We start from the raw sequence: 57,671 nt of genomic DNA, 5'->3' as shown, positions 1-57,671 counted from the left end.
CGATGTACGTGGTGGCGTCCACCAGCGCATCCGTAAGGTCGCCGTCCTCGTCGCGGAACCACAGCACCGCGGCATCGGCAACGTCGTCGTAGTCCTCGTCCACGAGTTCTGTGCCGGTCACTGACTCAATGGCCTCGCGGAGTTCCTGGTCTACGTCGTCGTCGTAGCCGATCTCCTGGACCACCTGCTCGGGCTGGAACCCCAGCCTCTCGGCAAGGGTCCGCTCCTCCGCGTGGTCCGCGGTCGCGCTCACGGGTTGCCTCCTGATCATGTCTTGGGAAATAACTCAGCCACGCGCGTGCGCGAAGCATTGGCCGTAGTCCACACGGGCGGGGCGGATCGCGCAAGTACCCGGCCGTTCAGACCGCCGAAACGGTGACGATCCCGAACGTGTCACCCCAACTCCAGGCACACCCTCATCGTCTCAGGGTGACGCGCACCACACCAATCTGCCCCCTTTGTTCTTTTGGGAACCATCGGTTGCGTCCGCACCGTTCCCCAGGAACCGGTTACCCCACAGTAGAGATGACGTTTGGCGCCCCGAGGTACACGATGGGGAGCGGTGCAGACACCCAGAAACCCTCGAAACACGGCCCTCTGACAGGTAAGGAACAGCGTGGCTTCCGGATCCGATCGCAACCCGATCATCATTGGCGGCCTTCCGAGTCAGGTTCCTGACTTCGATCCCGAGGAAACCCAGGAGTGGCTCGACTCCCTCGACGCCGCCGTGGACGAGCGCGGCCGGGAGCGGGCCCGCTATCTGATGCTGCGGCTGATCGAGCGAGCCCGCGAGAAGCGTGTCGCCGTGCCCGAGATGCGCAGCACGGACTACGTCAACACGATCGCGACCAAGGACGAGCCGTTCTTCCCGGGCAACGAGGAGATCGAGCGGAAGATCCTCAACGCCACCCGGTGGAACGCCGCCGTCATGGTGTCCAGGGCTCAGCGCCCCGGCATCGGAGTCGGCGGTCACATCGCCACCTTCGCCTCCTCCGCCTCGCTCTACGACGTGGGCTTCAACCACTTCTTCCGGGGCAAGGACGAGGGCGACGGCGGCGACCAGGTCTTCTTCCAGGGTCACGCCTCGCCGGGCATCTACGCCCGCGCGTTCCTGCTGGACCGCCTCAGCGAGCAGAACCTGGACGCGTTCCGCCAGGAGAAGTCGAAGGCGCGGTACGGCCTGTCGAGTTACCCGCACCCGCGGTCGATGCCGGACTTCTGGGAGTTCCCGACCGTGTCGATGGGCCTCGGCCCGATCGGCGCGATCTACCAGGCCCGGATGAACCGCTACATGGAGGCGCGCGGCATCGCGGACACCTCCAAGTCGCACGTGTGGGCGTTCCTGGGCGACGGCGAGATGGACGAGCCGGAGTCGCTCGGCCAGCTGTCCATCGCCGCCCGCGAGGGCCTGGACAACCTCACCTTCGTCGTCAACTGCAACCTCCAGCGCCTCGACGGCCCGGTGCGGGGCAACGGCAAGGTCATCCAGGAGCTGGAGTCGATCTTCCGCGGCGCCGGCTGGAACGTCATCAAGCTGATCTGGGACCGCACCTGGGACCCGCTGCTCGCACAGGACCGCGACGGCATCCTCGTCAACCGCATGAACACCACGCCGGACGGCCAGTTCCAGACGTACGCCACCGAGACCGGCGGCTATATCCGCGACCACTTCTTCGGCGACGACCAGCGGCTGCGCGCGATGGTCGAGGGCATGACCGACGACCAGATCCTGCACCTGGGCCGCGGCGGTCACGACCACAAGAAGATCTTCGCGGCGTTCTCGGCGGCCAAGGCGCACAAGGGCCAGCCGACGGTGATCCTCGCCAAGACGATCAAGGGCTGGACGCTCGGTCCCAACTTCGAGGGCCGCAACGCCACGCACCAGATGAAGAAGCTGACGGTCGACGACCTCAAGCGCTTCCGTGACCGGCTGCACCTGCCGATCGCCGACAAGGACCTGGACAGCGGGGTTCCGCCGTACTACCACCCGGGGCGGGACTCCGAGGAGATCCAGTACATGCACGACCGCCGCAAGGGGCTCGGCGGCTACGTCCCGACGCGTGTCGTGCGCTCCCAGCCGCTGGCTCTGCCGGACGACAAGACGTATGCGACCGTGAAGAAGGGCTCGGGCCAGCAGTCGATCGCGACGACCATGGCCTTTGTCCGGCTCCTCAAGGACCTCATGCGGGACAAGGAGATCGGCAAGCGGTTCGTGCTGATCGCGCCGGACGAGTACCGCACGTTCGGCATGGACTCTTTCTTCCCGAGCGCGAAGATCTACAACCCGCTGGGCCAGCAGTACGAGTCGGTCGACCGCGAGCTGCTGCTCGCCTACAAGGAGTCGCCGCAGGGCCAGATGCTGCACGACGGCATCTCCGAGGCGGGCTGCACCGCCTCCCTCATCGCGGCGGGCTCGGCATACGCCACGCACGGCGAGCCGCTGATCCCGGTCTACGTCTTCTACTCGATGTTCGGTTTCCAGCGCACCGGCGACCAGTTCTGGCAGATGGCCGACCAGCTGGCGCGCGGTTTCGTGCTGGGCGCGACCGCCGGCCGTACGACACTGACCGGCGAGGGCCTCCAGCACGCGGACGGCCACTCGCAGCTGCTCGCCTCGACGAACCCGGGCTGTGTCGCCTACGACCCGGCGTACTCGTACGAGATCGCGCACATCGTGCAGGACGGTCTGCGGCGGATGTACGGGGGCTCCGAGGAGCACCCGCACGGCGAGGACGTCTTCTACTACCTCACCGTCTACAACGAGCCGATCCAGCACCCGGCCGAGCCGGAGAACGTCGACGTCGAGGGCATCCTCAAGGGCGTCCACCGGATCGCCGAGGGCACGGCGGGTTCCATCCCCGCGCAGATCATGGCGTCCGGCGTGGCCGTCCCCTGGGCGGTCGAGGCGCAACGGATCCTCGCCGAGGAGTGGAACGTCAAGGCCGACGTCTGGTCGGCGACCTCCTGGAACGAGCTCCGGCGCGAGGCCGTGGAGTGCGAGGAGCACAACCTGCTGCACCCGGAGGAGGAGCAGCGGGTGCCCTGGGTGACGCGGAAACTGAGCGGCGCCGAGGGGCCGTTCGTGGCCGTCTCCGACTGGATGCGGTCGGTGCCGGACCAGATCGCGCGGTGGGTGCCGGGGACGTACCAGTCGCTCGGCGCCGACGGCTTCGGTTTCGCGGACACCCGCGGTGCGGCGCGGCGCTTCTTCCACATCGACGCGCAGTCGATCGTGGTGGCGGTGCTGACCGAACTGGCGAAGGAAGGGAAGGTGGACCGGTCGGTGCTGAAGCAGGCGATCGACCGGTATCAGCTGCTCGACGCGTCGGCGGCCGATCCGGGCGCCGCGGGCGGCGACGCGTAGCGTCCGCCGCGTCGACGGCTTGACGGGGTGGTGTAGCCCGTGGGTGACCCGCGGGCTACACCACCCCTTCACATTTCCTACGATGCGGCCATGAAGCATCCGCCCGCGCAAGTCCGTTGGGAACGGCTCACCCAACGGCCCCTGTTCGGTCTGGCCCTGGCGTTCGCCGTGGCCTATGCCGTACCGATCGTCGAGCCCGACGCGAGCCGTGCCGTGGTGGCCGCGTGTCTCGCGGTGGAGTGGGTGGTGTGGGGCGCGTTCGCGCTGGACTACGTCGTCCGGCTCCTTCTCGCGGAACGGCGCCTGGAGTTCGTACGGGCGCACTGGCTGGACCTGTGCGCGGTGCTGCTGCCGTTGATACAGCCGCTTCGGCTGCTGCGGCTCGTGTCGACGCTGATGCTGGTGGGGCAGCGGGCGCGGATGGCCTCGCAGATCCGGCTGACCACGTATGTCGCCGGGGCGGTGGTCGGGCTGCTGATGTTCGGGTCGCTGGCGGTGCTGTCCGTCGAGCGGGACTCACCGGACGGGAACATCAAGACGCTGGGTGACGCGGTGTGGTGGTCGTTCACCACGATGACGACCGTGGGGTACGGCGATCATGCTCCGACCACCGGGGTGGGGCGGATGCTCGCGGTCGGGCTGATGCTGTCCGGGATCGCCCTGCTGGGTGTGGTGACCGCGAATATCGCCGCGTGGTTCATAGCGCGGTTCGAGATGGACGACGTGGAGGAGCGACGGCAGACGGAGGCGATACGGCTGCTGACGGAGGAAGTGCGCGCGCTGCGCGCGGAGGTCGCTTCGCTGACGGGGGCACGGGTGCCTGGGCACGTCGGCGAGGAACAGGTGCGTTAGGGGTTGCCCCAGCCCGGCGCTACGGGGCGCCGATCTCGATGGCCCAAGGGGCGCGGGGAACTGCGCGACCAGCCACACACGACCCGCAGCCGCCGTAGAACCCAAGGCTTCGATCCCCGAGGCGCTAGGGGGTGTTTCGAAAGTCCCGCACAGCACCCACGGCGCCCGGCACGCACCCTCCCTTCGTCCGGCACTCCCCCAGCCTTCGGCCGGGGGGACCCCCAGGGCACGCACCGGACACCGCGGGCACCGCACGGGACTTTCGAAACACCCCCTAGTACAAACCGTTGCCCGGGGTTGCCGCACCCGCCAGCCAGATGATCGCCAGCAGGGTGTCGATCGCGCCCAGGACCAGGGCTGTCAATGCCGGGACGGGGCGGGCACCGGACCAAGTGCGGTTCATGGCCAGCCAGCCGCAGACCATCGCCACCGGGCCGAGGATGATGCCCAGTACGAAGAGTCCGGCGATTGCGCAGATGGCTCCGATGATCCCCAGTGTCGCGCGATCCGGCCCGGTCCGTGACCACGTCCGGCCACGTGAGCGGGGGTGCTTGCGCGTGCCGTGTCCGAAGCCCGCCATCGTCAACTCCCTGGTTAGGCGTTCGACTTGGCGAGTACCCACGGTGTGCTTCTCATGCCCGCGCTCCGGGCCTGTGGCGCGCTGACCCCCTCCGGCAGCGCGCCGCAGGCCCTGGCTTGACCCACTGTGACCTGCGGCGCATGCCGGTTGGGAGGGATCTTCGGCGTTGTCACCCTGATAGGGGAACTCGTCAGATGTGCGCCGCGCCCGCGCCCGCCTCCGCGTTCTCACCGCGCTTGGTGAGGAAGGCCACGAAGACCGCGACGACCGCCACACCCGCGGCGACCAGGGAGGCCAGGCTCATGCCCGAGATGAACGTGTCGTGCGCGACATCCGTGATCTTCGCGGCGACGGCGTCGGGCGTACCCGGGGCCAGCGGCGCCACGCCGACCTGGACCGCCTCGGACGCCTGGGCCTCCTGCGCCGCGGTCAGCGGCGGCAGGCCCGCGGACGTCCAGTTGCCGGCGAGGTCGCTGTCGACCTTGGAGGCCATGACGGCGCCCAGCACGGCCGTACCGAGGCTGCCGCCGATCTGCATCGCGGCCTGCTGGAGACCGCCGGCCACACCGGACAGCTCCATGGGCGCGTTGCCGACGATGACCTCCGTGGCACCGACCATGACCGGCGCCAGGCCGAGGCCGAGCAGAGCGAACCAGAGCGACATGACGGCGCTGCCGGTGTCCGTCTCCAGCGTGGACATGCCGTACATGGCGATCGCGGTGAGCGCCATGCCGCCCGCCAGCGGGACACGCGGGCCGAGCTTGGTGATCATCGCGCCCGCGAGCGGGGAGCCGACGATCATCATGCCGGTGAGGGGGAGGAGGTGGAGGCCGGCGTCGATCGGGCTCATGCCGTGGACGTTCTGGAGGTAGAACGTCACGAAGAACAGGCCGCCCATGAAGGCGATGGCCATCAGGACCATCAGGACGACACCCGCGGAGAGCGGGACCGAGCGGAAGAGGCCCAGCGGGATCAGCGGCTCCTTCACCTTCGTCTCCCAGAAGGCGAAGAGTACGAAGCCCACCACGGACGCGGCTATGAACAGCCACGTCTTGCCGTCACCCCAGCCCCACGCCGGGGCCTTGATGAGCGCCCACACCAGGCAGAACATCGCGGCCGACAGCAGGACTATGCCCAGGATGTCGAAGGAGCGCGGGGCGTTCTCGGCACGGTGGTCGAGGAGGATCAGCACACCGAGGACCACGGCGAGGATGCCGACCGGCACGTTGATGAAGAACACCGACTGCCAGTTGACGTGCTCGACGAGGACGCCGCCGAGGATCGGGCCGCCGGCCGTGGAGGCACCGATGACCATGCCCCAGATACCGATGGCCATGTTGAGCTTCTCGGCCGGGAACGTCGCCCGCAGCAGGCCGAGTGCGGCCGGCATCAGCAGCGCGCCGAACAGGCCCTGGAAGACGCGGAAGACGACGACCGCGGCGATGCTGCTGGACAGGCCGATCGCGCCGGAGGCGGCGGCGAAGCCGATCACGCCGATCAGGAAGGTCTGGCGGTGGCCGAAGCGGTCACCGAGCTTGCCCGCGGTGATCAGGGAGACCGCGAGGGCGAGGAAGTAGCCGTTGGTGATCCACTGCACCTCGGCGAAGGACGCGCTCAGGTCCTTCTGGATGGCCGGGTTGGCGATGGCCACGATGGTGCCGTCGAGGGCCACCATCATGACCCCGACCGCGACGGTGATGAGGGTGAACCAAGGGTGGCCGCGCAGCCCCTTGGCCGGCGTCGCATCCGACGGGGCTTCTGGTGCCCGGTCCCCCGGCCCCGTCGTCTTGATGGTGGTCTGACTAGTCATGTGTTCGAGGCTAATGACAGCCACTGACAATTGACAAACCAATTCACAAGTCGGTAACTGACACCTATGGAAACACTGCGCGAACGCAAGAAGCAGCGCACCCGGGAAGCACTGCTGCGTACCGCGCTGGAGCTCTTCACCACACAGGGGTACGAGCGCACGACCATCGACGACATCGCGGAGGCCGTCGATGTGTCGCAGCGCACATTCTTCCGCTACTTCGCCGGCAAGGAGGAGGCGGCCCTCGCCCTGATGGACGTGACGGTGGCGCACTTCCTTCAGGGGGTGCGCGAGCGCCCGCCGCACGAGGCCCCCATGGAGGCGCTGCGCCAGGCCGTGCTGGAGGGCTGGGACACGCTCAACGACGTGATCGAATCCATCGCGCCGGTCGAGCTGTATCTGCGTATGTGCCGGGTGATCGAGTCGACACCCGCCCTGCTCGCCGCCCATCTGCGCCGCTCGGTCGAGGTCGAGGAGGCGATGGCGGCCATCCTCGCCGAGCGCGAGGGCGTCGACATGCACACGGATCCGCGACCGCGGCTGGCGGTGGCCGTCTTCAGCGGTGTGATGCGGCTGACGGAGCGTCAGTGGAGTGTCGGCGAGGACTTCAGCCTCGACGCCATACGGGCACTGACCGTCTCATATCTCGAACAGGTGGGTCCGGCACTCAGCGAGAGCTGGCGAACACACTGAGGTCATCGGCGTGTTAGACACCACCTTGATCGAAACGTGATACCCGTCACTTGGCTAACGCGAGACCCTCTCGTTCTCCTAGTGTGTCCTCCCAGTGACTTCCTTCGACACGTCCCCGCAACTGAACGTCTGGCGCGCTCTGCTCGCACTGGCCGTGGTGTTCGTGATGCTGGCGACCACCGGATGGACCGCCCTCCGCCACCACCGGACCGCTCCACCGCTTCAGGCGTCGCTCAGCGCCTGGGAGCACGGCAGCATCGCCGGCCACCGGCTGCCGGCCGCGACATCCTCCCCCACGCGCCTCGCCCGGTTCTTCACCTCCCTCACCGAGGCACAGCGCACCGACCTCGTACACCGCTACTCGCTCGCGGTCGGCAACATGAACGGCGCTCCCGTCGAGCTGCGCTACCGCGCCAACCGCGTCGCCCTCGCCGAGGCGCGCGAGGTCGAGCGCAAACGCATGTACGACAAGAAACTCACGCCCGACGGGCAGCGCGAGGCGGGCCGCCGTATGCATCGGTTCGAGTCGATGATGCAGGCGGACCGGCGCATCCTCGCCTTCGACCCCGAGGGCTCGGGCCGGGCCGCCGAGGTGTTCGGCGACCTGGCCGAGGCGGAGCGGATCTCGGTCGTCGTCCCCGGCGTCGACACCGACCTGCTCACCTTCCAGCGCTCCAGTCGCAAGTACTCGGCGCCGGTCGGCATGGCCCAGTCGCTGTACGCGGCCGAGCGCGAGGCCAGCCCTTCGACGCGTACGGCCGTGATCGCCTGGGCCGACTACACCACGCCGAGCGGGCTCGGCATCGACTCGGCGACGGCGATGCGGGCCGCGGACGGGGCCGTACGCCTGGACGCGCTGGTGCGCGGTCTGCCCGGCCGTTCACCGGTCTCCCTCTTCTGCCACAGCTACGGCTCGGTGCTGTGCGGGATCGCCGCGCCCACGCTGCCGGGGCGGGTGGCCGACATAGCGGTGGCCGGCAGCCCCGGAATGCGGGTCTCCAAGGCCGCCAACCTGCGCACGTCCGCGCATGTGTGGGCGATGCGGGACGCGGACGACTGGGTGCAGGACGTGCCGTATCTGGAGGTCGGCGGGCTGGGACACGGGGAGGACCCGGTGTCCTCGGTGTTCGGCGCGCGGGTGCTGTCGGCGCGGGAGGCGAAGGGGCACGGCGGCTATTTCGAGCCGGGTACGGACAGTGTGGCGAACTTCGCCGAGATCGGTGTCGGCGCGTACCACTCGGTGCGGTGCGCAGACGATGCTGGGGCCTGTCGGGCGGGTTTGTCCGACACGGCGTCGGCCGGACGCGCGTAGAGGCGCAGGAATCGCGGTGTGCGCGGGGTGGCGACGGAGGAGCACGTGCCGCATACGATGAGCCGCATGGGTGACGTACTGGCCGGATTTCATGCCGCCTGGGAGTTCGAGTCCGACTCCGTGCTCATCCGCTACGAACGGGGCATTCGAACACCCAAGCTCTTCCAGGCGCTGGGGGAACGCCGGGTGCCTCTTGAAGCGATCGGCGGGGTCACGCTGGCGCCGGGGAAGCGCGGGACGGTGGTGCTGCGCCTGGAGCTGCGGCCCGGCGCCGATCCGTTGATGGAGGCGGCGGCGGGGCAGCTGAAGGAGGGCGGCGATCCGTATCGGCTGGTGTTGCCGGCCGAGCGCGAGACGCTGGCCGAGTACTACGCCGACGAGCTGCGGGCGGAGCTGAAGGACTCGGGGCCGGCGGAGGAGTTCCTCGTGGGGGCGCCCGATGTGCCGTTGCAGTTCAAGGCGTACGACGGGAAGGCGTCGTTCGACGGACAGACGGTGCGGTTCCGGTGGTTCTGGACGGGTGCCTCCTCCGCGAAGTGGAAGGCGGGGGATCAGAGCTTCTCCGTCACCGAGTTGAGCGGCGTCGAGTGGCGGTCGCCCGAAGTCTTCGAGGGGTACCTGCGGTTGCTCCGGCGGGACTCCGCCGACGACCGGCTCGCGCCCGAGCAGGTCGATCACGATCCGGCGGCTGTGGTGTTCGGGCTGGGGTACGGGCCGGTGCATGAGTCGTTGCCGTTCGCCGCGGCGGTGTTGTCGGCGGTGCGGGACCGCTCCGCGGGGGGCGCGGCTGTCCCGGCTGCGGCTGCGCCGCGCCGGGATCCCGCGGATATCGCCGAGCGGATTCGGCACCTGGGGGAGTTGCACCAGGCGGGGTTGGTGACGGATGAGGAGTTCTCCGTCAAGAAGGCTGAGTTGCTGGCGGAGCTCTAGCGCACAGCGTTTGCCGGGTTTCGGTTGGTTGGCGAGTGCGGGTTGTGGGGGCTGGTCGCGCAGTTCCCCGCGCCCCTGAAGAACCCTTACTCCCTGCTCGCTGATGTGAACCGCATGTCCGCGTACCTGTCGCCTGCCACCTCTGCCGCGATCGGCTCCAGGAGTTCCATGTCCTTCTCGCCCAGGACGATTCGGGTCGCGCCTGCGTTCTCCTCCACCCGGGTCGGCTTGCGGGTGCCCGGGATCGGGATGACCGGGAGGCCGTGCAGGGCCGCCTGTTGCTGTACCCAGGCCAGGGCGATCTGCCCGGGCGTGGCTCCGTGGGCCTCGGCGACCGTGCGGATCGGCTCCAGCAGGGCGGCGTTGGCGGCCGCGTTGTCTCCGGTGAAGCGGGGCTGTTGGCGGCGGAAGTCGTCTGCCGTGAGGTCCTCGGCCTTGGCGAAGGAGCCCGTGAGGAAGCCTCGGCCCAACGGGGAGTACGGCACCAGGGTCACGCCCAGTTCGCGGGCCGCGGGGACCACGTTCGCCTCGATGTCACGGCTGAAGAGCGACCACTCCGACTGGACGGCCGCGATCGGGTGCACCGTCTGCGCGGCACGCAGTTCGCGCGCCGTCACCTCGCTCAGACCCAGGTACTTGACCTTGCCCTCGCGGACCAGCTCGGCCATCACGCCGACGGTCTCCTCGATGGGGACGTCCACGTCGCGCCGGTGCATGTAGTAGAGGTCGATCGCGTCGACGTCCAGGCGCTTCAGGCTCGCCTCGACGCACTGGCGGATGTAGGGCGCGTCGTTGCGGATGATCCGCTTCGTCGGGTCGTCCGGGTCCATCGCCAGGGCGAACTTCGTGGCGATGACCACCTCGTCCCGGTGTGCCTTGAAGAACGGCGACAGGAACTTCTCGTTCTCGCCCGCGCCGTACGCGTCCGCCGTGTCGTACAGCGTGACGCCCAGTTCCAGCGCGCGCTCCAGGGTGGCCCTGGACTCGTCCGCGTCGGAGGGGCCGTACGCGAAGCTCATGCCCATGCAGCCGAGGCCCTGGACCCCCACCTCGGGGCCCGTCGCGCCGAGTCGTGCCGTCGCGATCCTGCTGTCCGTCATCCGGTCTTGCCCACCTTTTCCGTCGTGTTGTGCTCGTACGTCTTGTCCTGCTCGTACAGACGCCCCGCGTCCGCGTAGAAACTGATCTTCCGGTCGAGGACGGCCAGCGTGTCCTGGAGTTCGGCGATCCGGGCGAGGACGTCGCTGCGGGTCGACTCCAGCAGTTCGAAGCGCTCGCCGAACGTGTGGTCGCCCTCGCGCACCAGCTCGGCGTACCGGACCATGTCGGCGACCGGCATACCGGTCAGCCGCAGCTTGCCGACGAGGTCGAGCCAGTCCAGGTCGCGGTTGCTGTAGCGGCGCTGGCCGGTGTGCGAGCGGTCGATGTGCGGCATGAGGCCGATCCGCTCGTACCAGCGCAGGGTGTGGGCCGTCAGACCGGTGAAGGCGACGACCTCGCTGATCGTGTAGCTGTCCTGGCCTTGCGGCCGCCGGTGCGGGTGCGGCGGGGCGGCACAGCTGTCGGTCCTGGTACTCGTGGTCTCCATCACCGTCATGCGCTCAACGCTATGGCCTTGGAGCGCACTCCAAGCAAGCGGAAAAGGTAAGAAAAGCATGGGACATGGCGTGATCGCCGTGGCTAACGTGCCGGCATGAGTCTCGTACGCCGTGCCACGACGGAGGACGCGGAGGAAGTGCTGCGCCTGCGCCAGGTGATGATCGACACGCTGCCCGGTGGGGACACCTCCACAGCGTGGCACGCGGACTCGCTGCCGGCGCTGCGGGAGAAACTGGGCGTGGCCGACGGGGACTTCGCCGCGTTCGTCGTCGACAGTCCGGACCGGCCCGAGGCACTGGCCGCCCTGGTGGTCGGGACGGTCGACTACCGGATCGGGAAGGCGGGCAATCCGCGCGGGCTGACCGGGTACGTCTTCAGCGTCGCCACCGATCCGCAGGCGCGGCGTCGCGGGTACGCGCGCGCGTGCATGGACGAGCTGCTGGCGTGGTTCCGTGAGCGGGGTGCCGGACAGGTCATGCTGACCGCATCCACGGAGGCCGAGCCGCTCTACGCCTCCCTCGGCTTCGTCCACAAGCCGGACCCCACGATGATCCTCAAGCTCTGAGCGGCTTACGCTCGTCAGCATGTCCTTGCAGAGCCTCGCACTGATCGAGAACTGGCCGGTCCCCACCGCCGCCGCGGGTGTCGTACGGCAGGACGGCGCCGTCCTGGGTACGCACGGTCCCGCCGGGCACCGCTTCCCCCTCGCCTCGGTCACCAAGCCGCTGGCCGCCTACGCGGTGCTCGTCGCGTACGAGGAGGGGGCCGTCGAGCTCGATGAACCCGCCGGGCCGGAGGGGTCGACGGTGCGGCATCTACTCGCGCACACCTCGGGGCTGGCGTTCGACGAGCACCGGGTGACGGCCCCGCCCGGGGAACGGCGGCTGTACTCCAACGCCGGGTTCGAGCAGCTCGGGGACCATGTGGCCAAGGCGACGGACATTCCGTTCGCCGAGTATCTGCGGCAGGCGGTGCTGGAGCCGCTGGGGATGACCTCGACCTCGCTGGAGGGCTCCCCGGCCAAGGACGGGTTCTCGACGGTCGAGGATCTGCTGCGGTTCGCGGCCGAGGTGCAGGCGCCGCGCCTGCTGGACCCGCGGACGGTCGCCGAGGCGATGACCGTGCAGTACCCGGGGACGAAGGGCGTGCTGCCGGGGTACGGGCACCAGAACCCCAACGACTGGGGGCTCGGCTTCGAGATCCGGGACGGCAAGTCCCCGCACTGGACGGGCGCCTCGTCGTCGCCGCGCACCTTCGGGCACTTCGGGCAGTCCGGTACGTTCCTGTGGGTCGACCCGGACGCGGGGGCGGCCTGCGTCGCGCTGACGGACCGGGCGTTCGGGCCCTGGGCGGTCGAGGTGTGGCCCGGGTTCACGGACGCGGTGCGCGCCCAGCTGTAGCGCCGCCCGCCCCGAGAGCCTCGCTCTCGCCCTCGGCGTCGATGTGCGGCAGGATCCGGTCCAGCCATCGCGGCGTCCACCAGGCGTGCCGGCCCAGCAGAGTCATCACGGCCGGCACCATGAGCAGCCGGACCACCGTGGCGTCGATGAGCACGCTGACGGCGAGGCCCAGCCCGAGCATCTTGACCACGATGTTGTCGCTGATGACGAAGGCCGCGAAGACGCTCACCATGATCAGCGCGGCGCAGGTGATGACGCGGGCGGTGATCTCCAGCGCGTGGGCGACGGAGTCCTTCGCGTCCCCGGTGCGCAGCCACGCCTCGTGCACCCGGGACAGCAGGAAGATCTCGTAGTCCATGCTGAGCCCGAAGATGATGGCGAACATCATCATCGGCACATAGCTCTCGATGGGCACCTTGCCGTGCACCCCCAGCGCGGGCCCGCCCCAGCCCCATTGGAAGACCGCGACCACGACGCCGTACGAGGCCGCGATCGACAGGACGTTGAGGACGGCCGCCTTCACGGCGACCAGCAGTCCGCGGAAGACGGCCAGGACGATCAGGAAGGCAAGGGCCACCACGACGGCGATGATCAGCGGCAGCCGCTGCGCGACGATGTCGCGGAAGTCGACCTGCGCGGCCGTCGTCCCGGTGACGTAGCCCTTGGCGTCGGTGCCGGAGGCCGCGGCGGGGAGGGTGTGGTCGACGAGCCGGTTCGTCAGGTCGGTGGTGTCCTTGTTCTGCGGGGACACCGACGAGTAGACCGTCCCGACCAGGACGTCGCCGTCCTGCGTCGGCGTCAGCGGGCTGACGAAGGAGGTCCCGGACTCGTCGTCGAGGGCCTGCTGGGTCTTCGAGGCCAGGTCCGAGCGTTGCGAGTCCGGCACGGAGGTCTGGTCGACGACGATGGTCAGCGGCCCGTTGGAGCCGGCGCCGAACGCGTCGGTCATCAGGTCGTAGGCCCGCCGGTCCGTGAAGGACGTGGGGTCGGCGCCGTCGCCGACATGGCCGAGCTGGATCGAGAAGACCGGGACGGCCAGCACCGCGACGGTGACGACGCCGGCGGACAGGTACCGCCACGGACGGCGCTCGACGCGCTTGGCGTAGCGGTGCCAGGTGCCCTGCGACGTGTCGGCCCCGCCCCCTCTCCCGGCCTCGGTCTCGGCCCCGGTCTCGGTCTCGGTCTCGGCGATGGGCTTGCGCACATGCCAGCGGTCGATGGTGCGGCCGGTCAGCCCCAGCAGGGCCGGGACCAGGGTCAGCGCGCCCAGAACGGCCGAGACGACCGTCACGGCCGCGGCGACGCCGAGTTTGCCGATGAAGCTCACACCGGACACCCACAGGCCCATCAGGGCGACGATCACCGTCGTGCCGGAGACCAGCACCGCGCGTCCGCTGGTGGCCGCCGCGTGACCGGCGGCGCGCACCGGGTCGGCGCCGTCCATGAGGTTCTGGCGGTGCCGGGTGAGCAGGAAGAGCGCGTAGTCGATGCCGACGCCCAGGCCGATCATCGTGGCCAGAGTCGGCGACACCGTGGCGAAGGTGAACGCGATCGCGAGCAGTCCGAGGCAGGCCAGCCCGCCGACCACCCCGATCAGCGCCGTGACCAGCGGCAGCCCGGCGGCGATCACACTGCCGAAGCCGATCAGCAGCACCACGATGGCGACGCCGAACCCGATCGCCTCGCTGATCCGGTCGTTGCTCGCGGGCCGCTCCAGCTCGCCGAGCGATCCGCCGTACTCGACGTCGACGCCGGCCTGTCTGAGCGGCTCCACGGCGTTGTCGACGCCGTTCAGATAGCTCTCGCCGAGGAGGGAGGGCTGCTCGTCGAAGCGGATGGTGATGTAGCCGGTCCGCCCGTCCGAGGACAGTGGCCCGACCTTCGAGGAGGTGGCCTCCAGCGGGTTCTGCGCGGACAGCACGTGCGGCAGCTTCTGGAGGCCGGCGACGGCGGTCGACATCTGCGAGCCGACCGAGGTCAGGGACTCGTCCGCGTCGTGCATGACGATCTGGCTGCTGTAGCCGCCGGCCTGCGGATCATGCTCCTTGAGGACGTCCAGGCCCTTCTCGGACTGCACGTCGGACAGGGCGAAGTCGTCCGAGTACTCCCCGCCGTGGAGGTGGTTCACCGCCTGGAGCACGCCGAGCGCCACGACCCAGGCGACGATCACGATCACGAAGTGGTGGGCACACCACTCACCGAGACGTCGCAGTCCCCCTCTCGGGGCGTCTCCCCGTCCCCCTGCGGTCGTGCCTCTGGCCACGGGATCGGCTCGTCTCTGCCGGGCAACAGTCGGACACGTCCATTGGACGCCGCCCCGGCCACTTGGGCATCTCCAGCCCCACGCCTAACCGGCCATCTCCCACATCAGCAGCTCCGCCGCGCTCACCCCCACCGCCGCCACGTCCTTGGCGTCCGTGAGTCGCGCTGCGTCCCCGGCGCTCAGCTCCACGCCGTCCAGGCGCACTCCGCCGCGCACCACATGCACGTACAGGAACGCCCCGTCCGGTACCGCGGTCCGCTCCCCCGCCGCCAGCCGCCGTACGTGAAGCATCGCGCCCGCCTCCGGGACCGCGTACGGCGTCGAGTCCGCGATGCCGTGGACGATCTCGTACGCCGGGTCGCCGCCCGGCGACAGGGGGGCCAGCCAGGTCTGGACGAAGGTCAGCGGCGTGTCGGCGTCGTTGCGTTCGACGTGCCGTACGCCGCCCGCCGAGCTGAGCCGCTGCACGTCCCCGGGGCCGACCCGGGTCTCGTGGCCGGTGGAGTCGCGGTGGGTCAGCTCGCCCTCGACGACCCACGTCACGATCTCGGTGTGGCTGTGGGGGTGCTCGTCGAACCCGGCGCCGGGGGCGAGCCGCTCCTCGTTGCAGGCGATCATCGCGCCGAAGCGGAGGTTGTCGGGGTCGTAGTGCGGGCCGAAGGAGAAGGCGTGGCGTGACTCGATGCCCACAGCCGGGTCCCCTCCGGGGTAGCGCTCCGCGGCGCGCCGTACGTCCATCACGGGCACCACGGTAGCCCTGCCGGATGCCGGACAGCCGGACCGCGCCACCCGCACCCTCCGGTCCGTTCCCCCGCCCCCGCCGCCCCTACCCGTCCCATCCTGTGAAGGGGCTCCGCCCCTTCCACCTCGCTGGGGCTGCCGCCCCAGACCCCGCTTCGGCCCTTAAGGGGCCTCGTCCTCAAACGCCGGACGGGCTGAAGATGCTGGACCGGCGCCGGAACGTGGCGGGCCTCGCCCACAACCCCCCTCTGGCACGCACCCCCGTCCCGATAAGGCAGTCTTGTCCCCGTGCCCGAACCCGAAGCCCGTAAGTCCGAAGCCGCCGCGCACGCCACCCACCCGCACCCCGCGACCCTGAAGCGGCTCGAGAAATCCTCCGGTTCGCTCGCCGCGCAGGCCATCGCGCGGATGGACGAGACGCTGCCGTGGTACCGGGCGATGCCCCCGGAGAACCGTTCCTGGATCGGTCTCGTCGCCCAGGCCGGTATCGCCGCGTTCACCGAGTGGTTCCGGCATCCCGACGCGCCCCAGGCGATCTCCACCGACGTCTTCGGGACCGCCCCGCGCGAGCTGACGCGTGCCATCACCCTGCGCCAGACCGTGGAGATGGTGCGTACGACCATCGAGGTCATGGAGTCGGCGATCGACGAGGTGGCCGCCCCAGGCGACGAGAGCGTCCTGCGCGAGGCGCTCCTCGTCTACGCCCGTGAGATCGCCTTCGCCACCGCCCAGGTCTACGCCCAGGCCGCCGAGGCACGCGGTGCCTGGGACGCCCGCCTGGAGTCGCTCGTCGTGAACGCCGTGCTCAGCGGCGAGGCCGACGAGGGGGCGGTCAGCCGTGCCGCCGCACTCGGCTGGAACTCCCCCGAGCACGTCTGCGTCGTCCTGGGCACCGCCCCCGACGGGGACAGCGAGCTGACCGTCGAGGCCATCCGGCGGGCCGCCCGGCACGCCAAGCTCCAGGTGCTGACCGGGGTGCTCGGGGACCGGCTCGTCGTCATCGCGGGCGGCAGTGACAATCCCATCGCCGTCGCGAAGTCGCTGATCGGGCCGTATGCCGCCGGGCCGGTCGTGGCGGGACCCGTCGTACCCGATCTACTGGCCGCCACCCGGTCCGCGCAGGCCGCCGCCGCCGGGCTGAAGGCGTGTTCCGCCTGGCAGGACGCCCCGCGGCCGGTGCTTGCGGACGATCTGCTGCCGGAGCGTGCCATCGCCGGGGATCCCAGCGCGCGCGAGCAGCTGGTGGAGGAGATCTACAGACCGCTGGAGGAGGCCGGATCGGCCCTTCTGGAGACGCTCTCGGTCTATCTCGAACAGGCGAGCAGCCTGGAGGGCGCCGCGCGGATGCTCTTCGTCCATCCCAACACCGTGCGCTACCGGCTTCGACGTGTGACTGACGTCACCGGCTGGTCGCCTTCCGATGTACGCTCCGCGTTCACTCTGCGGATCGCGCTGATCCTGGGGCGTCTGGTCGACGGCGATCTTCAGCTCTAGGGTTTTGTCGGGGGCCCACAAAACCCCCTCGTGTTCTTCGTCCTTGTCCCCACGGGCGGCCGTGCCCGTCCCCAAGAGAGAGTGTGAGAGTGCTCGTACTCGTCGCTCCCGGCCAGGGCGCCCAGACGCCCGGCTTCCTGACCCCCTGGCTCGAACTCCCCGGTGCCGCGGACCGCGTCGCCGCGTGGTCCGACGCCATCGGACTGGACCTCGCCCACTACGGCACGCAGGCCGACGCGGACGCCATCCGGGATACGTCCGTGGCGCAGCCGCTGCTCGTCGCAGCGGGCATCCTGTCCGCCGCGGCACTCGGTGCTGAGGCGTTCGCCGCCGACGCGGCGGGCGCTCCGGGCGCCGTCGCGGGACACAGCGTCGGTGAGTTCACCGCGGCCGCCTTCGCGGGCGTCCTCGACGACACCGCCGCGCTCACCCTCGTACGCAAGCGGGGCCTGGCCATGGCCGAGGCCGCCGCGATCACCGGGACCGGTATGTCGGCGCTGCTCGGCGGCGACCCCGAGACCTCCGTCGCGCACCTGGAGAAGCTCGGTCTGACCCCGGCGAACATCAACGGCGCCGGGCAGATCGTGGCCGCGGGCACCATGGAGCAGCTCGCCGCGCTGAACGAGGACAAGCCCGAGGGCGTGCGCAAGGTCGTCCCGCTGAAGGTCGCGGGCGCCTTCCACACGCACCACATGGGCCCCGCCGTCGAGAAGCTGGCCGAGGCCGCCAAGGAGTTCGTCGCCGCCGACCCGAAGCTCACCTACGTCTCCAACAAGGACGGCAAGGCGGTCGCCACCGGCGCCGAGGTGCTGGAGCGCCTCGTCGGGCAGGTCGCCAACCCGGTCCGCTGGGACCTGTGCATGGAGACCTTCAAGGAGCTCGGCGTCACGGCTCTGATCGAGGTGTGCCCGGGCGGCACGCTGACCGGTCTGGCCAAGCGCGCGCTGCCGGGTGTGAAGACCCTGGCGCTGAAGACCCCCGATGACCTGGACGCTGCTCGCGAGCTCATCGCCGAGACGACCACACCTGCCGCTGACGCGGCGGGCGCCTGACAAGGAGCCCGAGCATGGCGAAGCTGAAGCCCAGCAAGGGCGCCCCGTACGCACGCATCCTCGGTGTGGGCGGTTACCGCCCGACGCGGGTCGTGCCCAACGAGGTGATCCTGGAGAAGATCGACTCGTCCGACGAGTGGATCCGTTCGCGTTCCGGCATCGAGACGCGGCACTGGGCGAACGACGAGGAGACCGTCGCCGCGATGTCGATCGAGGCGTCCGGCAAGGCGATCGCCGACGCCGGGATCTCCGCCGAGCAGATCGGCGGCGTGATCGTCTCGACCGTCTCGAACTTCCGGCAGACCCCGGCCGTCGCCACCGAGATCGCCGACAAGCTCGGGACGAACAAGGCCGCCGCCTTCGACATCTCGGCCGGCTGCGCGGGCTTCGGCTACGGCCTCACGCTCGCCAAGGGCATGATCGTCGAGGGTTCCGCCGAGTACGTCCTCGTGATCGGCGTGGAGCGGCTGTCCGACCTCACCGACCTGGAGGACCGGGCCACGGCCTTCCTGTTCGGCGACGGTGCCGGCGCGGTCGTGGTCGGCCCCTCCCAGGAGCCGCACATCGGTCCGACGGTGTGGGGTTCCGAGGGCGACAAGTCCGAGACGATCAAGCAGACGGTCCCGTGGGACCAGTTCCGCGTCGGCGACGTCTCCAAGCTTCCGCTGGACAGCGAGGGCAACGTCAAGTTCCCCGCGATCACGCAGGAGGGCCAGGCGGTGTTCCGCTGGGCCGTGTTCGAGATGGCGAAGGTCGCCCAGCAGGCGCTGGAAGCGGCCGGAATCACCCCGGGCGACCTGGACGTCTTCATTCCGCACCAGGCCAACGAGCGGATCATCGACTCGATGGTGAAGACACTCAAGCTGCCGGAGCACGTCACGGTCGCCCGCGATGTGCGCACCACCGGCAACACCTCGGCCGCCTCGATCCCGCTCGCGATGGAGCGGCTCCTGGCGACCGGTGAGGCGAAGAGCGGCGACACCGCACTAGTCATCGGATTCGGGGCGGGTCTCGTATACGCCGCCACGGTCGTTACTCTCCCCTAGGCACTCCGTGCCGGATCTCACGAGCCGGCACGGGAAGAGCACCACCTGCCGCTGCCGCGGCGGGAGCCGAAACCCTCTGAACAACCTGAACAACAACGAAGGAGCGCCAAGATGGCCGCCACTCAGGAAGAGATCGTCGCCGGTCTCGCCGACATCGTGAACGAGATCGCCGGCATCCCGGTTGAGGACGTCCAGCTGGACAAGTCCTTCACCGACGACCTGGACGTCGACTCGCTGTCCATGGTCGAGGTCGTCGTCGCCGCCGAGGAGCGCTTCGACGTCAAGATCCCCGACGAGGACGTCAAGAACCTCAAGACGGTGGGCGACGCGACCGACTACATCCTCAAGCACCAGGGCTGATCCTCCGATCACCTCCCTGGGCTGACTGCCCCGCCACCCGGCGGTGGCGCCGCTGAATCCCCATTCCTTGGAGAAAGAATTCCCGTGAGCCCGACCAATCGCACCGTGGTCGTCACCGGTATCGGCGCAACCACACCGCTGGGTGGCGACGCAGCCTCTACCTGGGAGGGCCTGATCGCCGGCAAGTCCGGCGTCAAGCCCCTGGAGCAGGAGTGGGCCGCCGATCAGGCGGTCCGTATCGCCGCGCCGGTGGCCGTGGAGCCGACCGAGGTCATCCCGCGGCCGCAGGCCCGCCGCCTGGACCGCTCGGCGCAGTTCGCGCTGATCGCGGCCAAGGAGGCGTGGGCCGACGCCGGGTTCGAGGCCAAGGCCGGTGAGGACCCGACCGTCGACCCCGACCGCCTCGGCGCGGTCGTCGCCTCCGGCATCGGTGGCGTGACGACGCTGCTCGACCAGTACGACGTGCTGAAGGAGAAGGGCGTCCGCCGCGTCTCCCCGCACACCGTCCCGATGCTGATGCCGAACGGCCCTTCCGCGAACGTGGGCCTGCTCGTGGGCGCCCGTGCGGGCGTGCACACGCCGGTCTCCGCCTGCGCGTCGGGCGCCGAGGCCATCGGCTACGCCATCGAGATGATCCGCACCGGCCGCGCCGACATCGTCGTCGCGGGTGGCACGGAGGCGGCGATCCACCCGCTGCCCATCGCCGCGTTCGGCAACATGATGGCGATGTCCAAGAACAACGACGACCCGCAGGGCGCATCGCGTCCCTACGACGTCGCCCGGGACGGCTTCGTCCTCGGTGAGGGCGCCGGCGTGATCGTCCTGGAGTCCGCCGAGCACGCCGCGAAGCGCGGGGCCCGTGTGTACGCGGAGGCGGTCGGCCAGGGCATCTCCGCCGACGCCCACGACATCGTGCAGCCCGAGCCCGAGGGGCGCGGAATCTCGCAGGCCCTGCAGAACCTGCTGGACCGTACCGACCTGGACCCGGCGGAGATCGTGCACGTCAACGCGCACGCGACGTCGACGCCGGCCGGTGACATCGCCGAGCTCAAGGCGCTGCGGAAGGTGTTCGGTGACGACGCCGACCACATGGCCGTGTCGGCCACCAAGTCGATGACGGGGCACCTGCTGGGTGGTGCCGGTGGTGTCGAGTCGGTCGCGACGGTGCTCGCGCTGTACCACCGGGTGGCTCCGCCGACCATCAACGTCGAGAACCTTGACCCGGAGGCCGAGGCGAACGCCGACGTCATCCGTGGGGAGGCGCGGAAGTTGCCTGTCGAGGGGCGGATCGCTGCGCTGAACGACTCGTTCGGGTTCGGTGGGCACAATGTTGTGCTGGCGTTCCGATCGGTCTGAAACCGGCGTTGGCTGAAGGTGGCCCGGACTCTGAGAAGAGTTCGGGCCATTCGCCGTTGGTGGTTCTGTTGTTGGCCGGCTGCGAGCCGGTGGGGGCTTGTCGCGCCCACGCGGCGGAGCCGCACATCGATACAGCCCCGCGCCCCTGAAAGACTCGGCGTCGCCGCCCTTGTCTCTCTAAACGACCTGGTGGAGCCAGCGGACCGGGGCGCCTTCGCCCGCGTACCTGAATGGCTCCAGCTCGTCGTCCCACGGCTTGCCCAGGAGCTTGGCGATCTCCGCCTCCAGTTCGGTCTCGCCGCGCTGTGAACGTGCCAGGGCCGCCCTCAACCGGTCCTCGGGGATGAGGATGTCGCCGTGGATGCCGGTGACGGCGTGGAAGATGCCCAGGTCGGGGGTGCAGCTGTAGCGCTCGCCCTCGGCGGTGGGGCAGGGCTCGGCCGTCACCTCGAAGCGGAGCAGATGCCAGCCGCGCAGCGCCGAGGCCAGCTTGGAGGCCGTGCCCGCCTCGGCCTGCCAGGAGAACTCCGAGCGCCAGGTGCCGGGCGCGGCCGGCTGCCGGATCCAGTCGAGGTTGACGCGCGTGCCGAGCACCCCGGCGACGGCCCACTCGACATGCGGGCACAGCGCGCGCGGCGCGGAGTGCACGTACAGAACTCCACGTGTCGTCACCGGGACCTCCGGGCAGAGCGGACATCTTGCGAACTGGCGGACGATAGTGGCCGGGCAGCCACGTTGATGGCGAGGCTACCGTGCGGCGGCGCAAGGAGTGTGACGTACCGTCGGTCCCGGTGCCGCGAAACGCCCGCCATTCACCCGGCAGGACGCTTGTACGGGTGTGAGCCGTTGCATGAGCCGGGCGGGAACCCTTGTGCGTTGTCATGGGTTGGAAACCATGACGGGGACGAGCGAGGGGATGGACCACGGATGCCGAAGCGACGGCACCTTGCGCGCGCGGTCTTCGCCGCCGTGACCGCGACCGTGCTGGGCGTCGCCGGCTGTGACGCCGTGGGCGGCAACTCCCCGGCGCCGTCCGGCTCCGACGCGGCGAGCGCGCGGCCGTCGCCGAAGCCGACTCCGGCCTGGGACCGCAGTCCCGCGTCGGTCGCGGCCGTAGGCGACTCCATCACGACGGGTTTCGACGCCTGTACGGTCCTGGCGGACTGTCCCGAGGTGTCGTGGGCGACCGGCAGCAGTCCCCAGGTCGACAGTCTCGCCGTGCGGCTGCTGGGCAAGGCCAACGCGGCCGAGCACAGCTGGAACCACGCGGTGACCGGGGCGCGGATGGTGGATGTGGCCGGGCAGATGGCCCGGGCGGTGGCGCACAAGCCGGAGCTGGTCGCGGTGATGGCGGGGGCGAACGACGCCTGCCGGGACACGCCCGAAGCGATGACGTCGGTGGCCGACTTCCGGACGCAGTTCGAGGACGCCATGGGCACGTTGCGGGAGGCGCTGCCGAAGACCCAGGTGTATGTGGCGAGCGTGCCGAACCTGATGCGGCTGTGGGAGCAGGGGCGTACCAGCCCGGTGGGCAGGCAGGTGTGGAAGCTCGGTATCTGCCCGTCGATGCTGGGCGACGCCGAGTCCCTCACGGCGGCGGCCGAGCAGCGGCGCGAGACGGTGCAGGCGCGGGTCGAGGCGTACAACAAGGTGCTGAAGGAGGTCTGCGCGAAGGACCGCCGGTGCCGGTTCGACGACGGCGCGGTGTACGAGTTCCGCTTCGGCGGCACACAGCTGAGTCAGTGGGACTGGTTCCATCCGAGTGTGAACGGTCAGGCGCGACTGGCCGAGATCGCCTACCGGACGGTCACGAACTAGTGTTCCGCTCATGAGCGAACACTTCGGCACACTTTCCGACGGCGCAGAGGTCCATCGCTGGACCCTGGAGCGCGCGGGCGTTCGGGTACGGGTGCTGTCGTACGGCGGGATCGTGCAGTCGCTGGAGGTGCCCGACCGGGACGGGCACTCGGCGAACGTAGTGCTGGGCTTCGCCGACCTGGACGGGTATCTCACCCACCCCGGGCCCTATCTCGGCGCTCTCATCGGGCGGTACGCCAACCGGATCGCGGGCGGCCGCTTTCCGCTGGACGGCCTGACGTACGCGCTCGATCCCAACAACGCGCCCAACTCCCTGCACGGCGGCGAGCGCGGCTTCGACAAGCGGGTGTGGGACGTGACGCCGGTCGAGCACGGGGTGCGCCTGAGCCGGGTCAGCCCGCACGGCGAGGAGGGCTTTCCCGGGCGGCTCGACGTCTCGGCGACCTACACGCTGGAGGCCGACGGGGCGCTGCGGATCGCGTACGAGGCGGTGACGGACGCGCCGACCGTGGTGAACCTGACCCATCACGGCTACTTCAATCTCGCCGGGGCGCAGGCGGGGAACGCGGGCGGGCATGAACTGCGGCTGGCCGCCTCCCGGTTCACGCCGGTCGACGCGGATCTCATCCCGACCGGCTCCCTGGACGAGGTCGCGGACACCCGCTTCGACTTCCGCGAGGCGCGGAAGGTCGGCGCCGGGTACGACCACAACTTCGTGCTGGACAAGGGGGTGACGGGGCGTGCGCAGGAGGTGGCCGAGCTGTACGACCCGTCGACCGGGCGGGCGCTCACGGTGGCGACCACCGAGCCCGGACTGCAGCTGTACACCGCCGACCATCTCGCCGAGCCGTTCGCGCCGGGCGACGGCATCGCGCTGGAGACCCAGCACTTCCCGGACTCCCCGAACCGGCCGGAGTTCCCGAGCACGGTGCTGCGGCCGGGCGAGGTGTTCCGTTCGGAGACGGTGTACGGCTTCTCGGCCCGCTGAGTTGTCGCCAGTAGCCCCGGCCCGGGCGTCAGGACCCGGACCGGGGCTGTTCCTGGGGCACTTCTCCCGGATCAGACGTTAATCGTCGCCGTCACTCGACGGTCGGCGATCGAGCGGCTCACCTGGATCTCGTACGAACCCTTCACAAAGGTCCACGCATTGGTCGTCTCGTCCCACGTCTCGAAGGCCCGGCGGGGAATGTCGATCACCGCTTCGGCCGTCTCCCCCGGCCCCGCCTCCACACCCGCGAAGCCGGCCAGCCACCGTGCCGGGCGGCCGGCGTCGGGCTCGGTCGGCGCCAGGTAGACCTGCACGACCTCGCGCCCCGCGCGTTCGCCGGAGTTGCGGACGCGGACCGTGACCGTGGTGCCCTCGACCTTGGCCGACTCGTAGGTCCACTCGGTGTAGCCGAGGCCGTGCCCGAAGGGGTACGACGGGACCCGGCCCTCCTTCTCCCAGGCGCGGTAGCCGATGAAGACGTCCTCGGTGTAGGGGAGTTCGCCGGCCGAGGGGGCTACCTGGGTGACGGGGGCGTCGGCCAGGGAGCCCCAGGTGGTGGGCAGCCGGCCGCCGGGCTCGTGCGCTCCGGTGAGAACGTCGGCCAGGGCGGCGCCGCCCTCCTGGCCGGGGAACCAGCTGAGCAGCACGGCCGCGACCTCCTCCCGCCACGGCAGTTCCACCGGGGAGCCGGAGTTGACGACCACGACGGTGCGGGGGTTGGCGGCGGCGACGGCGCGGACCAGGTCGTCCTGGCGGCCGGGCAGGGTCAGGTCCGTGCGGTCGAAGCCCTCGGACTCGACGCGCTCGGTGGTGGCGACCACGACGACGGCCGCGTCGGCGCTCCGGGCGGCCTCGACGGCCTCGGCGATCAGTTCGTCGGGGTCGCGCTGCGGCTCCTGGTGGGAGAGCGTGAAGGCGACGACCTTCATCGGGATGTCCTCGGGGAACTCGACGACGTACGTCAGGGAGACCTCGACCGGTTCGCCGGCGGTGAGTTCGGGCCGGCCGTGGGCGACGGGGGCGCCGAAGAAGGTGATGAAGGGGTCGTCCTTGGCGGGGCGCTGGTCGTCGTCGAAGTACGTGGTCCCGTCGACGGTGAGCTTGAAGGCGCCGATGCCCTTGATGCCGAAGGTGTGCGCGCCGGTGTCGCGCGGGGTGAAGGTGCCGGTCAGCTCGACGGTGTGCAGCGTCTCGTGGGTCACGCCGTCGGGGAGGTCGTCGCCCATCCACTGGACGTGGCCGTTCGGGGCGGAGGCGGTGCCGATGACGTTCCCGTCGGCGTCCCGGCACACGGCCCGCAGTTCGAAGCCCTTGTCGGCGACGCCGAGTTCGGTGTTCGGGTCGGCGCCGACCGAGTAGGTCAGGGCGCCCTCGGGGAGGGCGGCGGTGAGGCCGTCGAGCGGGGAGACGATCCGGTCGGGGAAGACGGTGGCGGAGCCGCCGCCGAGGACTCGGGCGTCGCGGGCGGCGGCGCCGATGAGCGCGACGGTGCCGGTCGGCCGCAGCGGGAGGGCGCCCTGGTTGCGGACCAGGACGAAGGAGCGGCGGGCGATCTCGCGGGCCAGCTCGGCGCCGTCGACGGTCCGGGGATGCTCGGTGACGACCGGCTCGGCGCCGTCGAGGATGCCGACGCGGGCGGCGAGCCGCAGGACGTTGCGTACGGCGTCGTCGACCTTGGCCTCGGCGACCCGCCCGTCCCGTACGGCCTGGGCGAGGGGCTCTCCGTAGACGGTCCGCGGGCCGGGCATGGCGGCGTCGAGACCGCCCTCGATGGCGGCGACCGTCGACCGGGCGGCCATCCAGTCGGAGACGTTGTAGCCGTCGAAGCCCCATTCGCCGCGCAGGACCTCGTTCACCAGGTAGTGGTGCTCGGTCATCGTCGTGCCGTTGACCGTGTTGTAGGCGGTCATGATGCCCCAGGGGTGGGCGTTCTCGACGATGGCCTCGAAGGGCGCCAGGTACAGCTCGCGCAGGGCGCGTTCGCTCACCTTGTTGTTCACGGTGAACCGCTCGGTCTCGGCGTCGTTGGCGACGAAGTGCTTGACCGTGGTGCCCACGCCGCCGGACTGGACGCCGTTCACATAGCCCGCGCCGATCTTCCCCGTCAGGCAAGGGTCCTCGCTGTAGGCCTCGAAGTGCCGCCCGCCGAGCGGGGAGCGATGGAGGTTGACGGTCGGGGCGAGAAGCACATGGACACCCTTTCGGCGGGCCTCCTGGGCGAGCAACACGCCTGCCCTGCGGGCGAGTTCCGGGTCCCAGGCGGCGGCGAGGGCGGTGGGTGAGGGCAGCGCGACGGACGGGTCGTCGGCGGTCCAGCGCACACCCCGGACGCCGATCGGGCCGTCGGACATCACGAGGGACTTCAGGCCGATCTCGGGGAGCGCGGGCAGGGTCCAGGTGTCCTGCCCGGAGAGCAGCCGGGCCTTCGCGTCGAGGCCGAGCCGGGCGAGGGCTGCCTCGACGACCGCCTCGCGCGCTTCGTCGGCCTGGGTGCGGGTTCCCGCCATCGCGGTGCCTCCTCGTTGAGTCCGGGGCTGTGCCTGCCCCCATCCTGCATCGGCCACCTGTAGACCGGTAGGTTTCGTTATTTTGCTGTTATATTTCCAGTACGACGATGCCGTACGGTGACGCCATGAACGCGAGGGTCAGAAGCGAGGAGCGCCGGGCCGAGATCGTCCGGGCGGCCCTGGAAGTGATCGCCGAGCGCGGTTACCGGGGGGCGAGCCTGGCCGCGGTCGCGGAGCGGGTCGGGCTGACGCAGCAGGGACTGCTGCACTACTTCCCGACCAAGGACGCCCTGCTCGTCGCCGTGCTCCAGGAGCGGGACCAGTGGGACGCCGTGCCCAACACGCGGTGGCGGATCGACCTGCTGGCCTCACTCGTCGAGTACAACGCGATGCGGCCCGGTATCATCCAGACCTTCTCCGCACTGCTCGGCGAGAGCGTCACGGAAGGGCATCCGGCGCGGGCGTACTTCACCGGGCGGTACACGGACGTCCGCGCGAGCATGGCCGAGGTGCTGCGCGCCGAGTACGGCGACCGGCTGCCGAACGGTCTGACGCCGGAGCGTACGGCGCCGCTGCTGGTCGCCGTCATGGACGGACTGCAGTACCAGTGGCTCCTGGACCCCGAGTCGGTGGACATGCCGGGCGCGTTCCGGGACTTCCTCCGGCTGCTCGGCGAGAACCCGACGGATCCGGCCTGACGGCGGCGGGGATTCCTCCCACCATGGCAGACGCACCATGGCGTAGACCACTCCCGTCACGCGATACTTCCGGCGTCCCGCACCACGCTCCCCCACCGTGCCGGAAGGACCGCAACTCCCTTGAATTCCCTACGCGTCAGGACCGGTGTCCTCGGCTTGGCCCTGCTGGCCGGCCTCTCCGTCCCCACGACCGGGGCAGCCGCCGCCCGGACGGCGCCCGCCCCGACCGTCGAGGAGCAGCGCCTCGACAGGGCGGCCCCGCAGGAGATCCTGCGCCGCTCCGGATTCGACGCCCCCACAACGGAGTTCGCCGAGGACCTCGCCGCGGCGCGCTCCTACGCGCAGGCTCGCCGTGTCGTCGAGCGGGAGGGGTCGGCGCTGTGGCGGCGGGCCGTCGACCGGGCGCAGGGGCGCGGTCCGGCGGGTGGTGACGGGCAAGAGGCGGGCCTGAGCCGGGACGACGACCGGCCGCTGTACTGGGCACGGTTGTCGATGACTCGGGAAGTGCGCACCTGGGAGCCGGGGTTCGGGCTGAGCGACGCCCGGCGGGCCGCGTTGCTCGACACGCTGGAGCGGGTCTCCCGCGGGCAGACCGACCTTCGTCACCCGCACGGCGGCAAGGGGATCAAGCGGATCCTCGTCACCGGCTTCGACCCCTTCACCCTCGACCGCGACATCCGCATCTCCAACCCGTCCGGGGCCACCGCGCTCGCCCTCGACGGCACGGTGATCGAGACGGCGGAGGGTCCGGCGCGGGTGGAGACCGTCGTGTTCCCGGTGCGCTGGCGGGACTTCGCCGAGGGGACGGTGGAGCGGACGCTGCGGCCGTATCTGAGGCAGGTCGACCTGTTCACGACCGTGAGCCAGGGGCGCGTCGGGCGGTTCGACGTCGAGCGGACCAACGGGGCCTGGCGGGGCGGCTTCGGGGACAACGACAACATCGGCCGGACCGGGACCATCCCCGTCGCCGATCCGGCCTCGCAGCCGCAGTGGACGTCGACGACCCTGCCGTACGAGGAGATCGTGGCCGCGAACACCGGCCGTTTCCCCGTGTACGACAACACGAGCGTCACCGAGATCCCGGCGGGAGGTACGGAGGCCGTCGTACGGCCGGACGGGCCGACGCCCGGGTCCACCGCGCGGGCGGGGGGCGGCGGGGACTACCTCTCCAACGAGATCGCCTACCGGGCGACGCTGCTCCGGGACCGGCTGGGGCTGCACGACACGCTGCCGGGCGGGCATGTGCACACGCCGGTGCTGCAGTTCGGGGCGGGCAACACCGATCCGGCGTCGGGGTCGGTGACCGACCCCGAGTTCGTGCGGAACCGGCTGGACATCATCGCCCAGGTGCGGGCGATCGTCGGGGTGGCTGCGGATGCGGCGTTGACGGCGCGGTCGGGTTCGTAGGCAGTCGGGTCGGCGCGGGCGTCGGGGGTTTCCGCCCCGCCGCCCCTATCCTTCCCCTCCCTGAGGGCTGCCGCCCCCGGACCTCGCTTCCCCCGCTTCGGCCCGAAGGGCCTCGTCCTCAAACGCCGGACGGGCTGAGAGTGTCCGGACCGGCGCTGGGCAGCGAACCCTCGTCCCGCCCCTCCTTGGTCTCCTCCCCCAGCAGCTCCCTCGCCATCAGCGTCGCCCCGGCGACCGCCCCCGGCATCAGGAACACCGCGACGAACGGCACCAGGAAGGCCGCGGCGAGGGGCGTGCCGAAGCCCCAGACCAGGGTCTTGCGGGAGCGGAGGAGGGCGAGCCGGTCACGGAGTTCGACGCGGCGGCGCTGGAGGGCGACCGCCGTGAGCTCCTCGGTGAGGAAGAAGCCGGTGACGACGACACCGGCGACCGGTACGACCGTCTGGCCGACGACCGGGATGAAGCCGAGGGCGAAGAGCAGCACGCCCCACACGGCGGCGCGCAGCACGATCCGCAGGCTGTCGCGGCCCGAGATCCACAGCTCGCGCCAGAGCGGCAGGCCGGACTCGGGGGCGGTGCCGTCCGGGGAGACGTCCCGGTCGACCTTCTCGGAGAGGTTCTCGTAGAAGGGCTGGCCGACCAGGAGCGTGACCGCGGTGAAGGTGACCACTGAGAGAAGCAGGCCCAGGGCGAACAGGACGGCGGTGAGGAAGCCGCGGAAGAGGCCCTGCCAGGGGCTCGACCAGTCGTCGGCGAACGGCGTCGCCCAGGACACGAAGTCCTCTCCCCAGAGCGCGAGCGCGACCAGGGCGGCCGCGTAGAGCACCAGGGTGATCAGGCCCGGGATCAGCCCGAAGCCGTACTGCTTGCCGTGCCGGGCCACCCATCGCTGGCCCCTGAGGAGATACGTCAGACCTGCCCGGAGATCACGCATGGCCGAACTCTATCGGTCGGGTCATGGCCGGTAGCGTGCGCCCTTGTGGACGCTGGTCGACTACCGGGCGTTCGAGCTCTGGGCTTGCACAGCGGGCATCACTGGCGATGATGCTGCGCTTGCGTCCAGCCCCACTCCGGCGTGTGTGCTCCGGTGATGGGGCAGGGGCCGCTGACAGGGGGAGCCGTTCCGGTCCCCGTGCGCAACGACGCCGCAGTTCCGGCATGCGATCCAGGCCTGACTGACCCGGTTTGCCTTGTCGACGTGGCCGCATTCGGCACAGGTGCGGGAGGTGTACGCCGGATCGACGTGCACCACCGGTACCCCTGCTTTCCGGGCCTTGTACGCGATGAACTGACCCAGCTGGGCAAAGGACCAGCTGGAGTGGGTGGCCCGTTGGGGCTTTCGAAGCCGTACCCGCTCGCGGATGCCCGTCAGGTCTTCCAGGGCGATTCCGCGACCGGGTGCGTTCTGCCTCGGCCACCACATGCTTCGCGATCTTGTGGTTGATGTCCTTCGCCCGCCGCGCTTCCTCGCGCCTGCGCTTCTTCAACCGGCGTTTGGTGGATGGGGTGTTCTTCTTCTGCAGCTTCGTCCGCAGGTTCCGCTCCCGGGCGCGGATACGGTTCAGCTCACGACCAGCCATGATCTCGCCGTCGGACGTGGTGGCGATGTTCACGATCCCCAGGTCGGCACCGAGGAAGTCCACCGGCTCGGTATTCGGCTCTGCCTCGGGCACTTCGCAGGTCGCGTTTGGACACCATGCATCCTCCGCATCCGGCCCCCAGCCGCTCCCGTCGCTCCGCGCCTGCCATGCCGCATGCCCGCCCGGAGGCCCCCGCATGGGCCATCCGGGGCATCCGTGACACCAACTCCCTCTTGTTGCGGTTGAGTCGAACAGGTACACCTCGCCGTACCGATCTTTGGAAGTTTCGAGGAGGTACGCGTGCGCATCACGAGAACCGTTCCTGCGAGACCCGTTCCACTCATCGCCCTCGCCGTCACCACGGCGGGCTCCCTGCTCCTCGGTCCGAACGCCGCCGCGGCGGAACCCCGGCCCCCGGTCCACCGGGAAGCCGCGCTCGACCAGCAGGCGGCGCGGGCGCCCTTGAGTGCGGCCCAGCGAGCCCTCACCGGCGCTGGGGCCGCACCGGAGGCGGAGGCAGCGCTCGGTGACGACAGCCGCGGCTACCCCCGTCGGCATGTCCTCACCCCCGACCCCGAGAACCCGGTCGACAAGTCCCTCAAGCTGGGCCTCACCCCGTACCACGCCATCGCGCCGAAGCTGAACGCGCTCCAGGCCCTCGGCGACCGCGTGAGCGTCGAGGTCGCGGGGCGCTCGGCCGGCGGGCACCGGCTCTATCTCGTCACCGTGACCGCCCCCGAGACCGCCCGCCAGGCCCGCGCCCAGGCGCGGATGCGCGAGCTCATCGAGCAGGCGCCCGCCCTGGCCGCCAAGTCCCCGGAGATCAAACGGACTTACAAGGCCCCGGTCTTCCTCAACAACAACATCCACGGCAACGAGTGGGAGGGCACCGATGCCTCCCTCAGGCTCATCGAGCGGCTCGCCACGGCCAAGGACGCCGCGACGCGCGACCTGCTCTCCCGCAGCCGCCTGTACTTCAACATCACGGCCAACCCGGACGGCCGTATCGCGGGCACCCGCACGAACGCCAACGGCTTCGACATGAACCGGGACTTCGTCACCGCCTCGCAGCCCGAGGTGCGGGCGATGCGGCAGATCATGGTCGCCAAGCAGCCGGCCGTCATGCTCGACCTGCACGGCTATGTCAACGGCACCCTCATCGAGCCCACCACTCCCCCGCACGGCGAGAACTACGAGTACGACCTGTTCCTGAAGAACACCTACGCCAACGCCCTCGGCATGGAGGCCGCCGTCAACGGCCTCGGTTACACGCCCGCCGGGGACGGCGTGCAGCCCGCGCAGATCCCGTTCCGGGACCAGGAGGAGGGCTGGGACGACTGGCCGCCGATCTTCACCCCGCAGTACGCGGCCTTCCACGGCACGGTCGCGGCGCACACGGTGGAGATCCCGCTGACGGTGAACAACCGCGCGTACGACACCCTGCCCGTCACCGAGCTGCGCCGCCGGTCCGCGATCAACGTCGACGTCGCCGGGGCCGCCCTGCGGGCCACCCTCGACTTCGTGCGGTCGAGGCACGCCTCGCTCGTCGCCGACCAGATCGAGGTCTTCCGGCGGGGAGCCGCGGGCGCCGCGCAGGTGCCGGTGTCGGCGGAGACCGTCCCGGGCGTCCCCGGCATCGGCCCCGAGGACGTCTACACGACCGCCTTCCCCCGCGCCTACGTCATCCCGGCCGGCACCCGGCGCCCGGCCACGGCCGCCGCCCGGCTCGTCGACCACCTCCTCGCCAACGACGTGCGGGTCACCCGCGCGAGCCACTCCTTCCGGCTCGGCGGACGGCCGTACGCCGAGGGCTCGTACGTCGTCGACATGCGCCAGCCCAAGCGCGGGCTCGCGAACGCGCTCCTCGCGGACGGGCGGGACATCAGCGACAAGGTCTCCGCGATGTACGACATCTCCGGCTGGAGCCTCGGCCGGCTGTGGGGCGCGCCGGTGGAGATCCTGCCGGGCATGCCGTACGGCGGTGTCCTGCGCCCGGTCCGGGCGGCGTCCCCCGTCGCGTACGTCGCCCCGCGCGGCGACCTCCGGCTGCGGCTCGACGACCCGAACGAGGTCGCCGCGCTCAACTCCCTGCTGCGTGAGGGCGTCGAGGCGCGCCGGGCCGCCGACGGCAGCGCGATCGTGCCGGGCTCGGCACGGCGGCAGGCCAGGGAGGCCGCCCGCCGGTACGACGTTGCCTTCCACGCGACGCGGCTCACCGGCACGGTCCCGCTCCAGCGCACCCGGGTCGCCGCCGCCGTCACCGCGGGTGAGCTGTTCGCGCTGCGGGAGATGAACTTCGAGGTCACGCCGGTCTCGACGGACGTGCTCAACGCCGGGTTCGACTGGTCGTCGACGGACGTGCTGTTCGTGTCGGCGGGCCTGGAGCATGACGACCTGAACCCCGCCGCCCGCACCGCCCTCGGCACTTTCCTCGGCCGACACGGCCTTGTCGGCCGGGGTGCCACCGGTGCCGCGCTCAACGCGGCGGCCGCACTGCTGGCCGTGAAGCCGGTCGAGGGCAACGGGGACGCGAACGGGGTGGTTCGGGTGGTGAATTCGGGCGGCGGCGTCACCGCCGGAGCCTCCGACCACGGCTTCGTATACGCACCGCTCTGGTTCACCGACCTCGGCCCGAGCGTCAGGGCCGAGCAGCGGTACGCGACCGGCAACCCCCTCCTCTCCGGGCACTGGCGCCCGCTGGACGACGGCACGGGCGGGCCCACGAACGCGGCGGGACAGGCATCGGTCGTCAGCGGCCCGCACGCGGTGCTGTTCGGCACCGAGCCGCTCTTCCGAGACCACCCCAAGGGCGAATTCACCCAGGTGGCACGGGCGTTGCTCGCCATGGCACACACCATCGACACCTCAAGAAAGCGCTTGCCCAACAGGTGAGGGTGGTGTGGAATGCACGACAGAGAATGTCGTGACTGAGGAGGAACATTGCTGACTGCGAGGCTCCGAAACGCCCTTGGCGCGTCGGCGGTAGTACTGGGCTTGGTCGGTGTCACCGTTGCGTCCGTTTCGCCCGCCACGGCTGCCGACAAGGCGTACGCATGGACCAAGGCGGCCCACTGGGGCCCCAAGGCGAATGACGGTAGTGGCTACTTCCAGCCGGAGGGCGAGATATTCGGCGTGCGGGACAACCGGGAGGACGGCAGGGGGGTCGTGCTGGAGTGGTCCATCACCAGCGGGGGCTCCGGGGAAGGCCAGCTGTGGAACACCAGCGGTTACAGCACCAGCTACAAGACGTTTGACAAGTCGTTCCCCGAGGGGGCTGTGGTCCACTTCCACGTCTGCCTCACGAACAATGGAACCATCTATGCGGACACCTGCGGCGCCTACGCTGATGTGGTCGCCTAGTCCGGACGGCACGAGCTGGTCCGGTAGTCGGTGAGCGAGAGGGCGGGAGTCAGTGCGACTGGCTCCCGCCTCTGCGTTGAGGGTGAGGAGCGCGGATGACGCAGGAGATCGCCGTCCATGGCACGGTCGCGGCGGGCTTCGAAGCGGTACGGGAGGAGTTCGCCGCCTTCGTGACGGGAGAACCGCCCGACTATGAGGGGCAGTTGTGCGCGTATGCGCACGGCCGCAAGGTCGTCGACCTGTGGGCCGGTGACGGGTGCGAGCCCGGCTCCCTCTACGGCGTGTTCTCCTCCACCAAGGGCGCCGCGCACCTGGTGGTCGCGCTTCTCGTGCAGGAGGGGACGCTCGAACCGGACCGCAAAGTGACGTACTACTGGCCGGAGTTCGGGGCCGAGGGCAAGGGGGCGCTGACCCTGCGCGATCTGCTCGCCCACCGGGCCGGGCTGGTCGGGCTGGACGCCGGGTTCACCGAGGACGAGCTGGCCGACGACCGCGCGATCGCCGAGCGGCTCGCCGACCAGCGGCCGTTCTGGCGCCCCGGCACGGCCTTCGGCTATCACGCGCTCGTCATCGGCGCGCTGACCGGTGAGGTCGTACGGCGTGCCACCGGCCGGACGCTCCAGGAGGTGTACGAGGAGCGGGTGCGGGCGCCGTACGGGCTGGACTTCCACCTCGGGCTGCCCGAGGAGCTGGAGCCCCGCTTCCGCTCCGCGCAGCCGATGGCGCCGACGCCGGAGCAGCGGGCGGTGCTGGACGCGGTGCCGCAGGGGCCGCACACCCTGTCGTCGATCGCGTTCAACACGCATGTCCCGGATCCGGGCGAGCTGGTGGACTACCCCAACTCCCGTGCCGTGCGCGCGGCCGGGCCCGCGTCGGCGGGCGGTGTCGCGTCCGCGCGCGGGCTCGCCGGGATGTACGCGGCGGCGATCAGCGAGCTGGACGGGCGGCCCCCGCTGCTGAAGCCGGACACGATCGCCGAGGTCGGGCAGATCCATTCGAGCGGGTACGACCTGGTGACGCGGGCCCACCGGTCGTACGGCCTCGGCTTCCAGGCGACGGCGGACCCCTGGTACCCGTTCCTGGGGGCCGGCACCTTCGGCCACAGCGGCATCGGCGGCTCCCAGGGCTTCGCGGATCCCCGCGGCGGTCTGGCGTACGGCTATACCCGCCGGCGGTGCGCGTTCCCTGGCGGGGCGGCGCCGGAGAACGAGCGGTTCGTGCGGGCGGTGCATTCGGCGGCGCGGGCGGGCTGACCCTGGGCGACGCCTGATAGCTCGGGCGTGCGCCCGACGCGGGAGAGGCCGCACCCCACGTCCAGGGGTGCGGCCTCCGCCGTGGCAACGAACTTGTCAGTCAGTCGTCACGGCTCAGACCAGCGTCACCGTGATGTTGCCGCGGGTCGCCTTCGAGTACGGGCAGACCTGGTGGGCCTTCTCAATGAGGCCCTTGGCGGTGTCCGCGTCGACGTTCGGGATCGCGGCGGAGATCTCGACGATGACGCCGAAGCCGTCGTCGTTCTTGCCGATGCCGACCTTCGCGGTGACGGTCGAGCCGGAGACGTCGGCCTGCTCCTGGCGGGCGACGACGCCCAGGGCGCCCTGGAAGCAGGCGCTGTAGCCGGCCGCGAACAGCTGCTCGGGGTTGGTGCCGGCGCCGCTGCCGCCCATCTCCTTGGGCGGGTTCACGACGACGTCGAGCTTGCCGTCGTCGGTGGCGACCCGGCCGTCGCGACCGTTCTCGGCGGTGGCGACGGCCGTGTAGAGGACGTCGGTCTGCTGGATGGACATGGGGTGTCTTCTCCTCCTCGGTCCGCCGCGACTCGCGCCCACGATCGACGACGGTTTCGGAAAGAAGTTACCGCATACCGGAAAGCCGTAGTAGACGGCCGAGGGCGTCAGAGCTTGACGATCATCTTCCCGGTGTTGTCGCCGCGCAGGACCCCGAGGAACGCCTCCAGGTTGTTCTCGATGCCCTCCACGAAGGTCTCGCGGTACTTGAGCTGACCGGAAGCGACCCAGGGGCCGACCTCCTGGACGAACTGCGGCTGGAAGTCGTAGTGGTCGCCGACGAGCAGGCCCTCGATGCGGCCGCGGGTCGCGATGAGGCGGGCGAGGTTCTTCGGGCCGGGGGCGGGCTCGGTGTTGTTGTAGACCGAGATCATGCCGCAGATGGCGATCCGGCCGTGCGTGTTGAGCTGCCCGATGGCGGCCTCCAGGTGGTCGCCGCCGACGTTGTCGAAGTAGACGTCGATGCCGTCGGGGGCGGCCTCGCGCAGCTGCTCGCTCACCGAGCCGTCCTTGTAGTTGAAGGCGGCGTCGAAGCCGTACTCCTCGACGAGGAGCTTCACCTTCTCGGCGGACCCGGCGGAGCCGATGACCCGGGAGGCACCCTTGAGCTTGGCGATCTGGCCGACCTGGCTGCCGACGGCACCGGCCGCGCCGGAGACGAAGACGACGTCGCCCTCCTTGAAGGAGGCGGTGCGCAGCAGGCCGGCGTAGGCGGTGAGGCCGGTCATGCCGAGGACGCCGAGGTAGGTGGAGAGGGGCGCGGCGTCCGGGTCGACCTTGACGGCGTTCTTCGCGTCCACGGCGGCGTACTCGCGCCAGCCGAAGAAGTGCAGGACGTGGTCGCCGACGGCGATGCCCTCGGCGTTGGAGGCGACGACCTCGCCGACGGCACCGCCCTGCATGACCTTGCCGAGCTCGAAGGGGGCGACGTAGGACTTGGCCGACGACATGCGTCCCCGCATGTACGGGTCGACGGAGAGGTACTTGTTCCGTACGAGCACCTGACCCTCGCCGGGGGTCGGCGTCTCGGCCTCCACCAGGGCGAAGTCCTCGGCCTTGGGCCAGCCGACGGGGCGGGAGAGGAGGTGCCATTCGCGGTTGATCATGGGGGGTGCCCTTCCGGTGTACTGCGGTGGTACGGGTGCATTTACTTAAGCATCTGAAACAACCATGCTCCTGAATATTTCATGATGTCAAGTAACCGGGTTACCCTGAGAGCATGGCCACCCCGTCCAAGACCCGCCGCCCCGATGAGCTGACCCTTGAGGTCGTCGACCTCATCGGCTCCGTCGTGGCCCGCTACCACGAGGAGTACGAGGAGGCCGCCGCCGAGCACGCGCTCACCGGCGCGCAGGCGCGGCTGCTCAGCCTGCTGTCGCTGGAGCCGCTGCCGATGCGGAAGCTGGCACAGCGGCTGCGCTGCGAGCCGTCGAACGTGACCGGCATCGTGGACCGCCTGGAGACCCGGGGCCTGGTGGAGCGGCGCCCGGACCCGGCGGACCGCCGCGTGAAGCTGGCGGCGGCGACGGACGAGGGCCGGCGGGTGGCCCGCAGCCTGCGGGACTCCCTGCGGTTCGCCCGGGAGCCGCTGGCGGGGCTGTCGGAGGAGCAGCGGCTGACCTTGCGGGATCTGCTGCGGCGGATGCTGGGCGTGGAGGTCTAGGCAGCCACGGCCTGGCCACGCCCCAGGGCCTGTCCGGTCGCCGGTTGCGGGTGACCTGGCCCGGGGCGAGGATCGGAACGTGATGTTGTACCGCTCGGGCATCCGTGAGGGGTGTGATGGGCGTGAAGGCACGCTCCGTCGGAGGAGGCCACGGCGATTCCACGGTGACGGGGGTGACGGGGGTGACGCCGGACGGTGACCCGGTGCTCGCCGCCCGACTCACGGTGCCGACGGTCCCGGGGACGTTCGTACGCAGGGACCGGCTCGTCGAGCAGCTGACCGACGGCGCCCACAGTCCGCTGACCCTGGTCAACGGGCCCGCGGGGGCGGGCAAGACCCTGCTGGTCGCCGACTGGATCACGGCCTGTGCGCCGGGCGCCTTCGCCTGGCTGACGGTGGAGCCGCAGGACAGCGCGCCCGGGGTCTTCTGGTCCTACGTCCTGCACGCCTTTCGCCGGCACGGGGTCGCCCTGCCCGACTCCATCGGCAGCCCGGCCCGGCCCGGCGAGGTCGATCACTCGCTGCTGGCCCGTCTGGCGGCCTGGCTGAACGAACGGGACGGCCGGGTGACCCTCGTCCTGGACGAGTTCGACCGGGTGGCCGGCTCCGCCGCGGTGGCCGACGAGGTCCAGTTCGTGCTCCGCCACGCCGGGGACGGACTGCGCCTGGTGATCATCAGCCGCACGGAGCCGCTGCTGCCGCTGTACCGCTACCGGGCCGCCGGTGAACTCGTCGACATCCGCGCCGACGACCTGGCCTTCCGCACCGAGGAGACGGCGGCCCTGGTCGACCGGCACGGGCTGCCCCTGTCGGCCGAGGCCGCGCGCATGCTGACCGAACGCACCGAGGGCTGGGCGGCGGGACTGCGGCTGTGTGCCCTGGCCGCGCAGCGGGCCGACGACCCGGAGAGCTTCCTGAAGGACTTCGAGGCCGGGCACAGCACGGTGGCCGACTTCCTGCTGGGCGAGGTGCTGCGCGCCCACCCCGCCGAGACCCAGGACCTGCTGCTGCGCACCAGCATCCTGGAGAAGACCCACCCCGATCTGGCCAATGCCCTCACCGGCCGGGACGACGCGGAGCCGGTCCTGGAGGAACTGCAACGGACGAACGCGTTCGTCGAGCCCATCGGGCGTTCCTGGTACCGCCTGCACTCGCTCTTCGCCGAGATCCTGCGGGTGCATCTGCGCGTGCGCCACCCCGGCCTGGAGCCGGAGCTGCACCGTACGGCCGCCGAGTGGCTGAGCCGGGCGGGCCTGCTCGACGAGGCCCTGCGGCATGCGGCGGACGCGGGTGACTGGGAGTTCGCCGCCGCAGAGCTGGTCGACCATCTGGCGATCGGCCGGCTGCTGACCGGGCTGGCCGCCGAGCGGCTGGACGTTCTCTTCGCCGGGATGGCGCCGGAGGCGTCCGGGCCCGCTCCCGACCTGGTGCGCGCGGCGCGCGAGCTGGCCCACCACGACGTCGACCGGGGGTTCGCGTATCTGCGCCGCGCGGAGGAGAACCTGCCGGGCGGCGACACCGACGACGCCGCGGCGGTGCGGCTCACCTGTGCGGTGCTCCGGGTGCTGGCCGCCCGGGTGGCGGGCTCGGCGGACCTGGCCGAGACGGCGGCGAGGGACGCCGCGGAGGCGGAACACGCCCTTCCCGACGACCGGTTGGAGCGGAGTCCGGAGCTGACGGCCCTCATGCTCACCGACCTCGGATCGGCCCAGCTGTGGGCGGGCCGCTTCGATGCCGCGCGCGCGACGCTGTCCGCCGCCGTCGCCGCCGACCAGGGGCTCTCGACGGCGTTCGCCCGGCACGAGGCCCTCGGCCGGCTGGCGCTGATCGACTTCCTGCACGGCCGGCCCGGTCAGGCCGAGGCGCATGCCCGGGCGGCGATCGCCGAGGCGGAGCAGTCGGGGCTGCCGGCGGCCGACCGGACCGGGATGGCGCAGCTCGTGCTGGCAGCCGTCGCCATCGACCGCGCCGACCTGGTGCCCGCCCAGGGCCATCTCGACCAGGTGGCCGCCACGTCCGCCGCCGCCCGCGATCCCGTCGTGGCCGTGGAGCTGGCGATCCTGCGTTCCCGGATGCTGGTCGCGAAGGGGGACTCCCGGGCGGCCCTGGTGGCGCTGGGGCCTGTTGCGAGAGTCCCGTCCGCCGAGCCCTCCCCGTGGGTGAGCGACCGCATCGCCATGGCCACGTCCTCGGCACATCTGGCCGACGGCGATCCGAAGGCGGCGGTCAAGGTCTTCGAGGAGCAACCGCCGCACTGCGCCGAGAGCGTGGCCGCCGAGGCGCGGGCGCGGGTGGCCGCGGGCGACGGCGAACGGGCGCTGCGCATCCTCGACGACCTCCCCGAGCCCGGGGACCGGGGACCGGTCATCGACGTGTGGGTGCTGCTGGCCCGTGCGCAGGCCGTGGACGCGCTCGGTGACTCCGTCGCCGCGGAGAGCCTGCTCCCGCGGGCCCTGGCGGCCGCCCGCCCGCATCACCTCAGGCGGCCGTTCCTGGAAGCCGGGCCCTGGCTCAGACGGCTGCTGCTGGAGCGGCCCGTGCTCGCCCGCGAGCATGCCTGGCTGACCGGCGCGCTCGCGCCGCGGCCCGCCGCCCCGCGACACCGGGAGGAGTCCGTGGGCCCGCCCCCCGAGCCGCTCAGCACACGGGAGCAGGACGTCCTGGAGCGGCTGGCCCAGCTCATGTCCACCGAGGAGATCGCCGCCGACCTGCATCTGTCGGTCAACACGGTGAAGACACACCTGAAGGGCATCTACCGCAAGCTCGCCGCCTCCCGCCGTGGCGAGGCGGTCCGCCGGGCCCGCGAGCTCGGGCTGCTCTGACTCCCCCCTCCCCCGTCGACGACGGACTCCGCCGCCGCCCACGCGAACCACGTGCGCCGCTCACCTCGTCGGGGTGATGCCACCCGCCGCCCCGGTCCCACAGCATGAGGACATGCGTTACGAGATCCGTGTCGACGGACTGATGTCGGAGGAGCTGACGACGGCGTTCCCCGAGTTGGACTCCTTCGTCGTCCCCCACCAGACCGTGCTGTACGGCCAGGTCGACGACGAGGCCCATCTGTACGACCTGTTGATACGGTTCCAGTCGCTGGGCCTGCACATCGCGGAGTTCCGCCGGCTGCCCGAGTGAGCCGCGGGCCGCGGGCGGCCGTACGACTCAGCCCGCCAGCACCTTCTCCTTGGCCCGCTCGTACTCGGCGTCGGTGATGTCGCCGTGGTCGTGCAGCCCGGCGAGCTTGGCCAACGCGTCCGCGTGGGTCGCCTGGGTCGCACGGGTCGCCGGAGCTTCGGCGGCCGCCTCCTGGACGTAGGAGCGGAACGCCTCCTCCTGCCGCTGCATCTGGCGCATGTCACGCTCACCCATGCCGCGCCCGCGGGCCATCAGGTAGACGAAGACGCCGAGGAACGGCAGCACACAGACGAAGACCGTCCAGCCCGCCTTGGCCCCGCCACTCATGGTGTCGTCGCGGAAGATGTCGCCGATGACGCGGAACAGCAGCACGAACCACATGACCCACAGGAAGAACCAGAGCATGGTCAGGAACGCGTTGAGCAGCGGATAGTCCACTGTTGCCTCCACATGTCGGCCGCCGTGACGCCACGGCGGCACTCCAAGCCTGATGTGTCCACGCTGCGCCTGTCGGCCCGGGACGGCATCACCCGAAGCGGGTGGGGTGTCGCCGTCCGTGGCGGCGCGGCCGTCGCACGGGGGCCGGGTCGACCCGCCGGATGCCTCCGTGCCGTCGGCGCACCCGGCACCGCGGGTTTCACCTGTCAGGGGTGAAGTCCCGCCCCGGGCGCGCTCGAACGATGAAGGTGAGCCGTCCGAGGAGCACGGAGGAACGCATCGGCGTACCCGGTGCACGGAGGAGGCGCAGTGGACCGTTATCCGCCCATCGCCGAGCACGGGATGGTCGGCGACCTCCAGACCGCGGCTCTGGTCTCCTCCGCCGGAACCGTCGACTGGTGGTGCACGCCGCGCTTCGACTCGCCGAGTGTCTTCGCCTCGTTGCTGGACAGCGAGCGCGGCGGTCACTGCCGGCTGGCCGTGGACCGCCTGGCGGGCGAGGGGCTGACGGTACGGCAGCTGTATCTGTCCGACACGGCGATCCTGATCACGCGGTACATGGCGCCGGGCGGCGTCGGCGAGGTCGCCGACTTCATGCCGCCCGTCGACTCCATGCTGCCGACGGACCGGCACCGTCTCGTCCGGGTCGCGCGGGTCGTCCGGGGCACCCTGTCCTTCTCCTTCGCCTGCCGCCCCCGCTTCGACTACGCGCGCGCCCCGCACACCCTCACCCGCCAGGACGACGGCCGCTCCGCCGTCTTCCACGGGCCGGGCAGCGATCTGCACCTCCAGTCCACCCCCGGGCTCGCCTTCCGCACCGAAGGGGACGACGTCACCGCCCGTTTCACGCTGTCCGCCGGGCAGGCGGTGGCGGTCGTGCTGACCGGTACCGCGAGCGGGGCCACCTCGGCGCCCGCGCCGACCCTGGGCGGCGTGATCGACGACATGGCGTCGTGCCGCACCTTCTGGCTGTCGTGGCTGCGCTCCTGCACCTACCGGGGACGCTGGCAGGAGATGGTGAACCGCTCGGCGATCACCCTCAAGCTGCTCACCTACGCCCCCACCGGCGCGCCCGTCGCCGCCGCCACCATGGGACTGCCCGAGCAGATCGGCGGCGAGCGCAACTGGGACTACCGCTACACCTGGGTACGGGACGCCTCGCTCTCCGTCCGCTCCCTGATCGATCTGGGCTTCGAGACGGAGGCGTACGCGTTCCGCCGCTGGCTGCGCGCCCGCGTCGACGCCGGGGGCACCGCCACCGGTGACCCCCTCCAGATCATGTACCGGGTGGACGGCGACCCCCAGCTGACCGAGGAGACCCTCGACCACCTGGAGGGCTACCGGGGCTCCCGGCCCGTCCGGGCCGGCAACGCGTCCGCCGACCAGCTGCAACTCGACATCTACGGCGAGGCGGCCGACGCGCTGGCGGTGGGCGGCGACATGGGGACGATCCGCGGCTGGGGCGCCCTGCGCGACGTACTGGACTGGCTCTCCGACCACTGGGACCAGCCCGACGAGGGGATCTGGGAGACCCGCGGCGGCCGGCAGAACTTCACCTACAGCCGGCTGATGACCTGGGTCGCCTTCGACCGCGGCATCCGCGCGTCCCGGGCCTTCGCCCGTCCGGGGCAGATCGGCCGCTGGACCGACACGCGGGACGCGGTCTTCCGGCAGATCGTCGACAAGGGCTGGCACGACAAGCGTCAGGCCTTCGTCCAGCACTACGACACGGACGTCCTGGACGCCTCGCTCCTGCTGATGCCACGGGTCGGTTTCATCTCGCCGCACGACCCGGACTGGCTCACCACCCTCGACGCCATGGACGAGGAACTGGTCAGCGACAGCCTCGTCCACCGCTACGACCCCCATGCCTCCCCCGACGGGCTGCGCGGCTCCGAGGGCACCTTCAACCTGTGCAGCTTCTTCTACGTCGACGCCCTGGCCCGCAGCGGCCGGCTCGGGCAGGCCCGGTACGCGTTCGACAAGATGCTCACCTACGCCAACCATGTCGGCCTCTTCGCGGAGGAGACCGGCCCCTCGGGCGAACAACTCGGCAACTTCCCCCAGGCGTTCACCCACCTCGCCCTGGTCACCGCCGCCATGTCCCTGGACGAGCAACTCGGCCAGGCCGAGGCACACCCGGCACGGGGCGACGACCGGCACGCGACGCCACGAGGCTTCACCGCCCCCGCCCGCTCGCCGGCCGCAGGCGACGACGGCTGACACGGACGATCGGCGGGGGTCGAGGGCCAGGGCGCCGGACCGCGTCAGACCGCCAGGACCTTCGCCTTGGCCCGCTCGTACTCGGCGTCGGTGATGGCTCCCCGGTCGTGCAGCGCGGCCAGCCTGCCCAGTTCGTCCGCCTTGGCGCCGGGTGCCTTCGGTCCGGGTGCGGCGGCCTCCTGGACGTACGCCCGGAAGGCCCGCTCCTGGTCCCGCGCCCGGCGCAGTTCGCGCTCGCCCATCCCGCGCCCGCGGACGACCAGATAGGCGAGGACGCCGACGAACGGCAGCGCACACACCAACAGCGTCCAGCCGGCCTTCCCCCAGCCGCTGAGCGCGTCGTCCCGGAAGATGTCGCCGACCACGCGGAAGAGCAGCATGAACCACATGATCCACAGGAAGAACCAGAGCATCGTCAGGAATACGTCGAGCAGGGGATAGTCCATGATCGCCTCCGCCGGGCCGGCATCCGCGCCGACCACGCGGTGCCTGAGGACTCGCAACCCGTCGGCTTCACGGTGCCCCGGACCGGTCCCGGGCGGCATCACCCCTCACGGGTGGCCTGTGCGCCCTCCTGCCGGCCGCCTGCCGCCAGCAGCGCCAGGACCGTGAGGACGGCGAGCAGGACGAGTGCGAGCGCCAGGATCGTGAGGGGGGTGGGGCGATTCCACACGGCGAAGAGGAACGCCAGGACCACCAGGGCGGACAGGGCGATCGACCGGCGGTAGGTCTGCGCCGCCACGCCCACCCGTCCGGCCCGGATCTCGTGACCGTAGGCCCAGGCGGCGACGGAGTCGGCGGTGCGGTCGCAGGAGCGGCGGATCACCACCGGCAGCCGGCCGGGACCGATCAGATAGGCGCCGAGCGCGATCACGATCCCGAGCACGACCGTCGTGACCAGGGCGTAGCGCAGGAAGCGCAGGAGCGTGTCGAAGACGGCCGCCGCGGCCGCGTCCGACTGCACGGCGGCCGGGAGATGGTCCAGGTAGTAACGGCGTACGACGACCAGGGCGATGACCACGACCAGGCCGGCGAAGGCGGCGCCCAGCGCGGTGCGGGCCAGCGCGCGCCGCCGCCGGCGGGCCAGCAGCACCCCGGCCGCGCCGGTCACGACGGTGAGGACGGGGAGCCAGTAGCCGACGACGTCCAGCAGGTGCGCGCCGTCGCGGATCTTCTCCAGTTCCTCGGACTGGAACAGCACCAGCTGCTTGTCGACCTCGGGGATCCTCGCCGCGGGTGAGAGTCCCGCGTCGACGAGTTCCTGCTTCACCTCCTCGACGAGCGTGCCGACGTCGAGAGTGACCGTGCCACCCGCGACCCCCACGGCGCCCCGGCCCTCTCCGGTGAGGGCGTGCACGACGGCGTTGTGGGCCCGTTCGTTGGCGTTCTTCCAGGTGGTGGCGAAGACGTCACTGTGCACGATCCGCGTGACGACCTTGTTCACCGCGCCGTCCACGGCCGAGTCGATCTGCGGTCCGAGGGCCCGTACGGCGGCGGCCGCCCCGGGCGGCAGGCCCTGGGACCGCATCCAGTCGGCGAGCTGGTCGGCGGCCCGCTGGCCGTCGACGCGGACGTCCACGGCCTCCGCGACACGGTCGACGGCCGCGTCCTGGATGGCCGGTTCGGTGGCCAGCGGGGCGACCGTGGACACGTACCGGTCCGTGTCCAGCGCGATGTCGTGGACCCACACCGTGATCAGCGCGACGGGCGCCAGGACGCAGGTGATGACGATCAGCACCGCGGAGACCGTGGCTCGGGCGACGCGCCCGGGTGCGGAGTGCCGGTGCGCGGAGTGCTGATGCGCGGAGTGCTGATGCGCGGAACTCATGCGGACTCCAGGTGTTCCGGCGGCGCCACCCTCCTCGGCGTTCGCCCTAGTCGGCGAGGGGGTCCCGCTTCACCACGCACAGAGCCCAGATGATGAACGCGTACAGCGCGATCAGGGTGAGCGACCAGACCGGGTAGTACGGGATGGACAGGAAGTTGGCAATGAGCAGCAGTGCCGCGATGCCGACGCCGACGACCCTCGCCCACGTCTTCGCCGTGAACAGGCCGAAGCTCACGATCACGGCGACCGCCCCGAACACGAGGTTGATCCAGCCCCAGCTGGTCAGGTCGAACTTGAAGATGTAGTTGGGGGTGGAGACGTAGACGTCGTCCTCGGCGATCCCCATGATTCCCCGGAAGACGTCGAGGATCCCGGCGATGAACATCATCACCCCTGCGAACAGCGTCAGGCCGGTGGCAGCGGTCTGCTTCCCTTCCCGGTGGCGCGTAGTGGTGGTGGCCATGTCCGGCTTCCTTCCTCACCGGGCTGCGTCGCGCAGCCGTACACCACCGAGCCTGATCCACGGGGGCGGCCCCGTCGTCACCCCCGGAGGGTGAGGCCCCGCCCGAGGGCACCCGGGTCACGCCGTCAGGTCGGTCCGGGCGGTGACACGGCCGTCGGTGACCGCGTCGGCCAGTGCCTGGTGGTCGCGTTCGTTCTGGTCGGCGTAGGCGCGGGCGAACCGCACCAGGGCCCGGTCGAAGGGGTCGCCGCGGCCGAGGTAGGCGGCGATGGCGATCGGGTCGCCCGAGCGGGCGTGCGCGCGGGCCAGGGAGGCACCGCACAGGCGGGCGAACAGGCCCAGGGTCCCGGGGTCCATGGTCTCGGGGCGGGCGATGCCCTTCCAGTCCCGCAACTGCCGTACGTAGAAGTCGCGTTCGAGGCCGTCGATGCCCGTGACGTGCTCCCAGCCGAGGAAGATGTCACTGGCGGCCTGCATCAGCCGCTGCCCGGTCACCACCCGCTCGCCCTGGTTCTCGTACGCGCTCGCCCCGCAGAAGGGGGCGAGGACCGAGCCGCCCGCCTCCTTGGCCTGGAGCAGGAGCGGGTCCTCGTCGTCGCGGCCGAGCAGCAGGATCACCCAGCAGCGGGTGCCGACGCTGCCGACCCCGACGACCTTGCGAGCCATGTCGACCACGTGGAACCGGCTCAGCAGCGCCCGCCGCTCCGACGACAGGCTGTACGCGTAGTCGGAGACCAGCTCCCGCAGGGTCCGTGCCAGCTCCTCGCCCTCCGTGCCGGGCAGGAGTTCCGCGAGCGGGGTGATCAAGGGGGGATCCGAGATGATCCGGAGTTCGCCGTCCACCACCCGGGTCAGCTTCGCGGCGGCCTGGAGGCTCGTGCGGGAACGGGCCTTCGCCGACGCCCGGGCGGCCCGCTGCTGCTCGTCCCGGCCCGGCGCCCGGGGCAGGAGCTCGTCGATCCGGTCGAAGTCGTCCCGGGCGTACCAGACGTCGAGGGTGCGCATCCCGGCGAACTCCCGCATGCGCTCGCGGTATGCCTCGACTCCGGCGCGGACGACGGTGTCGCACTCGCGCGCCGGGAACCCGTTCGCCCGGCCCGCGATCACCAGGCTCGCGGCGAGCCGCTTGACGTCCCATTCGAAGGGGCCCGGCAGCGTCTCGTCGAAGTCGTTGATGTCGAAGACGAGATGGCGTTCGGGGGAGGCGAGGAGCCGGAAGTTCAGCAGATGGGCGTCGCCGCACAGCTGGACGGTGAGCCCGGTGTGCGGCGCGGCCCCGAGATCGGACGCCATGATCGCCGCGGCTCCCCGGTAGAAGCGGAACGGCGATTCGAGCATCCGGCCGTACCGGACGGGGACGAGTTCGGGAACGCGGGCGGCCGACTGCCGCTCGATGATGTCTACGGGGTCGGGCCGCTTCGCGTCGGGTGCGAGGAGGGCGTGGCCGGAGCGGGGCACACGCGCGCGTGCCTCCTTGCCGAGTGCCGCGCGCTCGGCCGGGGTGAGCGCGCGGTGGGTCGTCGGGGAGAGCGGAGCGTCGTGCAGCGTGGCCATGGCCGGACCTCCTTGCCCGCATCGTCACAGCCCCGCCCTCCGGTGGGATCACCCGGAACAGGTGATGCGGGGCCGACGCCGCGGGCGGTGGGATGCCTCTGTGGGCGGTACGCGGAAGCCCGTTCGAACGCTCGGCCCGGCCGATCGTCCCCGTGCCGGGGCCCCGCGGTGGGCTGCGCGCCTGGCCCTGCTGGTCGCGGCCGGCGCGATCGCTCTGCTGCTCGCGGCCGCCGGGGGCAGGAGCCTCGCGCTGCTGGTCGTCGGCCTGGCGGGGCTCGCCGCCACCGTGGCCGCGCTGTGGTGGACCCTGGCACGGCACGGAGCGGCACGGGCCGTCGCCGCGACACTCACCGTGCTCGTGCCGCTCGCGGTACTGGTGTCCTACGCGGCGGTGGGCCTGCTGTGGGTCGTGCTGTCGGTCCTGGTGCTGTGGGCCGTGGCGATGCTGATCGGGCGGGCCGCCCTCGCCGCGGACCTCGGGCCGCCCAGCCCCCGGCAGTACGCGACCCCGCCGCCGCGGGCGCCGTTCCTGGTCATGAACCCCCGCTCCGGGGGCGGCAAGGTCGGCCGGTACGACCTCGTGGCCAAGGCCCGCGCCCTGGGCGCCGAGGTCGCCGTACTCGACCCCGCTCACCCGCAGGACGTCGCGGAGCTCGCCCGCCGGGCCGTGGCGCGGGGCGCGGACCTGCTGGGAGTCGCCGGCGGGGACGGTACGCAGGCGGAGGTGGCGGGCGTGGCCGCCGGGCACGGCGTGCCGTTCATGGTGATCTGCGCCGGCACCCGCAACCACTTCGCCATGGACCTCGGCCTGGACCGCGACGACCCGTCGACCGGCCTGGACGCGCTCACCGACGGGGTCGAACTCCGTGTCGACCTCGGCGTCATCGGTGAGCGCGTCTTCGTCAACAACGCGTCCTTCGGCGTGTACGCGGCCGTCGTGCGCAGCCCCGCCTACCGCGACGGCAAGGTGCCCACCATCCTCCGGGAGCTCCCGGATCTGCTGACCCACCGGAACGGGCCGCGGCTGACGGTACGCGCGGGCGGCGCGGTCATCGACGCCCCCCAGGCGGTCCTGGTCAGCAACAACCCCTACCACCTGGGCGACGCCGCCGGACTCGGCCGGCGCGCACGGCTGGACTCCGGTGTCCTCGGCGTCCTCGGGATCAACGTGGACAACGCGGCCCAGGCGGCCGGTCTGCTGCGCGGCCGCCATGGGCGCGGGCTCACCACGCTGGCCGGGCACGAGGTGGTGGTCGACGCCGACGCCCCCGAGATCCCGGTCGGCGTCGACGGCGAGGCCCTGCTGCTGCCCACGCCCGTGAAGTGCCGTATCTCGCCCGGCGTGCTGCGCGTCCGCGTGCCGCGCGACCGGCCGGGAGCGCCCGGCGCGAGGACGCCGGTGGACTGGCGGACGCTGGGCCGGCTGGCGTTCGGGCGCGACGTTCCGTCAAGCGGTGACGACGGCCGGGAGCCGCAGAAGTGAACGACTTGGGCGCGCCACCGAACGGCCTAGGTGCACCACCACAGGAACCGGTCGCACTCCGTCTCCGACGGCGACGGTTCCGGCGTCGGGTCCGACGTGGTCGGGTCGGCCGTGGGCGCCGGGGCCGCCGGCTCGGACGTAGGAGTGGGGGCCGAGGTGGCGGCGCCGGAGTCGTCGCCGCTGCCCGGCGCCGCGGACCGGGCGTCCTTGTCGGGGGTCTTGTCCTTGTCCTTCTTCTCGTCCTCGTCCTTGGGCGACTTCGAGGACGAGGGAGACGCCGAGGGGTCCGGCGACGGTGAGTTCCCACCCGTCCGCGTCGCGGCGTCCGTCGCGTCGGGGGACGCGGACACCTCTTCCGACGCCGCGCCCTCCGCCGACTCGTCCCCGGCGGCCGCCGGCTTCGGGCTCGAACCCGGGGCGTCCATGCCCAGCTCCGCGAGGCTCAGCCCCCCGGCGGCCAGGACGAAGCCCGCGGCGATCAGCAGGGTCCGGCGACGGCGGCGCCGATGCGCGGCGGCCTTGCGATCGCGACGGCTGGCGCCGGCCGACCCGGACTCCTCGTCCAAGTCGTCGTCCTCGTCGTCGTACTCCGCCTGTTCGGCGTGCCCGGCGTACTCGTCGGGCTCCTCGTGACCGCGCTTGCGGCCACGCCGCTGAGCCGCCCGGCGCGCGGCCCGTCCGCCGACCGGCACGGCCTCGGCCGCCTCACCTGCGTCCGTGTCCGCCTCCGCGGCCTCCCCGGTGTGGCCGGCGTCGGCATGGCTGTCGCCGTACTCGCCGTCGCCGTACTCGCCGTTGCCGTATTGCCTCGCACCGGCCCCGTACTGCCCCGTACCGCCGCCGTACCGGCCCTCGCCGCCCCCGTACCGCCCCGTGTCACTCCCGTACCGCCCCGTGTCACTCCCGTACTGCCCCTCGTACGCCTCGTACGAGCCCTGGCCGCCCGCGGGCACGTATTCGGCCCGCTCGGCCAGCTGCGGGTACGCCTCGTCCGGCACGCCCGCGTGCATGCGCAGCTCTTCGATCGCGGCGCCGCACCCCGGGCAGGCGAGGGCGCCGTTGAGGTGCCTGCGGCACGGGTGGCAGTAGTCCATGACGCGGGAAGACTAAGGAACCGACCCACAGCTTTCCTAGGCGCTGCTGTGAAGGTTGTGTGCGGAACTGGCCTTTCCGGTTTGGTCGGTGGGGGTCAAGCCCGACTATTCGGCGCGATCCCCGCGCCGAGTTCCGTACGGCAACTCGGGTGGCCCGTACAACAACGTCACGTGGCCCGTCGCACGTACGCCGTGCGACGGGCCACGTCGACCCAACTCCCCAGATCCGGCCTATGTTTGCTTACGCGTCGTCATCGCCCGCTGGATCAGGATGAACGCGCCCAGCAGCACACCCGTGGCGATCTTCGTCCACCAGGAGCTGAGCGTCCCCTCGAACTGGATGATGGTCTTGATCAGGCCCAGTACGAGGACGCCGAACAGGGTGCCCAGGACGTAACCGGAGCCGCCCGTCAGCAGTGTGCCGCCGATGACGACCGCGGCGATCGCGTCGAGTTCCATGCCGACGGCGTGCAGCGGGTCACCGGACTGGATGTACAGCATGAACAGCAGGCCGGCCAGCGCCGAGCAGAAGCCGCTCACCGTGTACACGGCGATCTTCGTGCCGCCCAGCGGAAGCCCCATCAGCAGCGAGGATTGCTCGTTGCCACCGATGGCGTACACCCGGCGGCCGAAGCGCGTGTAGTGGAGTATGTAGAAGGCGGCGGCGAGGACGACCAGGGCGACGAGGGCGCCGATCGACATCTCCCCCAGTCCGATTGACACCCGGGTCTGGGCCATGCTGCTCACCGTGGAGTCGCTGATGGAGATGGACTCCTTGCTGATGACCAGGCACAGGCCCCGGAAGAGGAAGAGGCCGGCGAGGGTCACGATGAACGGCTGGATCTCGAAGTTGTGGATCACATAGCCCATGAGGAAGCCGCCGAACGCGCCCACCCCCAGGGCGAGCGGGATGACCAGCAGCAGCGGCAGTCCCTGACGCTCCACCAGCCACGCCGTGAACATGGTGGTGAAGCCGATCAGCGAGCCGACGGACAGGTCGATGCCGCCGGCCATGATGACAAAGGTGGCGCCGACGGCGGCGACCAGCAGATAGCCGTTGTCGATGAACAGGTTGAGGAAGACCTGCGGTTCGCCGAAACCGTAGTTCTGGTAGCGGCTGATACCGCCGATGTACATCGCGAGGAACAGGCCGACCGTGACCAGGACGGGCAGCCGCCGGTCGCCGAGCAGGCGCGCGGCCGCGGACGCCTGGGCCGGCTTGGACGCCGTACGGCCTTCCGCTGCCGTACGGGTCTTGGTGGTCGCGCTCATCGCGACACCTCCATCTTCGGGGCGGCGTCGGCCGGGGTGGCGGGCTCCGCCGGGGCGGTGGTCCGGGCGCGTCCCTTCGCGCCGAAGACCTTGGCCCGGAACTTCGGGGACTGCAGCAGGCAGACGACGATGACGACGGCGGCCTTGAAGACCAGGTTGGTCTGGGTGGGCACGCCGATGGTGTAGATCGTGGTGGTCAGGGTCTGGATCACGAGGGCGCCGATCACCGTGCCGCCGATCGAGAACCGGCCGCCGAGCAGCGAGGTGCCGCCGATGACCACCGCGAGGATCGCGTCCAGCTCGATCCACAGGCCGGCGTTGTTGCCGTCCGCGGCCGAGGTGTTGGAGCTGATCATCAGGCCGGCGATGCCCGCGCACAGGGCGCAGAACATGTACACCATGATCTTGATGCGCATGGACCTGATGCCGACCAGGCGGCTGGCCTCGGCGTTGCCGCCGACCGACTCGACGAGCAGGCCGAGCGCGGTGCGGCGGGTCAGGGCCACGGTGACGGCCACGACGGCGGCCACCACGAAGATGGAGAAGGGCAGGGTCAGCCAGTAGCCGCCGCCGATCAGCTTGTACGGCTCGCTGTTGATGGTGATGATCTGGCCGTCGGTGATCAGCTGGGCGACACCGCGTCCGGCGACCATGATGATGAGGGTCGCGATGATGGGCTGGATGCCCATCCGGGCGACCAGGAAGCCGTTCCACAGGCCGCAGACCACTGCCGCCACCAGGCCGATGCCCATGGCGAGGAAGACCCCCGCCAGCGCGTTCTGGTCGGCCTGGTCGCTGATGTACGAACAGGTCAGGGCGCCGGTGATGGCGACCACGGCGCCGACGGAGAGGTCGATGCCGCCGGTGGCGATGACCAGGGTCATGCCGACCGCCACGAGGATCAGCGGCGAGCCGAACAGCACGATCGAGACGAGGCTGCCGTAGAGGTGGCCGTCCGCCATCCGGATCGCGAAGAAGTCGGGTGTGAAGGGGACGTTGACGAGCAGCAGGGCGATCAGGACCGCGACCGGCCAGAACAGGTGGTGGTGCGTCAGTGCTCGCCAGCGGGAGGGGGTGGTCGCTGATGGGGTACTCACTGGTGCTCTCCGCTCGCGATGGTCTCCAGGATCTTGCTGGTGGTGATCTCCGGGCCGTTGGTCAGCTGTGCCACGAGCTTGCGGTCGCGCAGCACTCCGATGGTGTGGCTGAGCCGGAGCACCTCCTCCAGTTCGGCCGCGATGTACAGCACGGACATGCCGTCCTCGGAGAGGGAGACCACGAGCTTCTGGATCTCGGCCTTGGCGCCGACGTCGATGCCGCGGGTGGGCTCGTCGAGGATCAGCAGCTTCGGCTGGGTGATCAGCCAGCGGGCGAGCAGCACCTTCTGCTGGTTGCCGCCGCTCAGCTGGCCCACGCGGGCCTCGGGGTTGGCGGGGCGGATGTCGAGGGCCTTGATGTACTTGGCGACGAGTTCGTCGCGCTGGGCGGCCGGGATGGGCCGGGTCCAGCCGCGGGACGCCTGAAGAGCGAGGATGATGTTCTCGCGCACCGTGAGGTCGGGGACGAGGCCCTCGGTCTTGCGGTTCTCCGAGCAGAACGCGACACCGGCGCCGATGGCGTCGTTGGGGGCGCTCATCGAGACCTGCTTGCCGGCGATGGTCACCTTGCCGCTGTCGGGCTGGTCGGCGCCGAACAGCAGCCGGGCCAGTTCGGTGCGGCCCGAGCCGAGCAGTCCGGCGAGGCCGAGCACCTCGCCCTTCTTGATCTCCAGGTCGAAGGGGGCGATACCGCCGGTGCGGCCGAGGCCCTCGGCCTTGACGAGCGTCTCGCCGACGTCGGAGCGCAGCTGGTGCTCGTGCAGCCCCTCCAGCTGGTCCAGGGCCTTGCCGATCATCAGCTCGATCAGCCCGACCTGGTCGAGGTCGGCCACCATGTGCTCGCCGACCAGGGTCCCGTTGCGCAGCACGGTCATGCGGTCGCAGATCTCGTAGATCTGGTCGAGGAAGTGCGACACGAAGAGGATCGCGACGCCCTCGTCCCGCAGCCGCCGCATCAGGCGGAAGAGTTCGAGGACCTCGTCGCGGTCGAGGCTGGAGGTGGGCTCGTCCAGGACGAGCACCTTGGTGCCGGAGCCCTCGCCGTCGCTGTCGCCGTGGCCCACCGACCGTACGATCGCGACCAGTTGCTGCACGGCCAGCGGGTACGAGGACAGCGGCGCCGTCACGTCGATGTCGAGGCCGAGGCGGTCGACCATCTCCGCGGCTTCCTTGCGGATCCGCTTCCACTGGATGCGGCCCGCGCGGGTGGGTTCACGGCCGATGAAGATGTTCTCCGCCACCGAGAGGTTGGGGCAGAGGTTGACCTCCTGGTAGACCGTGCTGATGCCGGCGTGCTGCGCCTCCAGCGGGCTGCCGATCCGCACGGCCTTGCCGTCGAGGGTGATGGTGCCGCCGTCCAGGGGGTGCACCCCGGTCAGCACCTTGATGAGGGTGGACTTCCCGGCTCCGTTCTCGCCCATGAGGGCGTGGATCTCGCCGGGGAAGAGCCGGAAGTCGACGCCCGACAGAGCCCGTACCCCCGGAAATTCTTTGACTATGCCCGTCATCTCCAGGACGGGCCGCGGCTCTGCCATGGCAGCGCTCCTCGCGATATGGGTTCAGGCCCGCAGGGAGCCTTCCGGGCCGGATGGTCGCCGGTCGGCCGGAGGCTCCCTGCCGGTGGGTGCGGTCGGTCAGTACTTGCGGGTGGGGAGCGCGTCCTTGGCCTGGTCCTGCATGAAGTCGCTCTCCTTGGTCTTGATCCAGCGCTCGACCTTGCCGCCCTCGTGGACCGTCTTCACGACCTCCATCAGCTGGGGGCCGAGCAGCGGGTTGCACTCGACGATCGCGTTGATCTTGCCTTCGGACATGGCGATGAAGCCGTCCTTCACACCGTCGACCGTGACGATGAGGATGTCCTTGCCGGGCTTCTTGCCGGCCGCCTCGATGGCCTGGATGGCGCCGAGACCCATGTCGTCGTTGTGCGCGAACAGCACGTCGATGTCCGGGTTGGACTGCAGGAAGGCCTGCATGACCTGCTTGCCGCCGGCGCGGGTGAAGTCACCGGTCTGGCTGGCGACGATCTCCCAGTCGTCCTTGTGCTCCGCGTCCATGACCTCCTTGAAGCCCTTGGCGCGCTCGATCGCGGGGGCGGCACCGGTGGTGCCCTCCAGCTGAGCGATCTTCACCTTGCCCTTGTGGCCGGCCTTCTCCAGAACCTTCTCCAGGATCTTGGCGGCGCGGCGGCCCTCGTCGGTGAAGTCGGAGCCGACCAGGGTGACGAACAGGGACTCGTCGCTCTCGACGGACCGGTCGGTCAGGATGACCGGGATCTTCGCCGCCTGGGCCTCCTTGAGCACGGCGTCCCAGCCCTTGACGACCACCGGCGAGAAGGCGATGACGTCCACCTTCTGCGCGATGAAGCTGCGGATCGCGGAGATCTGGTTCTCCGGCTTCTGCTGCGCGTCGGAGAACTGCAGTCTGAAGCCCGCCTCCTTGGCGGCCGCCTTCACCGAGTCGGTGTTGGCGGTGCGCCAGCCGCTCTCGGAGCCGACCTGGGCGAAGCCGAGGGTGATCGCCTTGCTGCCGCCGGAGGAGGAGTCGGAGGAGGAGCCGTCCTCCTTGGCGCAGGCCGCCAGACCGGCCGTGGCCGCCACGCCGACCGCCGCAGTGAGGAAGTTCCTTCTGTTGAGCATGTCTTCTCCTTTGAAGAGCCGGCCCGGGGATGGACCGCTGGTACTGGGTTGGTACTCGTGTGGACCGGCTGCACCGCGTCCAGCCTGTCGATCATCGTTCGAAATGTCGGCCACACTTGCCCTAGGGGCGGACGGCGACCGTGTGGTGCCATGTCAGCCGGGAGCGACTCCCGGTTGAGGAAGGTACGGGAACGTGCTTGCGCGGACGACTAGTTGGGGCTCGATGGCGACCTGGGACGTCCCGGAGGAGGTACGACCCTCGATCAGGTCCAGCAGCAGGGCGATGCTCCGCTTGCCCACCGTCGCGAAGTCCTGCCGGACGGTGGTGAGCGGCGGGGCGAAGAACTCCGACTCCGGAATGTCGTCGAAGCCGGCCACCGCGACGTCCTGGGGCGTACGCACGCCCGCCTCGCGCAGCGCCCGCAACACCCCCAGTGCCATCTGGTCGTTGGCCACGAAGACGGCCGTCAGGCCGCGCCCCACCCAGCCCGCCAGTTCCTGGCCGGCCCGGTAGCCCGACAGCGGGCTCCAGTCCCCCCGCAGCAGCATCGGTGGTTCCACGTCCGCCTCTTCGAGGGTCGCCCGCCAGCCGGTGACCCGGTCCACCGCCTCCTGCCAGTCCTCGGGCCCGGCGAGATGCCAGACCCTGCGGTGGCCCGCGGCGAGCAGATGGCCGGTGGCCAGCCGTGCGCCCAGACTCTGATCCACGTTGACGCTGGGGACCCCGGCGCCCGAGCCGGTGCCCACGGCCACCACCGGGAACGGGTGGCGGAGTTCGGCGAGAGCCTCGACCGCCGACCGCTGCGCGGCGATGGCGATGACCCCCTCCACCCCGCCCTCGCTGAGGCGGTCCAGGGCCTCGGACAGCGTCTCCACCGTCAGCCTGCGCAGACTGACCGTCGAGACCAGATAGCCCTCGGCACGCGCCGCCTCCTCCAGCGCGAACAAGGTACTGGCCGGACCGTAGAGCGTGGTGTTGGAGGCGACCACACCCAGGGTCCGGGTGCGCCGGGTCGCCAGGGCCCGTGCGGAGAAGTTGCGGCGGTAGCCCATCTCCTCGATCACGCGCAGCACCTTGGCCCGTGTCTCGTCCCGCACATTGGGGTGGTCCCCCAGCACGCGGGACACGGTCTGGTGGGACACGCCGGCCTGGCGTGCCACGTCGGCCATGGTGGGCGGCCGAAGCTGCGAGGGTGCCACAGCCGCACCTCCTTGGCTGTCGTCTGCCGATAAGACCTGCGCCGAGGGCCGATGGTTCGGCGCCGGCCGTGTCATACCGCTGTTCCGGAAGGGCCAACGGCACGGGGCGGGAAGGCGAGTTGAAGCACTGCTGACACGACGCTCGTACCTCCTTTGCATGCCGTCGGGACCGACTGGTGAACGCGGACGTATTGTGAGCGCTAACAATTCATTCCGGTCAAGAGGGCTGCGACAGACAAGCCGTCACGGTTGAATAACGCAACGAGCGGCGCAGATCGCGAGGCCGGGGGTGTTTTACCTGGTCAGGGGCGATCCGAGTACCCACCGGGGGAGGCGTGCACGCACCGTCGAAGAGCCCGGAGATCCGCGTGGCGCACCCCGTCACATCCGCCTCGCCGGCCGCCTGCGGGGTCGCGTCGAAACCGTTGTTTGTAGACCCATTGACACTCGCATGCGGTCGTCCCTACTGTCGCGACAGCATTTCGAACGAGTGCCGAAATTTCGAACAGACCGAAGAGGACAGGGAGTGCCGTGCGCATCACGGGAATCAGCACACACGTGGTCGGAACACCGTGGCGGAACCTGACCTACGTCCAGGTGCACACCGACGAGGGGCTCACCGGCGTCGGCGAGACCCGCATGCTGGGCCACACCGACGCACTGCTCGGCTATTTGCACGAGGCGAAGACCAACCACATTCTCGGCTCCGACCCGTTCGCTGTCGAGGATCTCGTCAAGCGGATGAAGTACGGCGACTACGGCCGGGCCGGCGAGATCGTGATGTCCGGTATCGCCGTGATCGAGATGGCCTGCTGGGACATCAAGGGCAAGGCGCTCGGCGTTCCGGTCTGGCAGCTGCTCGGCGGCAAGGTCACCGACAAGGTCAAGGCGTACGCCAACGGCTGGTACACCACCGAGCGGACGCCGGAGGCGTACCACAAGGCGGCCCAGGGCGTCATGGAGCGCGGTTACCGGGCGCTCAAGATCGACCCGTTCGGGACCGGCCACTTCGAGCTCGACCACGAGCAGAGCCTCTACGCGGTCTCCCTGATCGAGGCCGTGCGCGACGCCATCGGCCCGGACGCCGAGCTGATGCTGGAGATGCACGGCCGCTTCTCCCCCGCCACCGCCGTCCGCCTGGCCAAGGAGCTGGCGCCCTTCAAGCCCGCGTGGCTGGAGGAGCCGGTGCCGCCGGAGAACCTGAAGGCGCTGGAGAAGGTCGCCGCCAAGGTCGACATGCCGGTTGCCACGGGTGAGCGCATCCACGACCGCATCGAGTTCCGGGAGCTCTTCGAGAGCCAGGCCGTGGACATCATCCAGCCGGACGTCGGCCACATCGGCGGCATCTGGGAGACCCGCAAGCTGGCCGCCACCGCCGAGACCCACTACATGCTGGTCGCGCCCCACAACGTGGGCGGGCCCGTGCTGACCGCCGCCTCCCTCCAGGTCGGCTTCACCGCCCCCAACTTCAAGATCCTTGAGCACTTCAACGACTTCGCGGACGCGGAGATCAAGAAGGTCGTCAAGGGCGCCCCCCAGGTGAACCCCGAGGACGGCTGCTTCCACCTCTCCCACGAGCCCGGTCTCGGTGTGGAGCTGGACGTCGACGCCGCCGCGGAGTTCCCGCAGCAGCAGGCCCGGTTCGACCTGTGGGCCGACGGCTGGGAGCAGCGCAAGCCCAAGGGCACTGAGTGAGCACCATTACCCGTCGGCCCGGCACCGGGAGGACCCAGTGAGCACCGCCGTCGTGATCGAGGCTCCGGGCGAGCACCGGCTCGTCCCGCACGAGCCCCGGCAGCCGGAAGCGGGCGAGGCCCTGGTCCGGGTGCACGCCTCGGGGATCTGCGGCAGTGACCGCGAGGTCTTCCAGGGCAACCGGCCGGAGGGGTACGTCCGCTATCCGCTCACCCCGGGCCACGAGTGGTCCGGCACGGTGGCGGCGGTCGGTGACGGCGTCCCCGCGAGCCTGGTGGGCCGCAAGGTGGTGGGCGAGGGCTTCCGGAACTGCCAGGTCTGCGACCGCTGCCACGCGGGCGAGACCACCCTGTGCACGGCGGGCTACGAGGAGACCGGCTTCACCCAGCCGGGCGCCATGGCCGCCACGCTCACGCTTCCGGCCCGGCTGCTGCACGTGCTGCCGGACGACGCCGACCTGACGGCGGCCGCGCTGCTGGAGCCGGCCGCGTGCATCGCGGCCGCCGCGCTCAAGGCGAACGCGGTGCCGGGCGAGCGGGTGGCCGTGGTGGGCACGGGCACGCTCGGGATGTTCGCCGTTCAGTTCCTGAAGGCGGGCTCGCCGGCCGAGCTGCTCGTCGTGGGGACGCGTCCGGACCGGGCCGAGCTGTCGAAGCGGTTCGGCGCCACGGACTTCCGCACCAAGGACGAGGAACTGCCGGACGACTTCGACGTCGTCATCGAGACCGCCGGGTCCGCGGACGCGGCGCGCACCGCCGCCGCCCTGCTGCGCCGGGGCGGACGGCTGATCCTGACGGGCATCCCGGCGCCGGGCGCGGACGGGCTCGACCCGACCGATCTCGTCGTGCGGCAGCTGGAGGTGCAGACCGTGTTCGGCGCGGCGCCGGACGCCTGGG

49 protein-coding genes and 1 pseudogene (2 of these 50 cut by a window edge) are annotated in these 57,671 nt (G+C 70.8%); 26 read left to right on the top strand and 24 right to left on the bottom strand.

Annotation, left to right across the window (positions count from 1 at the left end):
- Positions 1–253, bottom strand: partial view of a DUF3052 domain-containing protein gene (locus ADK36_RS16330; protein ID WP_030054586.1) — the 5' portion only. Its footprint begins 182 nt before the window's first position; only the first 253 of its 435 coding nucleotides appear in the window; the start codon lies at positions 251–253; its stop codon lies beyond the left edge, outside the window.
- Positions 254–616: 363 nt separating this feature from the next.
- Between ADK36_RS16330 and aceE the strand changes: the two genes are divergently transcribed.
- The gene (gene aceE, locus ADK36_RS16325; RefSeq protein WP_048582334.1) at positions 617–3,364 is read left to right on the top strand and encodes a pyruvate dehydrogenase (acetyl-transferring), homodimeric type; all 2,748 of its coding nucleotides are present in this window, start codon (positions 617–619) and stop codon (positions 3,362–3,364) included.
- Between the two features lie 90 nt (positions 3,365–3,454).
- The gene (locus ADK36_RS16320; protein ID WP_048582335.1) at positions 3,455–4,216 is read left to right on the top strand and encodes a potassium channel family protein; all 762 of its coding nucleotides are present in this window, start codon (positions 3,455–3,457) and stop codon (positions 4,214–4,216) included.
- 274 nt (positions 4,217–4,490) lie between these two features.
- Here the strand turns inward: ADK36_RS16320 and ADK36_RS16315 are convergent, their stop codons facing one another.
- Both ADK36_RS16315 and ADK36_RS16310 read right to left on the bottom strand, forming a co-directional pair.
- Positions 4,491–4,796: a hypothetical protein gene (locus ADK36_RS16315; protein ID WP_053198041.1), complete on the bottom strand. Its 306-nt coding sequence runs from the start codon at positions 4,794–4,796 to the stop codon at positions 4,491–4,493.
- Positions 4,797–4,986: 190 nt separating this feature from the next.
- Entirely contained in the window at positions 4,987–6,606 is a 1,620-nt protein-coding gene (locus tag ADK36_RS16310; RefSeq protein WP_048582337.1) for an MFS transporter, read from the bottom strand.
- A gap of 66 nt (positions 6,607–6,672) precedes the next feature.
- On the opposite strand from ADK36_RS16310, the gene ADK36_RS16305 reads away from it, so the two are divergent.
- From ADK36_RS16305 to ADK36_RS16295, 3 genes are all read left to right on the top strand, one after another.
- Positions 6,673–7,299: a TetR family transcriptional regulator gene (locus ADK36_RS16305; RefSeq protein WP_048582338.1), complete on the top strand. Its 627-nt coding sequence runs from the start codon at positions 6,673–6,675 to the stop codon at positions 7,297–7,299.
- A gap of 94 nt (positions 7,300–7,393) precedes the next feature.
- The gene (locus ADK36_RS16300; protein WP_048582339.1) at positions 7,394–8,611 is read left to right on the top strand and encodes an alpha/beta hydrolase; all 1,218 of its coding nucleotides are present in this window, start codon (positions 7,394–7,396) and stop codon (positions 8,609–8,611) included.
- A 57-nt stretch (positions 8,612–8,668) separates the two neighbouring features.
- On the top strand, positions 8,669–9,541 hold the full coding sequence (locus ADK36_RS16295; protein ID WP_048582410.1) for a DUF4429 domain-containing protein: 873 nt from the start codon (positions 8,669–8,671) through the stop codon (positions 9,539–9,541).
- A gap of 86 nt (positions 9,542–9,627) precedes the next feature.
- Here the strand turns inward: ADK36_RS16295 and ADK36_RS16290 are convergent, their stop codons facing one another.
- Entirely contained in the window at positions 9,628–10,641 is a 1,014-nt protein-coding gene (locus ADK36_RS16290; protein WP_048582340.1) for an aldo/keto reductase, read from the bottom strand.
- The gene (locus tag ADK36_RS16285) at positions 10,638–11,138 is read right to left on the bottom strand and encodes a MerR family transcriptional regulator (protein WP_053198034.1); all 501 of its coding nucleotides are present in this window, start codon (positions 11,136–11,138) and stop codon (positions 10,638–10,640) included. Before ADK36_RS16285 ends, ADK36_RS16290 begins: the two co-directional genes overlap by 4 nt.
- Before the next feature lie 96 nt (positions 11,139–11,234).
- Between ADK36_RS16285 and ADK36_RS16280 the strand changes: the two genes are divergently transcribed.
- Positions 11,235–11,705 carry a GNAT family N-acetyltransferase gene (locus tag ADK36_RS16280; RefSeq protein WP_048582342.1) on the top strand — a complete coding sequence of 157 codons (471 nt, stop codon included), beginning with the start codon at positions 11,235–11,237 and terminating at the stop codon, positions 11,703–11,705.
- Positions 11,706–11,724: 19 nt separating this feature from the next.
- Complete coding sequence (locus tag ADK36_RS16275) at positions 11,725–12,540, top strand: serine hydrolase domain-containing protein (protein ID WP_053198032.1); 816 nt, start codon at positions 11,725–11,727, stop codon at positions 12,538–12,540.
- Here the strand turns inward: ADK36_RS16275 and ADK36_RS16270 are convergent.
- Both ADK36_RS16270 and ADK36_RS16265 read right to left on the bottom strand, forming a co-directional pair.
- The gene (locus ADK36_RS16270) at positions 12,512–14,803 is read right to left on the bottom strand and encodes an MMPL family transporter (RefSeq protein WP_078942648.1); all 2,292 of its coding nucleotides are present in this window, start codon (positions 14,801–14,803) and stop codon (positions 12,512–12,514) included. The genes ADK36_RS16275 and ADK36_RS16270 overlap by 29 nt on opposite strands.
- A gap of 84 nt (positions 14,804–14,887) precedes the next feature.
- Positions 14,888–15,541, bottom strand: a complete 654-nt coding sequence (locus tag ADK36_RS16265; protein ID WP_107083738.1) for a pirin family protein — start codon at positions 15,539–15,541, stop codon at positions 14,888–14,890.
- Positions 15,542–15,832: 291 nt separating this feature from the next.
- On the opposite strand from ADK36_RS16265, the gene fasR reads away from it, so the two are divergent.
- From fasR to fabF, 5 genes are all read left to right on the top strand, one after another.
- Positions 15,833–17,038 carry a fatty acid biosynthesis transcriptional regulator FasR gene (fasR, locus tag ADK36_RS16260; RefSeq protein ID WP_048582346.1) on the top strand — a complete coding sequence of 402 codons (1,206 nt, stop codon included), beginning with the start codon at positions 15,833–15,835 and terminating at the stop codon, positions 17,036–17,038.
- 89 nt (positions 17,039–17,127) lie between these two features.
- Complete coding sequence (locus ADK36_RS16255) at positions 17,128–18,090, top strand: ACP S-malonyltransferase (protein ID WP_053198030.1); 963 nt, start codon at positions 17,128–17,130, stop codon at positions 18,088–18,090.
- 14 nt (positions 18,091–18,104) lie between these two features.
- On the top strand, positions 18,105–19,136 hold the full coding sequence (locus ADK36_RS16250; RefSeq protein WP_048582348.1) for a ketoacyl-ACP synthase III: 1,032 nt from the start codon (positions 18,105–18,107) through the stop codon (positions 19,134–19,136).
- Between the two features lie 111 nt (positions 19,137–19,247).
- On the top strand, positions 19,248–19,496 hold the full coding sequence (locus ADK36_RS16245) for an acyl carrier protein (RefSeq protein ID WP_004001566.1): 249 nt from the start codon (positions 19,248–19,250) through the stop codon (positions 19,494–19,496).
- 84 nt (positions 19,497–19,580) lie between these two features.
- Positions 19,581–20,852, top strand: coding sequence for a beta-ketoacyl-ACP synthase II (gene fabF / locus ADK36_RS16240; protein ID WP_048582349.1), 1,272 nt, complete (start codon positions 19,581–19,583; stop codon positions 20,850–20,852).
- Between the two features lie 177 nt (positions 20,853–21,029).
- Here fabF and ADK36_RS16235 read toward each other — a convergent pair whose 3' ends face one another.
- A complete protein-coding gene (locus ADK36_RS16235) occupies positions 21,030–21,524 on the bottom strand; it encodes a DUF3145 domain-containing protein (protein ID WP_048582350.1) in 495 nt (164 codons plus the stop codon).
- A 255-nt stretch (positions 21,525–21,779) separates the two neighbouring features.
- Here ADK36_RS16235 and ADK36_RS16230 point away from each other — a divergent pair, with 255 nt between their 5' ends.
- Together ADK36_RS16230 and ADK36_RS16225 are read left to right on the top strand one after the other, a co-directional pair.
- Positions 21,780–22,670: an SGNH/GDSL hydrolase family protein gene (locus ADK36_RS16230; RefSeq protein WP_048582351.1), complete on the top strand. Its 891-nt coding sequence runs from the start codon at positions 21,780–21,782 to the stop codon at positions 22,668–22,670.
- 10 nt (positions 22,671–22,680) lie between these two features.
- Entirely contained in the window at positions 22,681–23,658 is a 978-nt protein-coding gene (locus tag ADK36_RS16225; protein ID WP_053198028.1) for an aldose epimerase family protein, read from the top strand.
- Between the two features lie 71 nt (positions 23,659–23,729).
- On the opposite strand, the gene ADK36_RS16220 is transcribed toward ADK36_RS16225, so the two are convergent.
- Entirely contained in the window at positions 23,730–26,165 is a 2,436-nt protein-coding gene (locus ADK36_RS16220) for a glycoside hydrolase family 3 protein (RefSeq protein WP_048582353.1), read from the bottom strand.
- 107 nt (positions 26,166–26,272) lie between these two features.
- Here ADK36_RS16220 and ADK36_RS16215 point away from each other — a divergent pair, with 107 nt between their 5' ends.
- Positions 26,273–26,863, top strand: coding sequence for a TetR/AcrR family transcriptional regulator (locus ADK36_RS16215; RefSeq protein WP_048582354.1), 591 nt, complete (start codon positions 26,273–26,275; stop codon positions 26,861–26,863).
- A 120-nt stretch (positions 26,864–26,983) separates the two neighbouring features.
- The gene (locus ADK36_RS16210) at positions 26,984–28,270 is read left to right on the top strand and encodes a pyroglutamyl peptidase (RefSeq protein WP_053198026.1); all 1,287 of its coding nucleotides are present in this window, start codon (positions 26,984–26,986) and stop codon (positions 28,268–28,270) included.
- A gap of 118 nt (positions 28,271–28,388) precedes the next feature.
- Here ADK36_RS16210 and ADK36_RS16205 read toward each other — a convergent pair whose 3' ends face one another.
- Both ADK36_RS16205 and ADK36_RS50215 read right to left on the bottom strand, forming a co-directional pair.
- Positions 28,389–29,204: an EI24 domain-containing protein gene (locus tag ADK36_RS16205; protein ID WP_048582356.1), complete on the bottom strand. Its 816-nt coding sequence runs from the start codon at positions 29,202–29,204 to the stop codon at positions 28,389–28,391.
- A pseudogene (locus tag ADK36_RS50215) lies at positions 29,197–29,967 on the bottom strand (RNA-guided endonuclease InsQ/TnpB family protein); the annotation flags it as partial. The pseudogene ADK36_RS50215 and the gene ADK36_RS16205, both read right to left, overlap by 8 nt.
- A 183-nt stretch (positions 29,968–30,150) precedes the next feature.
- On the opposite strand from ADK36_RS50215, the gene ADK36_RS16200 reads away from it, so the two are divergent.
- From ADK36_RS16200 to ADK36_RS16190, 3 genes are all read left to right on the top strand, one after another.
- Complete coding sequence (locus ADK36_RS16200; RefSeq protein WP_053198024.1) at positions 30,151–32,742, top strand: M14 family zinc carboxypeptidase; 2,592 nt, start codon at positions 30,151–30,153, stop codon at positions 32,740–32,742.
- A gap of 48 nt (positions 32,743–32,790) precedes the next feature.
- Positions 32,791–33,210, top strand: coding sequence for a hypothetical protein (locus tag ADK36_RS16195; RefSeq protein WP_048582358.1), 420 nt, complete (start codon positions 32,791–32,793; stop codon positions 33,208–33,210).
- Between the two features lie 95 nt (positions 33,211–33,305).
- The gene (locus tag ADK36_RS16190; protein WP_048582359.1) at positions 33,306–34,463 is read left to right on the top strand and encodes a serine hydrolase domain-containing protein; all 1,158 of its coding nucleotides are present in this window, start codon (positions 33,306–33,308) and stop codon (positions 34,461–34,463) included.
- A 114-nt stretch (positions 34,464–34,577) separates the two neighbouring features.
- Here ADK36_RS16190 and ADK36_RS16185 read toward each other — a convergent pair whose 3' ends face one another.
- Positions 34,578–34,997 carry an organic hydroperoxide resistance protein gene (locus ADK36_RS16185; protein ID WP_048582360.1) on the bottom strand — a complete coding sequence of 140 codons (420 nt, stop codon included), beginning with the start codon at positions 34,995–34,997 and terminating at the stop codon, positions 34,578–34,580.
- 107 nt (positions 34,998–35,104) lie between these two features.
- Positions 35,105–36,103, bottom strand: a complete 999-nt coding sequence (locus ADK36_RS16180) for an NADP-dependent oxidoreductase (RefSeq protein ID WP_048582361.1) — start codon at positions 36,101–36,103, stop codon at positions 35,105–35,107.
- Positions 36,104–36,216: 113 nt separating this feature from the next.
- Here ADK36_RS16180 and ADK36_RS16175 point away from each other — a divergent pair, with 113 nt between their 5' ends.
- The 3 genes from ADK36_RS16175 (at position 36,217) to ADK36_RS16165 (ending at position 39,792) form a co-directional block, all read left to right on the top strand.
- A complete protein-coding gene (locus ADK36_RS16175; protein WP_048582362.1) occupies positions 36,217–36,660 on the top strand; it encodes a MarR family winged helix-turn-helix transcriptional regulator in 444 nt (147 codons plus the stop codon).
- A gap of 116 nt (positions 36,661–36,776) precedes the next feature.
- Positions 36,777–39,482, top strand: coding sequence for a LuxR C-terminal-related transcriptional regulator (locus ADK36_RS16170; protein ID WP_078942649.1), 2,706 nt, complete (start codon positions 36,777–36,779; stop codon positions 39,480–39,482).
- A 112-nt stretch (positions 39,483–39,594) separates the two neighbouring features.
- Complete coding sequence (locus ADK36_RS16165; protein WP_048582363.1) at positions 39,595–39,792, top strand: hypothetical protein; 198 nt, start codon at positions 39,595–39,597, stop codon at positions 39,790–39,792.
- 27 nt (positions 39,793–39,819) lie between these two features.
- Here the strand turns inward: ADK36_RS16165 and ADK36_RS16160 are convergent, their stop codons facing one another.
- Positions 39,820–40,230, bottom strand: coding sequence for an SHOCT domain-containing protein (locus ADK36_RS16160; RefSeq protein WP_234329780.1), 411 nt, complete (start codon positions 40,228–40,230; stop codon positions 39,820–39,822).
- A gap of 309 nt (positions 40,231–40,539) precedes the next feature.
- On the opposite strand from ADK36_RS16160, the gene ADK36_RS16155 reads away from it, so the two are divergent.
- Positions 40,540–42,453, top strand: a complete 1,914-nt coding sequence (locus tag ADK36_RS16155; RefSeq protein ID WP_048582364.1) for a glycoside hydrolase family 15 protein — start codon at positions 40,540–40,542, stop codon at positions 42,451–42,453.
- Positions 42,454–42,497: 44 nt separating this feature from the next.
- Here the strand turns inward: ADK36_RS16155 and ADK36_RS16150 are convergent, their stop codons facing one another.
- From ADK36_RS16150 to ADK36_RS16135, 4 genes are all read right to left on the bottom strand, one after another.
- Positions 42,498–42,902 carry an SHOCT domain-containing protein gene (locus tag ADK36_RS16150; protein ID WP_048582413.1) on the bottom strand — a complete coding sequence of 135 codons (405 nt, stop codon included), beginning with the start codon at positions 42,900–42,902 and terminating at the stop codon, positions 42,498–42,500.
- 95 nt (positions 42,903–42,997) lie between these two features.
- Positions 42,998–44,281, bottom strand: a complete 1,284-nt coding sequence (locus tag ADK36_RS16145; RefSeq protein WP_078942650.1) for a hypothetical protein — start codon at positions 44,279–44,281, stop codon at positions 42,998–43,000.
- Positions 44,282–44,327: 46 nt separating this feature from the next.
- Positions 44,328–44,744: a DUF7144 family membrane protein gene (locus ADK36_RS16140; protein ID WP_048582365.1), complete on the bottom strand. Its 417-nt coding sequence runs from the start codon at positions 44,742–44,744 to the stop codon at positions 44,328–44,330.
- Between the two features lie 117 nt (positions 44,745–44,861).
- Positions 44,862–46,298: a DUF2252 domain-containing protein gene (locus tag ADK36_RS16135; RefSeq protein WP_053198022.1), complete on the bottom strand. Its 1,437-nt coding sequence runs from the start codon at positions 46,296–46,298 to the stop codon at positions 44,862–44,864.
- Positions 46,299–46,398: 100 nt separating this feature from the next.
- On the opposite strand from ADK36_RS16135, the gene ADK36_RS16130 reads away from it, so the two are divergent.
- Positions 46,399–47,781, top strand: coding sequence for a diacylglycerol/lipid kinase family protein (locus tag ADK36_RS16130; protein WP_053198020.1), 1,383 nt, complete (start codon positions 46,399–46,401; stop codon positions 47,779–47,781).
- A gap of 26 nt (positions 47,782–47,807) precedes the next feature.
- Here ADK36_RS16130 and ADK36_RS49535 read toward each other — a convergent pair whose 3' ends face one another.
- The 6 genes from ADK36_RS49535 to ADK36_RS16100 all read right to left on the bottom strand — a co-directional run bounded on the left by ADK36_RS49535 (position 47,808) and on the right by ADK36_RS16100 (position 55,080).
- Positions 47,808–48,875 (bottom strand): SCO2400 family protein, encoded by a 1,068-nt coding sequence (locus ADK36_RS49535; protein ID WP_053198018.1) that lies wholly within the window; start codon positions 48,873–48,875, stop codon positions 47,808–47,810.
- A 231-nt stretch (positions 48,876–49,106) separates the two neighbouring features.
- Positions 49,107–50,147 (bottom strand): galactofuranose ABC transporter, permease protein YjfF, encoded by a 1,041-nt coding sequence (yjfF, locus tag ADK36_RS16120; RefSeq protein WP_048582368.1) that lies wholly within the window; start codon positions 50,145–50,147, stop codon positions 49,107–49,109.
- The gene (locus ADK36_RS16115; protein WP_048582369.1) at positions 50,144–51,244 is read right to left on the bottom strand and encodes an ABC transporter permease; all 1,101 of its coding nucleotides are present in this window, start codon (positions 51,242–51,244) and stop codon (positions 50,144–50,146) included. The genes yjfF and ADK36_RS16115 overlap by 4 nt, the downstream gene beginning before the upstream one ends.
- A complete protein-coding gene (locus ADK36_RS16110; RefSeq protein ID WP_053198017.1) occupies positions 51,241–52,779 on the bottom strand; it encodes a sugar ABC transporter ATP-binding protein in 1,539 nt (512 codons plus the stop codon). The genes ADK36_RS16115 and ADK36_RS16110 overlap by 4 nt, the downstream gene beginning before the upstream one ends.
- A 99-nt stretch (positions 52,780–52,878) precedes the next feature.
- A complete protein-coding gene (locus ADK36_RS16105) occupies positions 52,879–53,880 on the bottom strand; it encodes an ABC transporter substrate-binding protein (protein ID WP_048582371.1) in 1,002 nt (333 codons plus the stop codon).
- Between the two features lie 153 nt (positions 53,881–54,033).
- Positions 54,034–55,080, bottom strand: coding sequence for a LacI family DNA-binding transcriptional regulator (locus ADK36_RS16100; protein WP_107083739.1), 1,047 nt, complete (start codon positions 55,078–55,080; stop codon positions 54,034–54,036).
- Between the two features lie 531 nt (positions 55,081–55,611).
- Here ADK36_RS16100 and ADK36_RS16095 point away from each other — a divergent pair.
- Both ADK36_RS16095 and ADK36_RS16090 read left to right on the top strand, forming a co-directional pair.
- Positions 55,612–56,775, top strand: coding sequence for a mandelate racemase/muconate lactonizing enzyme family protein (locus ADK36_RS16095; RefSeq protein ID WP_048582372.1), 1,164 nt, complete (start codon positions 55,612–55,614; stop codon positions 56,773–56,775).
- 37 nt (positions 56,776–56,812) lie between these two features.
- Positions 56,813–57,671, top strand: the 5' portion of a protein-coding gene (locus tag ADK36_RS16090) for a zinc-dependent alcohol dehydrogenase (protein ID WP_048582373.1). Its footprint extends 146 nt past the window's final position; only the first 859 of its 1,005 coding nucleotides appear in the window; the start codon lies at positions 56,813–56,815; its stop codon lies off the right edge, out of view.

It is taken from the genome of Streptomyces viridochromogenes (assembly GCF_001270495.1).
Taxonomy (GTDB): domain Bacteria; phylum Actinomycetota; class Actinomycetes; order Streptomycetales; family Streptomycetaceae; genus Streptomyces; species Streptomyces viridochromogenes_A.
Note: the sequence above shows the minus strand (reverse complement) of the source record. Positions and strands in the feature narration are given on the sequence as shown.

Excerpts from the sequence above, each read along its gene's own strand:
- ADK36_RS16140 (WP_048582365.1), bottom strand. The coding sequence starts at position 44,744 with ATGGCCACCACCACTACGCGCCACCGGGAAGGGAAGCAGACCGCTGCC.
- ADK36_RS16220 (WP_048582353.1), bottom strand. The coding sequence starts at position 26,165 with ATGGCGGGAACCCGCACCCAGGCCGACGAAGCGCGCGAGGCGGTCGTC.
- ADK36_RS16190 (WP_048582359.1), top strand. The coding sequence starts at position 33,306 with ATGACGCAGGAGATCGCCGTCCATGGCACGGTCGCGGCGGGCTTCGAA.
- ADK36_RS16245 (WP_004001566.1), top strand. The coding sequence starts at position 19,248 with ATGGCCGCCACTCAGGAAGAGATCGTCGCCGGTCTCGCCGACATCGTG.
- yjfF (WP_048582368.1), bottom strand. The coding sequence starts at position 50,147 with ATGAGCGCGACCACCAAGACCCGTACGGCAGCGGAAGGCCGTACGGCG.
- ADK36_RS16310 (WP_048582337.1), bottom strand. The coding sequence starts at position 6,606 with ATGACTAGTCAGACCACCATCAAGACGACGGGGCCGGGGGACCGGGCA.
- ADK36_RS16285 (WP_053198034.1), bottom strand. The coding sequence starts at position 11,138 with ATGACGGTGATGGAGACCACGAGTACCAGGACCGACAGCTGTGCCGCC.
- ADK36_RS16295 (WP_048582410.1), top strand. The coding sequence starts at position 8,669 with ATGAGCCGCATGGGTGACGTACTGGCCGGATTTCATGCCGCCTGGGAG.
- ADK36_RS16180 (WP_048582361.1), bottom strand. The coding sequence starts at position 36,103 with ATGATCAACCGCGAATGGCACCTCCTCTCCCGCCCCGTCGGCTGGCCC.
- ADK36_RS16105 (WP_048582371.1), bottom strand. The coding sequence starts at position 53,880 with ATGCTCAACAGAAGGAACTTCCTCACTGCGGCGGTCGGCGTGGCGGCC.
- ADK36_RS16290 (WP_048582340.1), bottom strand. The coding sequence starts at position 10,641 with ATGACGGACAGCAGGATCGCGACGGCACGACTCGGCGCGACGGGCCCC.
- ADK36_RS16205 (WP_048582356.1), bottom strand. The coding sequence starts at position 29,204 with ATGCGTGATCTCCGGGCAGGTCTGACGTATCTCCTCAGGGGCCAGCGA.
- ADK36_RS16275 (WP_053198032.1), top strand. The coding sequence starts at position 11,725 with ATGTCCTTGCAGAGCCTCGCACTGATCGAGAACTGGCCGGTCCCCACC.
- ADK36_RS16225 (WP_053198028.1), top strand. The coding sequence starts at position 22,681 with ATGAGCGAACACTTCGGCACACTTTCCGACGGCGCAGAGGTCCATCGC.
- ADK36_RS16315 (WP_053198041.1), bottom strand. The coding sequence starts at position 4,796 with ATGGCGGGCTTCGGACACGGCACGCGCAAGCACCCCCGCTCACGTGGC.
- ADK36_RS49535 (WP_053198018.1), bottom strand. The coding sequence starts at position 48,875 with ATGGACTACTGCCACCCGTGCCGCAGGCACCTCAACGGCGCCCTCGCC.
- ADK36_RS16250 (WP_048582348.1), top strand. The coding sequence starts at position 18,105 with ATGGCGAAGCTGAAGCCCAGCAAGGGCGCCCCGTACGCACGCATCCTC.
- ADK36_RS16110 (WP_053198017.1), bottom strand. The coding sequence starts at position 52,779 with ATGGCAGAGCCGCGGCCCGTCCTGGAGATGACGGGCATAGTCAAAGAA.
- ADK36_RS16305 (WP_048582338.1), top strand. The coding sequence starts at position 6,673 with ATGGAAACACTGCGCGAACGCAAGAAGCAGCGCACCCGGGAAGCACTG.
- ADK36_RS16135 (WP_053198022.1), bottom strand. The coding sequence starts at position 46,298 with ATGGCCACGCTGCACGACGCTCCGCTCTCCCCGACGACCCACCGCGCG.
- ADK36_RS16320 (WP_048582335.1), top strand. The coding sequence starts at position 3,455 with ATGAAGCATCCGCCCGCGCAAGTCCGTTGGGAACGGCTCACCCAACGG.
- ADK36_RS16175 (WP_048582362.1), top strand. The coding sequence starts at position 36,217 with ATGGCCACCCCGTCCAAGACCCGCCGCCCCGATGAGCTGACCCTTGAG.
- ADK36_RS16215 (WP_048582354.1), top strand. The coding sequence starts at position 26,273 with ATGCCGTACGGTGACGCCATGAACGCGAGGGTCAGAAGCGAGGAGCGC.
- ADK36_RS16185 (WP_048582360.1), bottom strand. The coding sequence starts at position 34,997 with ATGTCCATCCAGCAGACCGACGTCCTCTACACGGCCGTCGCCACCGCC.
- ADK36_RS16230 (WP_048582351.1), top strand. The coding sequence starts at position 21,780 with ATGCCGAAGCGACGGCACCTTGCGCGCGCGGTCTTCGCCGCCGTGACC.
- ADK36_RS16280 (WP_048582342.1), top strand. The coding sequence starts at position 11,235 with ATGAGTCTCGTACGCCGTGCCACGACGGAGGACGCGGAGGAAGTGCTG.
- ADK36_RS16265 (WP_107083738.1), bottom strand. The coding sequence starts at position 15,541 with ATGGACGTACGGCGCGCCGCGGAGCGCTACCCCGGAGGGGACCCGGCT.
- ADK36_RS16165 (WP_048582363.1), top strand. The coding sequence starts at position 39,595 with ATGCGTTACGAGATCCGTGTCGACGGACTGATGTCGGAGGAGCTGACG.
- ADK36_RS16170 (WP_078942649.1), top strand. The coding sequence starts at position 36,777 with ATGGGCGTGAAGGCACGCTCCGTCGGAGGAGGCCACGGCGATTCCACG.
- ADK36_RS16145 (WP_078942650.1), bottom strand. The coding sequence starts at position 44,281 with ATGAGTTCCGCGCATCAGCACTCCGCGCATCAGCACTCCGCGCACCGG.